The 56,726-nt window shown below is 71.4% G+C and carries 52 protein-coding genes and 1 tRNA gene (2 of these 53 only partly in view); 26 read left to right on the plus strand and 27 right to left on the minus strand.

Annotation, left to right across the window (positions count from 1 at the left end; all coding sequences use genetic code 11):
* The 4 genes from MWM45_RS04545 to MWM45_RS04560 form a co-directional block, all read left to right on the plus strand.
* Positions 1-1,407 carry the 3' portion of a S8 family serine peptidase gene (locus tag MWM45_RS04545; RefSeq protein ID WP_247828429.1) on the plus strand. 42 nt of this gene lie to the left of the window's left edge, so 1,407 of the gene's 1,449 nt are visible here — the last part of the coding sequence; its start codon lies off the left edge, out of view; the stop codon is at positions 1,405-1,407.
* 34 nt (positions 1,408-1,441) lie between these two features.
* A complete protein-coding gene (locus MWM45_RS04550; protein WP_247828430.1) occupies positions 1,442-2,881 on the plus strand; it encodes an NAD(P)/FAD-dependent oxidoreductase in 1,440 nt (479 codons plus the stop codon).
* Positions 2,882-3,007: 126 nt separating this feature from the next.
* Positions 3,008-3,080 (plus strand) — tRNA-Leu (locus MWM45_RS04555).
* Between the two features lie 256 nt (positions 3,081-3,336).
* Positions 3,337-4,743 carry an ABC transporter substrate-binding protein gene (locus tag MWM45_RS04560; protein WP_247828431.1) on the plus strand — a complete coding sequence of 469 codons (1,407 nt, stop codon included), beginning with the start codon at positions 3,337-3,339 and terminating at the stop codon, positions 4,741-4,743.
* A gap of 128 nt (positions 4,744-4,871) precedes the next feature.
* Here MWM45_RS04560 and MWM45_RS04565 read toward each other — a convergent pair whose 3' ends face one another.
* The 5 genes from MWM45_RS04565 to MWM45_RS04585 form a co-directional block, all read right to left on the minus strand.
* Positions 4,872-5,582: a hypothetical protein gene (locus MWM45_RS04565; protein WP_247828432.1), complete on the minus strand. Its 711-nt coding sequence runs from the start codon at positions 5,580-5,582 to the stop codon at positions 4,872-4,874.
* A gap of 123 nt (positions 5,583-5,705) precedes the next feature.
* On the minus strand, positions 5,706-6,446 hold the full coding sequence (locus MWM45_RS04570; protein ID WP_247828433.1) for an ABC transporter ATP-binding protein: 741 nt from the start codon (positions 6,444-6,446) through the stop codon (positions 5,706-5,708).
* Complete coding sequence (locus tag MWM45_RS04575; RefSeq protein ID WP_247829131.1) at positions 6,446-7,432, minus strand: ABC transporter ATP-binding protein; 987 nt, start codon at positions 7,430-7,432, stop codon at positions 6,446-6,448. Before MWM45_RS04575 ends, MWM45_RS04570 begins: the two co-directional genes overlap by 1 nt.
* 152 nt (positions 7,433-7,584) lie before the next feature.
* Positions 7,585-8,565 carry a branched-chain amino acid ABC transporter permease gene (locus MWM45_RS04580; RefSeq protein WP_247828434.1) on the minus strand — a complete coding sequence of 327 codons (981 nt, stop codon included), beginning with the start codon at positions 8,563-8,565 and terminating at the stop codon, positions 7,585-7,587.
* 9 nt (positions 8,566-8,574) lie between these two features.
* Entirely contained in the window at positions 8,575-9,906 is a 1,332-nt protein-coding gene (locus tag MWM45_RS04585; RefSeq protein WP_247828435.1) for a branched-chain amino acid ABC transporter permease, read from the minus strand.
* A 298-nt stretch (positions 9,907-10,204) separates the two neighbouring features.
* Between MWM45_RS04585 and MWM45_RS04590 the strand changes: the two genes are divergently transcribed.
* Positions 10,205-11,056, plus strand: coding sequence for a Bax inhibitor-1/YccA family protein (locus MWM45_RS04590; protein WP_247828436.1), 852 nt, complete (start codon positions 10,205-10,207; stop codon positions 11,054-11,056).
* Between the two features lie 117 nt (positions 11,057-11,173).
* On the opposite strand, the gene galK is transcribed toward MWM45_RS04590, so the two are convergent.
* Genes galK through MWM45_RS04605 form a run of 3 tightly spaced genes read right to left on the minus strand, consistent with a single transcriptional unit; the run spans position 11,174 to position 14,255 of the window.
* Positions 11,174-12,331 carry a galactokinase gene (gene galK, locus MWM45_RS04595; RefSeq protein ID WP_247828437.1) on the minus strand — a complete coding sequence of 386 codons (1,158 nt, stop codon included), beginning with the start codon at positions 12,329-12,331 and terminating at the stop codon, positions 11,174-11,176.
* Positions 12,328-13,458, minus strand: coding sequence for a galactose-1-phosphate uridylyltransferase (gene galT, locus MWM45_RS04600; RefSeq protein ID WP_247828438.1), 1,131 nt, complete (start codon positions 13,456-13,458; stop codon positions 12,328-12,330). Before galT ends, galK begins: the two co-directional genes overlap by 4 nt.
* Positions 13,455-14,255, minus strand: a complete 801-nt coding sequence (locus tag MWM45_RS04605) for a DeoR/GlpR family DNA-binding transcription regulator (protein ID WP_247828439.1) — start codon at positions 14,253-14,255, stop codon at positions 13,455-13,457. Before MWM45_RS04605 ends, galT begins: the two co-directional genes overlap by 4 nt.
* A gap of 129 nt (positions 14,256-14,384) precedes the next feature.
* Here MWM45_RS04605 and MWM45_RS04610 point away from each other — a divergent pair, with 129 nt between their 5' ends.
* From MWM45_RS04610 to MWM45_RS04625, 4 genes are read left to right on the plus strand one after another with little or no spacing between them, the layout of a single operon-like run.
* Positions 14,385-15,296, plus strand: a complete 912-nt coding sequence (locus tag MWM45_RS04610) for an aldose 1-epimerase family protein (RefSeq protein WP_247828440.1) — start codon at positions 14,385-14,387, stop codon at positions 15,294-15,296.
* Between the two features lie 34 nt (positions 15,297-15,330).
* Complete coding sequence (locus MWM45_RS04615) at positions 15,331-16,653, plus strand: AI-2E family transporter (protein WP_418909732.1); 1,323 nt, start codon at positions 15,331-15,333, stop codon at positions 16,651-16,653.
* Between the two features lie 14 nt (positions 16,654-16,667).
* Positions 16,668-17,939 carry a threonine ammonia-lyase gene (ilvA, locus tag MWM45_RS04620; protein WP_247829133.1) on the plus strand — a complete coding sequence of 424 codons (1,272 nt, stop codon included), beginning with the start codon at positions 16,668-16,670 and terminating at the stop codon, positions 17,937-17,939.
* 11 nt (positions 17,940-17,950) lie between these two features.
* Positions 17,951-18,550: a rhomboid family intramembrane serine protease gene (locus MWM45_RS04625; protein ID WP_247828441.1), complete on the plus strand. Its 600-nt coding sequence runs from the start codon at positions 17,951-17,953 to the stop codon at positions 18,548-18,550.
* A gap of 20 nt (positions 18,551-18,570) precedes the next feature.
* On the opposite strand, the gene greA is transcribed toward MWM45_RS04625, so the two are convergent.
* Positions 18,571-19,065: a transcription elongation factor GreA gene (greA, locus tag MWM45_RS04630; RefSeq protein WP_043444067.1), complete on the minus strand. Its 495-nt coding sequence runs from the start codon at positions 19,063-19,065 to the stop codon at positions 18,571-18,573.
* 204 nt (positions 19,066-19,269) lie between these two features.
* Complete coding sequence (locus MWM45_RS04635) at positions 19,270-19,704, minus strand: DUF4307 domain-containing protein (protein WP_247828442.1); 435 nt, start codon at positions 19,702-19,704, stop codon at positions 19,270-19,272.
* Between the two features lie 80 nt (positions 19,705-19,784).
* On the opposite strand from MWM45_RS04635, the gene mca reads away from it, so the two are divergent.
* A complete protein-coding gene (mca, locus tag MWM45_RS04640) occupies positions 19,785-20,708 on the plus strand; it encodes a mycothiol conjugate amidase Mca (RefSeq protein ID WP_247829134.1) in 924 nt (307 codons plus the stop codon).
* A gap of 93 nt (positions 20,709-20,801) precedes the next feature.
* A complete protein-coding gene (locus MWM45_RS04645) occupies positions 20,802-21,206 on the plus strand; it encodes a hypothetical protein (protein ID WP_247828443.1) in 405 nt (134 codons plus the stop codon).
* 10 nt (positions 21,207-21,216) lie between these two features.
* On the opposite strand, the gene trhA is transcribed toward MWM45_RS04645, so the two are convergent.
* Entirely contained in the window at positions 21,217-21,882 is a 666-nt protein-coding gene (trhA, locus tag MWM45_RS04650) for a PAQR family membrane homeostasis protein TrhA (RefSeq protein ID WP_247829135.1), read from the minus strand.
* Positions 21,883-22,164: 282 nt separating this feature from the next.
* Here trhA and MWM45_RS04655 point away from each other — a divergent pair, with 282 nt between their 5' ends.
* A complete protein-coding gene (locus tag MWM45_RS04655; protein ID WP_043444061.1) occupies positions 22,165-22,932 on the plus strand; it encodes an isoprenyl transferase in 768 nt (255 codons plus the stop codon).
* Positions 22,933-23,082: 150 nt separating this feature from the next.
* A complete protein-coding gene (locus MWM45_RS04660; RefSeq protein WP_247828444.1) occupies positions 23,083-24,414 on the plus strand; it encodes a PhoH family protein in 1,332 nt (443 codons plus the stop codon).
* A 1-nt stretch (position 24,415) separates the two neighbouring features.
* Here the strand turns inward: MWM45_RS04660 and MWM45_RS04665 are convergent, their stop codons facing one another.
* The gene (locus MWM45_RS04665; protein WP_247828445.1) at positions 24,416-25,171 is read right to left on the minus strand and encodes a hypothetical protein; all 756 of its coding nucleotides are present in this window, start codon (positions 25,169-25,171) and stop codon (positions 24,416-24,418) included.
* A gap of 58 nt (positions 25,172-25,229) precedes the next feature.
* Between MWM45_RS04665 and MWM45_RS04670 the strand changes: the two genes are divergently transcribed.
* Both MWM45_RS04670 and MWM45_RS04675 read left to right on the plus strand, forming a co-directional pair.
* Entirely contained in the window at positions 25,230-25,736 is a 507-nt protein-coding gene (locus tag MWM45_RS04670) for a prepilin peptidase (protein ID WP_247828446.1), read from the plus strand.
* Between the two features lie 5 nt (positions 25,737-25,741).
* Positions 25,742-26,212 (plus strand): NUDIX hydrolase, encoded by a 471-nt coding sequence (locus MWM45_RS04675; protein WP_247828447.1) that lies wholly within the window; start codon positions 25,742-25,744, stop codon positions 26,210-26,212.
* A gap of 33 nt (positions 26,213-26,245) precedes the next feature.
* Here the strand turns inward: MWM45_RS04675 and MWM45_RS04680 are convergent, their stop codons facing one another.
* From MWM45_RS04680 to MWM45_RS04700, 5 genes are all read right to left on the minus strand, one after another.
* A complete protein-coding gene (locus MWM45_RS04680) occupies positions 26,246-27,877 on the minus strand; it encodes an MDR family MFS transporter (protein ID WP_247828448.1) in 1,632 nt (543 codons plus the stop codon).
* Positions 27,874-28,548, minus strand: coding sequence for a TetR/AcrR family transcriptional regulator (locus MWM45_RS04685; protein WP_247828449.1), 675 nt, complete (start codon positions 28,546-28,548; stop codon positions 27,874-27,876). Before MWM45_RS04685 ends, MWM45_RS04680 begins: the two co-directional genes overlap by 4 nt.
* Positions 28,549-28,660: 112 nt before the next feature.
* The gene (locus MWM45_RS04690; protein ID WP_269076582.1) at positions 28,661-30,127 is read right to left on the minus strand and encodes a class II fumarate hydratase; all 1,467 of its coding nucleotides are present in this window, start codon (positions 30,125-30,127) and stop codon (positions 28,661-28,663) included.
* A gap of 30 nt (positions 30,128-30,157) precedes the next feature.
* Positions 30,158-30,772 (minus strand): carbonic anhydrase, encoded by a 615-nt coding sequence (locus MWM45_RS04695; RefSeq protein WP_043444573.1) that lies wholly within the window; start codon positions 30,770-30,772, stop codon positions 30,158-30,160.
* 26 nt (positions 30,773-30,798) lie between these two features.
* Positions 30,799-31,542, minus strand: a complete 744-nt coding sequence (locus MWM45_RS04700; RefSeq protein ID WP_247828450.1) for a DUF4245 domain-containing protein — start codon at positions 31,540-31,542, stop codon at positions 30,799-30,801.
* A gap of 153 nt (positions 31,543-31,695) precedes the next feature.
* Between MWM45_RS04700 and glpX the strand changes: the two genes are divergently transcribed.
* Positions 31,696-32,748 (plus strand): class II fructose-bisphosphatase, encoded by a 1,053-nt coding sequence (glpX, locus tag MWM45_RS04705; RefSeq protein WP_247828451.1) that lies wholly within the window; start codon positions 31,696-31,698, stop codon positions 32,746-32,748.
* Positions 32,749-32,775: 27 nt separating this feature from the next.
* Here the strand turns inward: glpX and MWM45_RS04710 are convergent, their stop codons facing one another.
* From MWM45_RS04710 to MWM45_RS04730, 5 genes are read right to left on the minus strand one after another with little or no spacing between them, the layout of a single operon-like run.
* Positions 32,776-33,768 carry a lipid II:glycine glycyltransferase FemX gene (locus MWM45_RS04710; protein WP_247828452.1) on the minus strand — a complete coding sequence of 331 codons (993 nt, stop codon included), beginning with the start codon at positions 33,766-33,768 and terminating at the stop codon, positions 32,776-32,778.
* Between the two features lie 4 nt (positions 33,769-33,772).
* Positions 33,773-35,044 carry a mannose-6-phosphate isomerase, class I gene (gene manA / locus MWM45_RS04715; protein WP_247828453.1) on the minus strand — a complete coding sequence of 424 codons (1,272 nt, stop codon included), beginning with the start codon at positions 35,042-35,044 and terminating at the stop codon, positions 33,773-33,775.
* A gap of 47 nt (positions 35,045-35,091) precedes the next feature.
* Positions 35,092-36,657, minus strand: a complete 1,566-nt coding sequence (locus MWM45_RS04720; RefSeq protein ID WP_247828454.1) for an LCP family glycopolymer transferase — start codon at positions 36,655-36,657, stop codon at positions 35,092-35,094.
* The gene (gene purE, locus MWM45_RS04725) at positions 36,657-37,205 is read right to left on the minus strand and encodes a 5-(carboxyamino)imidazole ribonucleotide mutase (protein WP_247828455.1); all 549 of its coding nucleotides are present in this window, start codon (positions 37,203-37,205) and stop codon (positions 36,657-36,659) included. The genes MWM45_RS04720 and purE overlap by 1 nt, the downstream gene beginning before the upstream one ends.
* Entirely contained in the window at positions 37,202-38,377 is a 1,176-nt protein-coding gene (locus MWM45_RS04730) for a 5-(carboxyamino)imidazole ribonucleotide synthase (RefSeq protein ID WP_247828456.1), read from the minus strand. The genes purE and MWM45_RS04730 overlap by 4 nt, the downstream gene beginning before the upstream one ends.
* Before the next feature lie 292 nt (positions 38,378-38,669).
* Here MWM45_RS04730 and MWM45_RS04735 point away from each other — a divergent pair, with 292 nt between their 5' ends.
* On the plus strand, positions 38,670-39,218 hold the full coding sequence (locus MWM45_RS04735) for a GtrA family protein (protein ID WP_247828457.1): 549 nt from the start codon (positions 38,670-38,672) through the stop codon (positions 39,216-39,218).
* Here the strand turns inward: MWM45_RS04735 and MWM45_RS04740 are convergent.
* Positions 39,193-39,957 (minus strand): TIGR03089 family protein, encoded by a 765-nt coding sequence (locus MWM45_RS04740; protein WP_247828458.1) that lies wholly within the window; start codon positions 39,955-39,957, stop codon positions 39,193-39,195. The genes MWM45_RS04735 and MWM45_RS04740 overlap by 26 nt on opposite strands.
* 258 nt (positions 39,958-40,215) lie before the next feature.
* Here MWM45_RS04740 and MWM45_RS04745 point away from each other — a divergent pair, with 258 nt between their 5' ends.
* The 3 genes from MWM45_RS04745 to MWM45_RS04755 are packed head-to-tail and all read left to right on the plus strand — an operon-like array spanning position 40,216 to position 45,985.
* Positions 40,216-40,785, plus strand: coding sequence for a WhiB family transcriptional regulator (locus MWM45_RS04745; RefSeq protein ID WP_082046181.1), 570 nt, complete (start codon positions 40,216-40,218; stop codon positions 40,783-40,785).
* Positions 40,689-44,240, plus strand: a complete 3,552-nt coding sequence (locus MWM45_RS04750; RefSeq protein WP_247828459.1) for a glycosyltransferase family 2 protein — start codon at positions 40,689-40,691, stop codon at positions 44,238-44,240. Before MWM45_RS04745 ends, MWM45_RS04750 begins: the two co-directional genes overlap by 97 nt.
* The gene (locus MWM45_RS04755) at positions 44,237-45,985 is read left to right on the plus strand and encodes a DUF5719 family protein (RefSeq protein ID WP_247828460.1); all 1,749 of its coding nucleotides are present in this window, start codon (positions 44,237-44,239) and stop codon (positions 45,983-45,985) included. The genes MWM45_RS04750 and MWM45_RS04755 overlap by 4 nt, the downstream gene beginning before the upstream one ends.
* Positions 45,986-46,012: 27 nt before the next feature.
* Here the strand turns inward: MWM45_RS04755 and MWM45_RS04760 are convergent, their stop codons facing one another.
* A complete protein-coding gene (locus MWM45_RS04760; RefSeq protein ID WP_043447138.1) occupies positions 46,013-46,507 on the minus strand; it encodes a metallopeptidase family protein in 495 nt (164 codons plus the stop codon).
* A gap of 162 nt (positions 46,508-46,669) precedes the next feature.
* Between MWM45_RS04760 and MWM45_RS04765 the strand changes: the two genes are divergently transcribed.
* From MWM45_RS04765 to MWM45_RS04780, 4 genes are all read left to right on the plus strand, one after another.
* Complete coding sequence (locus MWM45_RS04765; protein ID WP_247828461.1) at positions 46,670-47,056, plus strand: DUF3499 domain-containing protein; 387 nt, start codon at positions 46,670-46,672, stop codon at positions 47,054-47,056.
* Positions 47,057-47,156: 100 nt separating this feature from the next.
* Positions 47,157-47,348 (plus strand): Trm112 family protein, encoded by a 192-nt coding sequence (locus MWM45_RS04770; RefSeq protein WP_043447144.1) that lies wholly within the window; start codon positions 47,157-47,159, stop codon positions 47,346-47,348.
* 50 nt (positions 47,349-47,398) lie between these two features.
* Entirely contained in the window at positions 47,399-48,898 is a 1,500-nt protein-coding gene (gene ahcY, locus MWM45_RS04775) for an adenosylhomocysteinase (protein ID WP_247828462.1), read from the plus strand.
* Positions 48,899-48,999: 101 nt separating this feature from the next.
* A complete protein-coding gene (locus MWM45_RS04780) occupies positions 49,000-50,259 on the plus strand; it encodes a L,D-transpeptidase (protein WP_247828463.1) in 1,260 nt (419 codons plus the stop codon).
* Here the strand turns inward: MWM45_RS04780 and MWM45_RS04785 are convergent.
* Positions 50,246-51,097 (minus strand): RDD family protein, encoded by an 852-nt coding sequence (locus MWM45_RS04785; protein WP_247828464.1) that lies wholly within the window; start codon positions 51,095-51,097, stop codon positions 50,246-50,248. The genes MWM45_RS04780 and MWM45_RS04785 overlap by 14 nt on opposite strands.
* 115 nt (positions 51,098-51,212) lie before the next feature.
* Here MWM45_RS04785 and MWM45_RS04790 point away from each other — a divergent pair, with 115 nt between their 5' ends.
* Together MWM45_RS04790 and MWM45_RS04795 are read left to right on the plus strand one after the other, a co-directional pair.
* Positions 51,213-52,202: a stage II sporulation protein M gene (locus MWM45_RS04790; protein ID WP_247828465.1), complete on the plus strand. Its 990-nt coding sequence runs from the start codon at positions 51,213-51,215 to the stop codon at positions 52,200-52,202.
* A gap of 105 nt (positions 52,203-52,307) precedes the next feature.
* Positions 52,308-53,477, plus strand: coding sequence for a DUF1461 domain-containing protein (locus MWM45_RS04795; RefSeq protein ID WP_247828466.1), 1,170 nt, complete (start codon positions 52,308-52,310; stop codon positions 53,475-53,477).
* 3 nt (positions 53,478-53,480) lie between these two features.
* Here the strand turns inward: MWM45_RS04795 and MWM45_RS04800 are convergent, their stop codons facing one another.
* The gene (locus MWM45_RS04800) at positions 53,481-55,316 is read right to left on the minus strand and encodes an AMP-dependent synthetase/ligase (RefSeq protein ID WP_247828467.1); all 1,836 of its coding nucleotides are present in this window, start codon (positions 55,314-55,316) and stop codon (positions 53,481-53,483) included.
* 56 nt (positions 55,317-55,372) lie between these two features.
* A protein-coding gene (locus tag MWM45_RS04805) for a dolichyl-phosphate-mannose--protein mannosyltransferase (RefSeq protein WP_247828468.1) crosses the window boundary here: on the minus strand, positions 55,373-56,726 show its 3' portion. Its footprint extends 269 nt past the window's final position; the window shows 1,354 of its 1,623 coding nt (coding positions 270-1,623); its start codon lies beyond the right edge, outside the window — the gene reads right to left on this strand; it ends in the stop codon at positions 55,373-55,375.

Consider the following 56,726-nt stretch of genomic DNA (forward strand, 5'->3'; position numbering starts at 1 on the left):
GTCGTCGTCGCCCTCACCGTCCTGCTGCAGGCAGCCCTGCCGGCTGCCGCCGACCAGGTGCGCGCCAAGGAGTACTGGCTCGAGGACTACGGCATCGCCGAGGCGTGGGAGAGCACGCAGGGCGAGGGCGTCACGGTCGCCGTGATCGACAGCGGCGTCGACGCGACGCACCCGGACCTCGCCGGAGCCGTGGCCGGCGGGACGGACGCCTCGGGCGCCGGGGACCCGGGTGGACTGCGCGGCATCGGTGAGGTCCCGAGCCACGGGACCCTGGTCAGCACGCTCCTGGCGGGCCGAGGACACACCGACGCACCGGCGCCCGCCGCCCCTGCGCCCAGGCCCTCCGGCACGAGCAGCGCCACGGCGACACCCTCGGCGGAGACGGCGCCGTTCGCCCAGTACGGGGAAGGTCCGGACGGCATCGTCGGCGTCGCGCCGAAGGCCGACCTGCTCGCGGTGTCCGTCTGGATCGAGGGGCCCAACGGCGGCCCCAACCCGGCCGGCATCTCCGTCGACGAGCAGGTGCCCGACGCCGTCCGCTGGGCCGTGGACAACGGCGCGGACGTCATCAACATGTCCCTCGGCAGCACCAGCACGGCCTGGCCCGAGAGCTGGGACGACGCCTTCCTCCACGCCGAACAGAACGACGTCGTGATCGTCGCCGCGGCCGGCAACCGTGCCGGGGGACTGACGCAGGTCGGCGCCCCCGCCACGATCCCCGGCGTCCTCGCCGTCGCGGGCCTCGACCGGTCGGGCCTGGCCAGCGACGAGGCGTCCAGCGAAGGCATCAGCATCGCGGTCGCGGCTCCCTCCGAGAACCTCGTGGGAGGACTCCCCGGCGGGTTCTACGCCGAGTGGTCCGGGACGTCCGGCGCGGCGCCCCTCGTCGCCGGTGTGGCAGCCCTGATCCGGTCGCGGTACCCGGAGCTCTCGGCCGCGCAGGTCGTCAACCGCATCGTGGGTACGGCGAAGGACGCCGGGGCGCCCGGGTTCGACACCCTGTACGGCTACGGGGTCCTGGACGTGGCAGCAGCCGTGAACAGCGACCTCCAGGTGCCCGAGCAGAACCGGCTGGGCAGCATGGCCCAGTGGATCGAGCTGTACCGGCGGGGTGGCCAGAGCCCGGCGCCGGCACCGGTTCCCCCCGGCGAGCAGGCAGCGGAGGTCATCCCTGCCCCGCCCGCCCCGCAGGCGGAGGATCCACTCGTCTCGGTCCACAACATCCCGGCTGTCGTGGTGCTCGGGTTCGCGGCCCTGGTGCTCGCCATGCTCGTGGGGGGCGCCCTGCACGTCGCTCGCGTCCGGCGGCGTGAGGCGGGCGCGGGAGGGCGGACGGCGGACGACGAGCGGACCGCCGGGGACCACGAGCCGGGCCGTGGAGAGGTCCCGGGGGCCTCGCCGAGCTAGTGAAGATTTTCACAAAGTCCGGTAGCATCGAGGAATGGCATCGAACCCACACTTCTCTGATCGCCCGCGCATCCTCGTCGTCGGCGGCGGCTACGTCGGCCTGTACGTGGCGCACAGGCTCCAGAAAAAGGTCAAGGACCACGGCGGCATCGTGACGCTGGTGGATCCCCTGCCCTACATGACGTACCAGCCGTTCCTCCCCGAGGTGGCGGCCGGAAGTATCGAGCCGCGCCACGCGATCGTGTCCCACCGCAAGCACCTGAAGAAGACGGAGCTCATCTCGGGCAAGGTCACGTCGATCGACCACGCGGGCCGCACCGCGACGATCGCCCCCTCTGGCGGCGGGGAGTCCTTCCAGCTCGGCTACACGGACGTCGTCGTCGCCGCGGGTTCCATCACGCGCACCTTCCCGATCGACGGCCTGAAGGACCAGGGCATCGGCCTGAAGACGATCGAGGAGGCCGTCGCCCTGCGCGACCGCATGCTCGAGCGCATCGAGACCGGCTCCGTCCTCCCCGAGGGCCCCGAGCGTGACCGCGCGCTCACCTTCGTGGTGGTCGGCGGCGGCTTCGCCGGTATCGAGACCATCACGGAGATGGAGGACGCGGCACGCGACGCCGTGAAGGCCAACCCGCGCCTCAGCCGCGACGACCTGCGCTTCGTCCTGGTCGAGGCCATGGGGCGCATCATGCCCGAGGTCACGGCCGAGCAGGCCGAGTGGGTCGTGGAGCACCTCCGCTCACGCCAGATCGAGGTCCTGCTGAACACCTCGCTCTCCAGCGCCGTCGACGGCACCCTGAAGCTCATCAACATGCCGGACAAGACCCCGGCCGACGAGTTCGAGACCGACACCCTCATCTGGACCGCCGGTGTCCAGGCGAACCCCGTGGTCCGCTCCACGGACTTCCCCGTGGACGAGCGCGGCCGTGTCCGTGCCTCCGCGGAACTGCGGATCACCGGCGACGACGGGCCCATCGAGCACGCGTGGACCGCCGGCGACGTCGCAGCCGTCCCCGATCTCACCGGTGGGGGAGTGGGAGGCTTCTGCGTCCCCAACGCCCAGCACGCCGTCCGCCAGGCCAAGCTGCTGGCCGCCAACATCCTCGCCGCGAACTACGGTGTGGACGAGGTCAAGGAGTACCGCCACACCAACCTCGGCGCCGTCGCCGGCTTCGGCCAGTTCAAGGGCGTCGCGAACATCATGGGCTTCGGCATGAAGGGCTTCCCGGCCTGGCTCGCGCACCGCGGCTACCACGGCTTCGCGATGCCCATGTACGAGCGCAAGGCGCGCGTCATCGTGAACTGGAGCATGAGCTTCCTCTTCGGCCGGGACCTCGCCCCGATCTCCGACCTGCAGACCCCCCAGCGCCAGTTCCGCGAAGCGGCCACCCCGCCGCCGAAGAAGGACACCGCCCTGCAGAGCCAGCCGCCCACGCCGGCAGGCACGGCGGCCTCCGCGAAGGCTACCGCCTGAGCATCGCGCAGCACACGTAAGGAGAACGACGGCGACCCGCAGGGGGTCGCCGTCGTTCTGCGTCTCCCGCCGGATCCGACGCCGGTGGGCCGGGCCGCCCCCGCGGTAGGCTGGAGCGTCCGGTCGGCCCCAGTAGCCCAATGGCAGAGGCAGCAGACTTAAAATCTGTTCAGTCAGGGTTCGAGTCCCTGCTGGGGCACCCCTTCCCGCGCCGGGAGGTCACCGGGATCGTCCGCCGGACATCCGCGGAGCGCTTCGTCGGGACGAGATAGGCAGAATACTGATCAGTGCCGCCTGTCAAGAGGCCGATCGTCCGGCTGTGACGAGCGTTACAAGGATGTAACCCGATTCCCTTATCTCGGACACGAAATTGGATTAGCTTTTCCCATAAGCCAGGAACACCTGGCAACACGTATCAAAGGCAGCAAGAGCCTTTCGGTCGAGGAGACTAATTCATGACTGCAACACGCAACCCCGCGCGTTTCGGCATTGGGGAGAACGGCCCGCGCGCGGCGAGGATCGCCGCCCTGAGCCTGGGCGTCGCGCTCTTCGCCTCCGGCTGCGGCGGCGGAGGGACCACCGGTTCCGAGGGCGACGGCGGCGACAGCGGCAGCACGGAGACCACGGCGGCAGCGGGCGCCTCCACGCTGGCATGTCCCGAGAGCGAGGGTGGAGCCGGCGAGGAGCAGGGCGAGAAGGGTGATCCCGCAGCCGTACCCGCCAGCGAGACCACGAGCCCTGAGCCGCTGAAGCTCGGATCCATCCTGCCGACCACCGGGACGCTCGCCTTCCTCGGCCCGCCGGAGATCGCGGGCGTCAACCTCGCCGTCGAGGAGGTCAACGCGGCAGGCGGCGTGCTGGGCCAGGACATCTCGATCACGCACCGCGATTCCGGCGACACCACCACCGACATCGCGACGCAGTCCGTGACCGACCTGCTGTCCCAGGATGTCAGCGCCATCATCGGTGCGGCGTCCTCGGGTGTCTCGAAGACCGTCATCAACCAGATCACGGGCGCCGGCGTGGTGCAGTTCTCGCCCGCCAACACCTCACCGGAGTTCACCACCTGGGACGACCAGGGGCTGTACTTCCGCACCGCTCCCTCGGACGTGCTCCAGGGACGCACGCTCGGCAACTACATCATGGAGTGCGGTGCGCAGACGGTCGGCATGATCACGCTCAACGACTCCTACGGCACCGGCCTGCAGAGCAACATCCAGGAAGTCATCGAAGGCGCGGGCGGCCAGGTCGTCGGCAACGAGATGTTCAACACCGGCGACTCCCAGTTCTCGAGCCAGGTGGACGCCATCGCCGCGGCGAAGCCCGATGCGATCGTCCTGATCAGCTTCGACGAGGCCAAGAGCATCGTCCCGCTGCTGGTCGCCAAGGGCATCGATGCCGGCTCGATCTTCATGGTCGACGGCAACACCACCGACTACAGCAAGGACCTCGATCCGGGCACCCTCGAAGGAGCCCAGGGCACCATCCCCGGCCCCTTCACCGGGACCGGCTTCCAGGAAGCGCTGGCCACGATCGATCCGAACCTGGACAGCTTCGCCTACTCGGGCGAGAGCTACGACGCCGTGAACCTCATCGCGCTCGCCTCCGAGGCGGCGGGAAGCGTCGAGGGCACGGCGATCTCCGAGCAGCTCGCGGCAGTGTCGAAGGACGGCACCAAGTGCTTCGACTTCGCGGGCTGCGTCACGCTGCTGCGTGAGGGCGAGGACATCGACTACGACGGCATCTCCGGACCTGTCTCCTTCGACGAGAACGGTGATCCCACCGAGGCTGCCATCGGCATCTACAAGTACGACGCCGACAACAAGCCCCAGCCGAGCCGTTCCGAGGTCGGCAAGCTCTAGGGACTGTCCCTGGTGTCACCCCGACGGGTGACACGGCCGACAAGGCCCCGGCCGCCCTTCTCCGGAAGGTGCGACCGGGGCTTTGTGCTGCCCGTGCACGTCCCGGGACGAGGGCGCGGGCCGACGGGTCAGCCGTCACCGGGCTCGCGCCGGGCGAGGGCGTAGGAGGGCTCACGGAGGCGGCGGGCCCAGGCGTACGTCGCGGCCCCTGCGAGCGGGTGGAGGACGGCGTCGAAGCGGAGATCCTCCTCCTCCGCCTCGGGGCTCAGGACGAGGGTGAGGGTGCCGAAGTGCTGCCACCGCCCCAGGGGCGTCGCGAAGAACAGGCCGAGCTGCCAGGCCGAGGAGCCGAGGGCGCGCTCCAGCCCACGGAGCGATGCGGGGAGGCCGGCGGGACCGAGCGTGCGCGCACCGAGCAGTACCGGGCCGTGGTCGCCCCGATAGGGCATCATCGTGCTCAACGGGGCACGCGAGACCCCGAGCCGCGGCACGAGGACGAAGCGGCCGGGGAAGGACCAGCCGGTCGAGGACAGCAGGACGTCGGAGAACGTCGAGGGTGCGGGTCCGTTCCCGGGGTGGTGGAACCGCGCCGCGAGTCCCACGACGTCCGGCAACCCGTCCGGGGTGCCCACCGAGCGCGAGACGCGCGCCGTCGCGGGTGACCGGCTCGGCCGATCGATCCACGCGATGCCGCTCGAGAGCCCGTGCCCGTGGACCACGACCGTCCCGTCGAGCCGCAGCCCGCGCGGGTGGATGGGGCGGTGCCGCCGGACGTGCTTGATGCCGCGGAACACCGCCTCGAAGCCCGCGCCGATGGTGCCGCTGATCCGTCCCGCCATGAGTCGTCCTTCCCGGGCGCACGCCGTCCTCCTGCCAACCTAGCGGGCCGGACACAGCGATGGGCGGAACCATTGCAGGTTCCGCCCATCCCTTGCGCTCCACGCCTCCTTGAGGTGCGGGCCTCAGGCGGTGTCGGCCAGGGTGCCGAGGTACAGCTGGATGACCTTCGGGTCCTTCATCAGCTCGCGGCCGGTGCCCGTGTAGGCATCCTTGCCCTGGTCCAGCACGTAGGCGCGGTCGCAGATCTGCAGGCAGCGGCGCGCGTTCTGCTCCACCATGATCACCGAGACCCCGGCCCGGTTGATCTCGTGCACGCGGAGGAACGTCTCGTCCTGCTTCACCGGGGAGAGGCCGGCCGAGGGCTCGTCCAGCAGCAGCACCGCCGGGTCCATCATCAGGGCCCGGCCCATCGCGACCATCTGGCGCTCGCCGCCGGAGAGCGATCCTGCCCGCTGCGCCCGCCGTTTCGCCAGTTCCGGGAAGAGGCTCGCCACGAAGTCGAAGCGCTCCGTGAAGTCCTTCGGCCTCTGGTACATGCCCATCTGGAGGTTCTCCTCGATGGTCAGGGTGGAGAAGACGTTGTTGTTCTGCGGCACGAAGCCGACGCCCAGGCTGACGAGCTTGTTCGCCTTCAGGCCCGTGAGGTCCTGCCCGCGGACGATGACGGTACCGGAATGCACCTTCACGAGCCCGAACATCGCCTTCAGGAGCGTCGACTTGCCGGCGCCGTTCGGGCCGATGATCCCGATGAGCTCACCGCGGCGGGCCTCGATGCTGCACCCGTTGAGGATGTTCACGCCGGGCAGGTAGCCCGCGACGAGATCCGTGACCTTGACGACGGAGTCGCCCTCGAACTCAGCCATTACTTCGTCTCCTCATCCTTGTGCGCGGGGCCCGCCGCGTTCGGCTCGCCTCCGAGCTCGACGACCCCGCGGCCGAGGAGCCCTTCGTCCTCGGTGCCGATGACCGATTCCTCGTCGTGGGCCAGCTCCGCCTCGAGGCGCTCGATGCCCTCCGAATCGCCGAGGTCCACGTCGTGGTGGGCGCCCAGGTAGGCGTCGATCACGGCCTGGTCCTTCATGACGATGGCGGGCGGACCCTCCGCGACCACCTTGCCCTCGGCCATGACCACGACCCAGTCGGCGATGTGGCGGACCATCTGCATGTCGTGCTCGACGAACAGGACGGTCATGCCCTCCGCCTTCAGGTTCTTGATGTGTTCCAGCAGCGACTGCGTGAGCGCCGGATTGACGCCCGCCATCGGCTCGTCGAGCATCACGAGCCGCGGCCGGACCATGAGCGCCCGTGCCATCTCCAGGAGCTTGCGCTGCCCGCCGGAGAGCGACGCCGCGTAGTCGTCGCGTTTGGTGTCGAGCTTGAACTTCTCCAGCAACACCTCGGCCTGCTTCGTGATGTCGCGTTCCCGCCCACCCCAGATGCCCTTGAACAGGGCCCGCGCGAGGCTCTCACCGGGCTGGTCCGCGGCACCCAGACGCATGTTCTCCATGACCGTGAGCTTGCCCATGACCTTGGTGAGCTGGAACGTGCGCACCATGCCCATCCGGGCCACCTTGTGCGAGGCGACCTTGGCGAGCGGCTTGCCGTCGAACTCCCAGTCACCGCTGTTCGGTGTGTCGAACCCGGTGAGCAGGTTGAACAGGGTCGTCTTGCCGGCGCCGTTGGGGCCGATCAGGGCGGTGATCTTGTGCCGTGGGATCTCGAGGTGCTCGACGTCGACGGCGTTGATGCCGCCGAAGCTGCGGGTCACCTTCCGGGCGACGACGATGGGGTCGCGCTTGCTGCACCCCGGCTTCGCCTCCCCGGTGGCGATGGGCTCGGAGTCCGTCATGTAGTCCTGGCCCGGCGGGGCGGCGCCGGCAGCGGAACCGCCTTCCGCGGCGTGCGCGCCGGACGCGACCGGAGCGGCGTCGCCGGGGGCGACCTCCGGCTCGTTCCCGCTGTCGTGACTGTTGTCGTGCGTGTTCCCACTGTGGTTGCCGGTCATGCGAACGCCAGCTCCTTCTTGTTGCCCAGGACGCCTTGCGGCCTGAAGATCATGAGCAGCATCAGGGCCACACCCACGAGGATGTAGCGCAGCTGACCCGCCTGGGAATTGTCGAGGAACGTGATGGCCCCGATCTCGATCAGGCCGTACAGGATCCCCTGCGTCAGCGAGAGCACCACCCAGAAGATCATCGCCCCGATGACCGGTCCGAGGACCGTGGCCATGCCGCCGAGGAGGAGGCACGTGTAGAGGAAGAACGTCAGTTCCGTCGCGTAGTTCGCGGGCTGGACGGCGCCGCGCGGCAGCGTGAAGATGATGCCCGCGATCGATCCGAGGACACCGCCGATGATCAGGGCCTGCATCTTGTAGGCGTACACGTTCTTGCCGAGCGAGCGCACGGCGTTCTCGTCCTCGCGGATGCCCTTCAGCACGCGGCCCCAGGGGCTGCGCATGAGGAGCCAGACGAGGAGGCACGCGATGGCGACGACGGTCCAGGCGACCAGGCGGATCCACAGGTCGCGCTCGTTCATCGCGAGCGGACCGATGTTGTAGGTCCCCTGCGGGAAGGGGTTGAGCCCGAAGAACCCGCCCTCGAACGCCGCGAGCCCGTTGGCCGAACCCGTGACCTCCGTGAGTCCGTTGGTGGTCACGATGTAGCGGACGATCTCCGCGGCCGCGATGGTCACGATCGCCAGGTAGTCCGCCCGCAGGCGGAGGGTCGGTATGCCGAGGATGATCGCGAAGATCACGGAGGCCACGACGGCCACCAGGACGGCCACCGGGAGCGGTGCGCCGAAGCTGAGGGTCGCGATGGCGTAACCGTAGGCGCCGACGGCCATGAAGCCGGCCTGCCCGAAGTTCAGGAGGCCCGAGTAGCCGAAGTGCACCGCGAGGCCGAGGGCCGCAAGGGCGTACGCCGCCGTGGTGGGGCTGATCATCTCGCCGAAGGCGTTGATGAGGATGTTTCCGAAGTCCATGAAGAGCCCCTAACCTATGCGCTCACGGCGGCCGAGGATGCCCTGTGGCCGGAAGAGGAGCACGAGAATCAGAATGAGCAGCGCCCCGACGTACTTGAGGTCCGCCTCCAGCCAGATCGTGGAGATCTCCACGAACAGGCCGACGATGATGGAACCGACGAGGGCGCCGAAGACCGTCCCCAGGCCACCGAGCGTGACCCCGGCGAAGATGAGCAGCAGGATCTGCTGGCCCATGTTGTAGGAGACGCCGGGACGATAGTAGGCCCACAGGATCCCGCCGAGGGCGGCGAGCATGCCGCCGATGACCCAGACGATCCTGATGACGCGGTCCACATCGATGCCCGACGCCGCGGCGAGGGCGGGGTTGTCGGCGACCGCGCGGGTGGCCTTGCCGATGCGCGTGCGCAGGAGCAGGAAGGCGACCAGCAGGATGACCACGAGGCTCACGATCAGCGAGATCAGGTTGTTGCGGGAGATGGACACCGAACCGAGGTCGATGATCTCGCTCTGCGACCCAGGCAGCTGCTGGGTGGCTCCGCCGAAGAAGAACTGGATGGTGTAGCGCAGCGCGAGCGCGAGGCCGATGCTCACGATCATCATGGGGACGAGGCCCGTCCCGCGGCGCCGGAGGGGTTTCCAGAGACCGGCGTCCTGCACGTAGCCGAGCAGGCCGCCACCGATGACCGCCAGGACGATCGCGACGCCGATCGGCAGCCCGGCGGCCGAGAAGGCGAAGGCGAGGACCGCGCCGATGGTCACCATCTCGCCGTGGGCGAAGTTGGTGAGGCCCGTGGTGCCGAAGATCAGGGAGAGTCCGACGGCGCTCAGTGCCAGGAGGAGGCCGAAGCTGAAGCCTGCCAGCGCGCGCTCGGCGAGGGTGTCCATGAAGGAGGCCTGCTGCGACACGATGCCCTCGCCGAACAGGAAGAGGGTGGTGGCGCTCGAGGTGTTGGCGAAGGTCACCTCACGGGGATTCTCCTGGCCCTCCGCGAGGGCGACCCCCTCCGGCAGCGTCTCCTCGTCGACCTCCACCTCGTAGGTGCCCTGCTCGGGGACGCCGATGCTCCAGGCACCATTGGGACCGGATGTGGCTTCGCCTTCGAAGCCGTTGCCCGTGGCGGTGACCGTCACGCCGGCGATGGGTCCGTCGACACCGCGGAGGACGCCGCCGATCCGATTGTCGAACTGCTGGGCCTGGATGGTGGCGGCGGTCTGCGTCTGATGCACCGCCGGGACGGACGACTGCTGGGACGCCTGCGCCGCGGGGGCGCCGAGCAGCACGATCATCAGGAGGCCGAGCACCAGGAGCAGCGACCTCCTGATCCGTGCAGGCGTGGACATGGTGATCAAGATGGGAACCTCCACGGTGGGGGCAAGCCCGGCGGCGGACCGCCGGGATCAGTAGGTGTGACGAGTGTCACGGACGTGGGGATCACTTTACTAGGGGCGTGTTTCACCTCTTCGCAAAAGCATCCGGCGAAGGTAGCAATTCGATAACGAAAGTTTTACCAAGGCTCCTTGGTGTTGAAATTCCGTCCAGGTGTGAGCACGGTCGCTGCAGGGAACAAACCCGGGGCCGAACCGTTGCACTTGATAGGGTTCGTACGACACTCAGCCCCCTATTGGAGGACTACAGAAAATGGCACTTGGCGGTAATCCGGTATTCAACGGGAAGACCTTCCGTTCCGCTACCCGGGGCGGCAACCAGGCGGCGGGGGCGGGCACCACGATGTACGCCGGCCAGACCATGGCGAACCAGCAGCAGCTGGAGCACATGTACAACCAGCCGTCCGCCGGACCCGCGCAGACGGGGCGCATGACCTTCGACGACGTGATCGTGAAGACGCTGCTCTGCCTCGGCGTCGTGCTCGTGGGCGCTGCGATCCCCGCCTTCGTCCTACCGGGCCTCGCACTGCCCCTCATGGTCATCGGTGCGCTCGGCGGCTTCGTGCTCGGCCTCGTCAACGCCTTCCGGCGTGAGCCGTCGCCGGCGCTCATCATCGCCTACGCGGCCCTGGAGGGTCTGTTCGTCGGCGGGCTCACGATGTTCTTCGAAGCCATGTGGCCGGGTATCGCGGTCCAGGCCGTGGTCGGCACCTTCATCGTCTTCGGCGTCACGCTGGCGCTGTTCAAGAGCGGCAAGGTGCGTGCGACCCCCAAGGCGATGAAGTTCTTCATGATCGCGATGATCAGCTACGCGCTGTTCTCGCTGGTCAACCTCGGCATGATGCTCTTCGGCGCGACGGACAGCATGTTCGGGATGCGCGACATCGAGATCTTCGGCATCCCCCTGGGTGTGTTCATCGGCATCCTCGCCATCGGCCTCGCGGCCTTCTCCCTGATCATCGACTTCACCTCGATCAGCGAGGGCGTCCGCAACGGCGCACCCCAGAAGTACTCGTGGACCGCGGCCTTCGGCCTGACCGTCACGCTGATCTGGCTGTACGTCGAGATCCTGCGCCTGCTCGCGATCCTTCGCGGCAGCGACTAGCAGCACCAGGGCGCAGTCCGGCGCCCTGCTCCTTCACGCGAAGAGACCCGCAACCTCCCGGTTGCGGGTCTCTTCGCGTTGTGACGCTCCTGCGCTCGCCGGCGGCTGCTACTGCCCTCAGGCGATGCGCGCCGCGCCCGCCCCGGGCAGGACGCCGAAGATGACCGGCGCCCGGAAGCCCGCGGACGAGAACGCCTCCTCCACGGCGGTACGGATGGCGGGGACGTCGTCGACGCGCGCGAGGGCGATCGCGGCGCCGCCGAACCCGCCGCCGGTCATCCGGGCGCCGAGCGCCCCGGCGTCCAGTGCTGCGTCCACCGCGGTGTCGAGTTCGGGGCAGGAGATCTCGAAGTCGTCGCGCATCGAGGCATGGCTGGCCACGAGGAGGGAGCCCAGGTCGGCGGGGCCCTTCCGGGAGAGGACGTCCACGGCGTCCTCGACCCGCGCGTTCTCGGTGACGATGTGGCGGACGCGCCGGAACGTCTCCTCGTCGAGGACACCCGCCGCCTCGGCGAGGTCCTTGACCGAGAGGTCCCGCAGCGCGGGGACCCCCATGAGCTCCGCACCGAGTTCGCAGGAGCGACGGCGGGCCGCGTAGCCTCCCGTGGAGTGCGAGTGGCTGACGCGGGTGTCGATGACCATGAGTTCGAGCCCCGCACCCTCGAGGTCGAGGGGCACCAGCCGGGACTCCCCGGACCGGCAGTCGAGGAAGACGGCATGCCCCACCTCGCCGAACAGCGACGCGGACTGGTCCATGATGCCGGTCGGCGCTCCGACCATGCGGTTCTCGGCGAACTGCCCGATCGTGGCCAGTTCCCGGCGGGATGCGCCGGCCTCCGAGAGGTCGTTCGCGGCGACGGCGACGGCGCACTCAAGCGCGGCGGAGGAGGAGAGCCCGGCGCCGACGGGGACCGACGAGTCCACCAGGATGTCCATGCCGGGGCAGCGGTAGCCGGACTGCTCCATGGCCCACAGCACGCCGAGGGGATACGCCGACCAGCCCTCCACGCCACCTTCCTCGAGGGTGTCGAGATCCGCGGTCACCGGGGCGTCGTCCGCGGCGAAGGTCGAGGCGACCCGCACCATCCGGTCCGGGCGCACCGCCACGGCGACCGTCGTCGAGTGCCTGATCGCGAAGGGCAGGACGAAGCCGTCGTTGTAGTCGGTGTGCTCGCCGATGACGTTGACGCGACCGGGGGCGGCCCACAGGCCGTCCGGTTCGCGGCCGAAGCGGTCGGTGAAGGCGGCCGCGAGCTCGTGGGGGGTGGTGTTCATGCCTGGTCCTTCCGGGCTGTGGCGGGAGAGGCGCTGCGGAGGGCCTCCGCCACCTTCTCCGGGGTGGTGTCGTTGATGAAGGCGCCCATGGCCGCTTCGGAACCCGCCAGGAACTTCAGCTTGTCGGCGGCACGGCGCGGGGAGGTGAGCTGGAGGTGGAGGTAGCTCGCCGGCCGCAGTGCGGCGTCGACGGGCGCCTGCTGCCACGCCGCGATGTACGGCGTGGGCGTGGGGTAGAGGGCGTCGAGCCGGCCGAGGAGCTCGAGGTAGACCGTCGTGAGCTCGTCGCGCTCCTCGCCCGTGAGACCCGCGATGTCCGCGACCTGCCGGTGGGGGACCAGATGGACCTCGATCGGCCAGCGGGCGGCGAAGGGCACGAAGGCGCTGAAGTGCTCGCCCTCGATGACCATGCGCTCGCCGGACTGCCGTTCGGCGGCGAGGGCGTGCCCCATGAGCGTCTGCCGTCCGCCGGAGGCCTCGAAGAACCCGGCGGCCTTCGCGGCGAGGGTCGCGGCGCGGGGCGGGATGAACGGGTAGGCGTAGATCTGCCCGTGCGGGTGCAGGAGCGTCACGCCGATGTCCGCTCCGCGGTTCTCGAAGCAGAAGACCTGCTTGATGCCGGGCATCGCGGACAGCGCCTCGGTGCGCTGGGCCCAGGCGTCGATCACGGTCCGCGCGCGCTCCGGCGGCAGGGACCCGAAGGAGCCCTCGTGCGCGGAGTCGAACGCGACGACCTCGCACCGGCCGTACGCCGTCGACGTCGTACCCCAGGCGGGGTCGGCCGGCAGGTCGCCGAGGTCGGGGCCGAAGGAGGAGAAGCGGTTCTCGAACACCACGACCTCGTAGTCGGAGGCCGGGATCTCCGAGAGGTTCGACGGCGTCGTCGGGCACAGCGGGCACTGGTCCGCGGGCGGCAGGTGGGTACGTGACTGGCGGTGGGCGGCCACCGCGATCCACTCGCCGGTCAGGGCGTCGTAGCGGGCGGTCCCTGCCGGTCCACGCGCGGGCAGCTCGCGCGCGTCACGCGTGGCATCCACGTCGCGGTGCCGTGCGGCACTGGACTCGTGCGCGTCGAAGTAGATCAGCTCGCGCCCGTCGGACAGGCGGGTGGGGGTGATGAGGGTCATGGGCGCTCTTCCAGGTGGGGGTCGGTGACGGGGTCGCAGAGGATGCGGGTGTGTGCGGCGTAGTCGGTGCCGGGGTGTCGGTCGGTGACGAGGATGGCCGCGGCGTCGAGCGCCGCGACCCGGGCGAGGCTCACGACGCCGATCTTGGTGGCGTCCGCGAGCACGACGAGCCGGCCGCAGGTGCGGGCGAACGCCTGGTTGGTGTCCGCCTCGGCGAGGTTGGGCGTGGTGATGCCCGCGGCGGCGTCCACGCCGTGGGCGCCCATGAAGCACAGGTCCGCCCGGAGGGAGGAGATGGTGCCGGTCGCGAGCGGGCCCACGAGGGCCTTCGACGGGGTGAGCTCGCCGCCGGAGAGCAGCACCCTGGGGGTGCCGTCGGAGAGCGCGGCGGCGCTCAGCCTGAACAGCTCGTCCGCGAGGGGGAGCGAGTTGGTGATCACCGTCAGCCCCTGGATCCGGCTGAGGAGGGGGGCGAGGGCGAAGGTGGTGGTGCCGCCCGTCACGGAGACGGTCATGCCGGGGGCCAGGAGGGACACCGCCGTGGCCGCGATCTGCTGCTTCGCCGCGCCGCCCCGTGTCCGGTTGGCGTCGAAGCCGGCCTCGACCGAGCTGAGGCTGCCCGGGCGCACGGCTCCTCCGTGGACGCGGATCAGCGCCCCGCGGGCCTCCAGGGTGTCGATGTCCCGGCGGACCGTCATCTCCGAGACGCCGAGTGCGATCGCCAGCCCGCTCACCCGCACGGCCGGCTGCCCGGAGAGGCGCTCGAGGATCGCCGCGTGGCGCTCTGCTGCGAGCATGACCCTCCTGCCGGGGACGAGACGGAACCGAACGAGTCCGCACTGAAACGAACAAAACCTATCATAGGGCTCCCTGCCACCCCGCCGCAGGAGGAGTTCGCGCACGACCGGCGCGGGTAGCATCGCTGCATGGCGACTCCACGGCCGGCAAGCGGCATCAACCACACCCTGCGGGCGGGCACGTCGACGGCCGTCGTCGCCAGCCTCGCGGCGGCCCTGCGCTCCTACGAGTGCGCCGGCGTCGCACTCACCGAGACCTGGGGCGACGGCGACATCCCCGCGGGCGGGGGCGGGATCCTCCTCGCCCCCTGGCCCAACCGCGTGGCCGAGGGCCGCTGGTCGCTGCACGGCGAGGAACAGCGCCTCGACATCACGGAGCCGTCCAAGGGCAACGCCATCCACGGACTCCTCCGCAACACCGGCTACCGGACGGTCGACGCCGGTTCCGCCCACGCCGTCCTCGAGGCCGAGATCTTCCCCCAGCACGGCTATCCCTTCCACCTCCTCCACCGCGCCACCTACGAGCTCACCGAGGAGCAGCTCACCGTCACGCAGGAGCTGACGAACCTCTCCCCGGACGCCGCGCCCTTCGCCCTCGGCGCCCACCCCTACCTGAAGATCTCCGACGTGCCCACGGAGGAGCTGACGCTGACGCTGCTGGCGGATCGGATGATCGAGACCGACGACCGGTCGATCCCCACCGGCACGGTGGACGTCACCGGCCAGCACGACCTGCGGACCGGCCGGAGGATCGGTGACCTCCGGTTCGACACGGCGTTCACGGACCTCCGCACCGTCGGCGGGCGCCACGAGCACGTCCTCGCCGCCCCGGACGGACGCAGCGTCACCCTCTGGGCCGACGCCTCCTTCGCCTACGCCCACGTGTACGTGAGCACCATCTACCCCGGCGTGGACAAGGCCGTGGCCGTCGAGCCCATGACCGCCCCGGCCGACGCGTTCAACTCGGGGGAGGGCCTGCGGTGGCTCGATCCGGGCGCTTCGTTCTCGGCCCGGTGGGGGATCCTGCCGGCTCTCGGGTAGCGGGCGCGCGGGGGTTCTATGGAAAGATTGGGCCATGCAGCGTCTCCGCGGAGCGAAACCCCAGCGCGCCTTGCAGCGCGCCGTGAGCCGCGGTGCTGTGACCCTCCCCGGACCGTCCCCGGTCCGTGCCGCGTCGCCCCGTCCGCTCCGGATGGACGAGCGGTCCGACGTCCCCTATGCCCTGCGCGTCGCCGCGTCCTGGGCCTGGCGGCTGGGACTCGTCATCGTCGTGGGGGGCGTGCTGGTCTACCTCCTCACCTGGATCTCGGTGCTCGTCATCCCGCTCATGGTCGCGGGCCTGTTCGCCGCGCTGCTCCTGCCGCTGAAGATCGCGCTGCACCGCCGGCGCGTCCCGAACGGGCTGGCCGTCGCGATCACGCTCGTCGGATTCTTCGGCGTCATCGCGGGCGCCCTCCTGCTCGTCGGCCAGCAGCTCACCGTCGGGATGGCGAGCCTGTGGGGCGAAGCCGTCGCGGGGGTGCAGCAACTGCTGGACTGGCTGTCCCAGGGGCCCCTGCAGCTCACCGCGACGCAGATCGACTCGTACCTGCAGGACCTCGGGGGCGCGATCCAGAACAACAGCGCCTCCATCCTCAGCGGCGCCCTCTCCTTCGGGTCCACCGCGGGGCACATCGCCGCGGGGATCTTCCTCACGGTGTTCTCGCTGATCTTCTTCATGCTCGACGGCCCCGGGATCTGGCGGTTCGTCGTCGGACTCGCGCCGGTCCGCGCCCGGGCGGCGATCGACGGCGCGGGCCGCACGGGGTGGCTGTCCATGGCACGCTACGTGCGCGTCCAGATCCTCGTCGCGGGCGTGGACGCCATCGGCATCGCCGTGGGAGCCGCGATCATAGGGGTGCCCCTGGCGCTGCCGCTCGGCGTCCTCGTGTTCCTCGGCTCGTTCATCCCCGTCGTGGGCGCACTGGCCACCGGCTCCGTCGCCGTCCTGCTCGCGCTCGTCGCCAACGGATGGGTCAACGCCCTGATCATGCTCGCGATCGTCCTCTTCGTGCAGCAGGTCGAGGGACATGTGCTCCAGCCGCTCGTCATGGGGCCGGCCGTCTCCCTCCACCCGCTCGCGGTGGTCCTCGCCGTCGCCGGCGGCACGATCGTGGCCGGGATCCCCGGCGCCCTGTTCTCCGTCCCGATCCTGGCGGTCCTGAACGCATCCGTACGCTACATCTCGCACAGGGCCTGGGAGCACGACGACGCCGTGCTCCGGCAGGGCTGGCCCCAGGAGGGAGGGTCCGGCATTAGAGGGCCGGTCACGGCGGGGCACGAGCCTTCGTCGTCACCGGCCAGCACCCCGGACCCGCCCGCCGCCGCGCCAGCCCCCCAGGAAGAGACCTCCCCGTGACCGAGCAGACAGCAATGACCACCGGCTTCGCCACCGACCCCGCCACCGACCTCGCCGTGACCCTCGCCGACGTCGAAGCGGCACACCGGACCCTCGACGGGGTCATCGCCCGCACCCCGATCGAGCAGTCGCGGGCCCTCGGCCGGCTCACCGGCTCCACCGTGTCCTTCAAGTGCGAGAACCTGCAGCGCGCGGGTTCCTTCAAGGTGCGCGGGGCCTACAACAGGATGGCGAAGCTGAGCGACGCCGAACGCGCCCGCGGCGTCGTCGCGGCCTCCGCCGGCAACCATGCGCAGGGCGTGGCGGTGGCGGCGGCGCGGCTGGGCATCTCGGCCCGCATCTACATGCCCCTCGGCGTCGCCCTGCCGAAGCTCGCCGCGACGCGCGGGCACGGAGCCGAGGTGGTGCTGCACGGCCACAACGTCGACGAGGCGCTCACCGAGGCCCGGAGGTACGCCGACGAGACCGGTGCCGTGTTCGTGCATCCGTTCGACGACGTGGACGTGGTGGCCGGACAGGGAACCGTCGGCCTCGAGATCCTCGAGCAGGTGCCCGACGTCGACACGATCCTCATCGGCGTGGGCGGCGGCGGGCTCCTCGCCGGGGTGGCCGTCGCGGTCAAGGCACGCGCGAAGGAGCTCGGGCGGGATATCCGCATCATCGGCGTGCAGGCGGAGAACGCCGCCGCCTATCCTCCCTCCCTCGCCGCGGACGCCCTCGTGCCCCTCACCAAGGTCTCGACCATGGCGGACGGCATCGCCGTCGGCCGGCCGGGCCAGCTGCCCTTCTCGATCATCCGGGAGCTCGTGGACGACGTCGTGACGGTGAGCGAGGACTCCCTCGCGCGGGCGCTCATCTTCCTGCTGGAACGCTCGAAGATGGTGGTCGAACCGGCCGGCGCCGTCGGTGTGGCGGCCCTCCTCGACGGCAAGCTGACGGAGGACGGCGCCGATCCGGGCAACACCGTGGTGGTGCTCTCCGGCGGCAACATCGACCCGATGCTCATGCTGAAGGTCATCCAGCGCGGCCTCGCCGCGGCGGGACGCTACCTCGTGGTGCGCATGCTCCTCGACGACCGTCCTGGCTCGCTCGCGACCATCTCGCGGATCATCGCGGAGTCGGACGCGAACGTGACGGGCGTCGACCACACGCGGGTGGGCGGGTCGATCAGCATGGGCGACGTCGCGATCACCATCAACATGGAGACCAAGGGCGACGAGCACTGCGAGCAGGTCCTCAGCAACCTGCGCGCCGAGGGCTTCCAGCCCGTGGTCGTGCAGGGGTGAGGTCCCGGGCCGTGCACCCCCTCGCCCGGCGGGCGCAGACCGGACTGATCACCGTCGTCGGCCTGGTCGCCGCGATGTGGGCGGTGTTCCTGCTCGACGCCGTGCTCGGGAACATGCTCGTGAGGACCCTCGGGATCGCCCCCCGCAGCGTGGACGGGCTCGACGGTGTGGTCTTCGCGCCCCTGCTGCACGGCGGGGTCCAGCACCTGGCCAGCAACACCCTGCCCCTGCTGGTCCTCGGGTTCCTCGCCTTCCTGGAGGGTGCGCGGCGGTTCGCCGCGGCGGTCGGCATCTGCTGGCTCGCCTCCGGCATCGGCACCTGGCTGTTCGGGGGCGGGCTCACCATCGGCGCCTCGGGCGTGGTGTTCGGCCTCTTCACCTACCTGATCACGCGCGGCTTCTACAACCGGGACTGGAAGCAGATCCTGCTCGCCGTCGTCCTGTTCGTCGCCTACGGGTCCATCCTGTGGGGCGTCCTGCCCACGGCCGGCACGAACATCTCCTGGCAGGCGCACCTCTTCGGGGCGCTCGGGGGGATCCTCGCCGCGTTCGTGCTCAAACGGAAGCGGCCCGCCCCCGGGAGGGCGGACCGCTTCGGGACCGGCGCGTAGCCGGCGGGTGGGCTGACGGGTCAGCCCACGTACGGGGTGGCCGAGATGATCTCGACGGTGATCTCCTTGCCGTTCGGTGCCACGTAGGTGACGGTGTCGCCGGCCTTCGTCCCCTGGATGGCGGCGCCCAGGGGCGACTTCTCGCTGTAGACGTCGATGTCCGTGTCACCGGCCACCTCACGGCTGCCCAGGAGGAAGTTCTCGACGTCGCCCGCGATCTTCGCGGACACCATCATGCCCGGCTCGACGACGCCGTCGTCCGCCGGCGACTCGCCGACATGTGCGTTCTCCAGCAGGTGCGTGAGCTGGCGGATCCGGGCCTCGGCCTTGCCCTGCTCCTCCTTGGCGGCGTGGTAGCCGCCGTTCTCCTTGAGGTCGCCCTCGGAGCGGGCCTGCTCGATGCGGGCGACGATCTCGGTGCGACCCGGACCGGACAGGTGGTCCAGTTCGGTCTTGAGCCGGTTGTAGGACTCCTGCGTGAGCCAGGCGGCGATGGGAACGCTGTTCGTGGACACGGGATAACTCCTTCAGTACGGCCGCCACCAGGACGGCGGGGCTCATGGTCACTCGACGGGCCGGCATTGCAGCCTTGTGTCACCGGCAAGCAAACACCCCGCCTCGTGGGACCGGGTGGCCGGTACGCCGGTGAAGCGGGGCGATACGTATCCCCTCATTCTAGAGGGGGGAGGGCCAGAACCCAAGCAGTCCGGCCGGCCGGCTCAGTCCTCCACGATCCAGCAGGCGTTGACACCGCCGGACACGCCGGGCGAATCGAGGCGGACATCGGTCCGGTGGGCCGTGGTGCCGCCGTCGTTGGCGCCCTCCTCGTCGCCGTTCGGGCCGATGGTCACGACCCTCCACCCGACCACCGCATAGTTCTCGCTCAGCACCTGCACGGCGCACTGCGCGGTCGCCGAGCGGTCCTTCGTCACCTCGAAATCGACGCTCGCCAGCTCGTCCGAGGCGAGGGAGAAGCCGACGTCCTTCGAGGAGACGGGAGGGCTGCCGGTGGTGAGGGCGACGGCGGCGATCGCCGCCACGGCGGCGAGGACCACTGCGACGACCAGCAACCGGACCCGGCCCATCGGCTTCCTCGGCTTGGGGGTGCCGTAGCGATTGGCTACTCTGGGTGTTGGCGTTTCGGCGGAGCTCACGCTCCCATTTTACCGTCCGTCGACGGCGGCCCCCTCCGGCCGCTCCCACCCGAACCTCCCCGACAAGCCAGGAGCGCGTGTTGCCACCCCAGGATCAGCCCGGCGAGTCCCGCGAGGGCCTCCGCCTCCTCGCCGTCCACGCCCACCCGGACGACGAGTCGAGCAAGGGTGCGGCCACCATGGCCGGCTACGTGGCGGCCGGAGCCGAGGTGATGGTCGCGACGTGCACCGGGGGTGAGCGCGGCGACATCCTGAACGCGGCGATGAACGAGGACCCACACGGCAGGCGCGACCTCCCGGGCCTCCGCCGGCTCGAGATGGCCCGCGCCGCCGCCGAGCTCGGCGTCCGGCACCGGTGGCTCGGCTTCGAGGACTCCGGGCTGCCCGAGGGCGACCCCCTGCCCGACCTGCCGGCGGGGTGCTTCGCCCTGCAGCCGCTCGAGCGGGCGGCCGCGCCGCTCGTGAAGCTCGTCCGCGAGTTCCGCCCCCACGTGATCATCAGCTACGACGAGAACGGCGGCTACCCGCACCCCGACCACATCATGGCCCACCGCGTGGCCGTCGAGGCGTTCGAGGCCGCAGCCGACCCCGGGCGCTACGCCGGGACGGGGGAGGCGTGGAGCGCATCGAAGCTCTACTACGACCGCGCGTTCAACCCGGAGCGCTTCCGCGCCCTGCACTTCGCCCTCGAGGAGGCCGGCCTGCAGTCACCGTATGCCGAGCGCATCGCACAGTGGCTCGAGTCGGACGCCGAGGGGCACCAGCCGCCCGCCCCCACCCACGCGACGACCACGCAGATCCACTGCGCGGACTTCTTCGGGCACCGTGAGCGGGCGCTCCTCGCGCATCGTACGCAGGTGGACCCCGACGGGTTCTTCTTCGCCGTGTCGATCGAGATGCAGCAGAAGGTGTGGCCGTGGGAGGACTACTCGCTCATCGCCTCGAGGGTGGACTCGGAGCTGCCCGAACACGACTTCTTCGCCGGGATCACCGCCGACGCCTAGGACCCCTCCCGGTCCATGGGCCAGTTCTATCCCGCGTAGAATTGCTCGCGGCGGTCACCGTGATCCGCTGCGAGCTTCGAAAGTGGTGCCTGCGTGTTCCTTGACCTCAGCCTGGCTGCAACGACGATGACGCCGTCGGGCGATCCGACGCTGAAACCGGGCCTGGACCCCGCGTCCGTGACGCCCGGCACCCTCGGATTCCTGGCGACGCTCTTCGTCGTCGTGCTGGTGATCCTCCTCATCCGCGACATGACCAAGCGCATCCGCCGCGTCCGCTACACCGCGGAGGTGGACCAGGCGCGCGCCCAGCGCGAGGCCGCCGCCGATCCGGACGGTACCGATCCGGACGGTACCGATCCGGACGGTACCGATCCGGACGGTACCGATCCGGACGGTGCTGCCGACGGCGTTGCCGATGTCCCCCGGCCCGGTGCGCCGGGCCCGGACGACGCCGGGCGGCCCATGCCCGGCGGCAAGCACGGTCCGGACAACCGCTAGGTCGCGACGGCTAGGCCGGGACGGGGTCCAGGACGGCCAGCATGATCGCGATGAAGTGCGCGGCGAAGGCCGCCACGGTGAAGGCGTGGAAGAGCTCGTGGAAGCCGAACACGCGCAGCGAGAAGTTGGGACGCTTGATCCCGTAGAACACGGCGCCCGCGATGTAGAGCGCGCCGCCCACGCAGATGAGGACGGCCGCGGCGACGTCGGCCCGGAAGAAGTCGGGCAGGTAGAACACCGAGGCGAGGCCCAGCGCCACGTAGATCGGGACGTACAGCCACCGCGGGGCATCGACCCAGAAGTTGCGGAACAGCACGCCGGCGATCGCGCCGCCCCAGATGATCCACAGCAGGGTCTCGGCCTTCCCGCGCTCCAGCAGTGCCCAGGCGAGCGGTGTGTAGGACCCGGCGATGACCAGCATGATGTTGGTGTGGTCGAGGCGTTTCAGCACCGCCTTCACCCGGGGGCTCCAGTTCCCGCGGTGGTAGACGGCGCTCACGCCGAAGAGCAGGACGCCGGTGAAGGCGTAGATGGCGGAGGTGATCCTCAGCGCCGGCGTGGGCGCGAGCGCCACGAGGACGATCCCGGCCGCGACCGCCAGCGGGGTCGCGACGGCATGGATCCAGCCCCGCCACAGCGGCTTGGCGGCCATGGCGTCCGCGAGGGGTCCCGCCATCGAACCGACCGTGTCCTCGAACGCCGCGACACGGCTGCCGGCGGAGTCCGAGGGGCGGGAGCGGGGGGCCTGGTCGCGCGGGGTCATAGCCCGGATTCTAGCCCACGGCGGCACCCGCGGACGGCGGCCGGCGACGCGTCCGCAACACCTCGACGGCGGCCATGCAGCCCTTTATAAGGCGACTGCCGGTACGGTAGAACGAGGTATGCGCACAGCGCCGGGTGGTCCGGTGCGACGGAGTTCCGGACCGCCGGAGCGTGGATCCAGGAGGTGTTGCCCGGCGTGACGTGGAAGTTCCCCGAAGTCGGCTACAGCGTCTACGAGCGCAGGCTGCAGCGCAACCTCGCGCCCGAGCGCATCCCCCACCACATCGGCGTCATGGTGGACGGGAACCGTCGGTGGGCGAAGCTCGCGGGCGCCCCGACGAGCCACGGCCACCAGGCCGGCGCGGACAAGATCCACGAGTTCCTCGGCTGGTGCGAGGAGCTCGGCGTGGATGTGGTCACGCTCTACATGCTCTCCACCGACAACATGGGCCGGCCCCAGGAGGAGATCGACCAGCTCCTCGACATCATCGCCAATACCCTGGACCGGCTGGGCGAAAGCAACCGGGTTCGGGTGCAGCCCGTCGGAGCCCTCGACCTGCTGCCGGAGGACCTCAGCGGCAAGCTCGTGGACCTCGCCGCCTCCACGGAGAAGATCGACGGGATCCACGTCAACGTCGCGGTCGGCTACGGGGGGCGCCGTGAGATCGTCGACGCCGTCAAGGAGCTCATGCGGGACGCCGCAGCCCGGGGGACGTCACTGGAGACGCTCGCCGAGGAGCTCACGGACGAGCACATCTCCTCCCGCCTCTACACGCGCGGCCAGCAGGACCCGGACCTCGTCATCCGCACCTCCGGCGAGCAGCGGCTCTCCGGCTTCCTCATGTGGCAGAGCGCGTACAGCGAGTTCTACTTCTGCGAGGCCCTCTGGCCCGATTTCCGCCGCGTGGACTTCCTGCGCGCCCTGCGCGACTTCGGCCGACGCCAGCGCCGTTTCGGTTCCTGAGGGTTAACCGTCCGTTCACCACGGACACGGCGGCTCCGGCGCGCGCCGTCCGGACGGGAGGCGTAGGGTCGAGCCATCGACCCGGGTCCGGATCCGTGCCCGCGTCAACCCTACGACGTCGGGGTGGGTCCACCCCGGAGCGGAGTCCACATGGCCACCAGCACCACCGCACCATCGCCTGCTGTATCGCCCCACCGTCGCAGCTACGTCGTCGACACCTCGGTCCTGCTGTCGGACCCCCGCGCCATCCTGCGGTTCGACGAGCACGAGGTGGTCCTGCCGGTCGTCGTGATCTCCGAACTCGAGGGCAAGCGGCACGATCCCGAGCTCGGGTACTTCGCGCGGAAGGCGCTCGGGCTGCTGGACGACCTGCGGGTGGCCCACGGCGGCCTCGACCGGGACGTCCCCCTCGGGGACGAGGGCGGTACGCTGCGCGTCGAGCTGAACCATGTCTCCCCGGACGTGCTCCCGGTCGGGTTCCGGAGCGGTGACAACGATGCGCGCATCCTGGCGGTCGCGAAGTCCCTCGCCGTCGGCGGGCGGGATGTCACGGTGGTCTCGAAGGACCTGCCGCTGCGCCTCAAGGCCTCCGCGATGGGCCTGAAGGCCGAGGAGTACCGCAGCGAGTTCGTCCGGGATTCCGGCTGGACGGGCGTGGTGGAACTCGACGCCACCGTCGAGGAGGTCGACACGCTCTACCGCCACGAGGCCGTGTTCACGCCGGCCGCGGCCGAGCAGCCGGTCAACACCGGCGTCATCCTGCTCTCGCCGCGCGGTTCCGCGCTGGGGCGGGTGGGGGCGGACAAGCACGTCCGCCTGGTGCGGGGCGACCGCGACGTCTTCGGGCTGCACGGCCGCTCCGCCGAGCAGCGCCTGGCCATCGACCTCCTGCTCGATCCCGAGGTGGGGATCGTCTCGCTCGGCGGACGCGCCGGCACCGGCAAGTCCGCCCTCGCCCTGTGCGCGGGGCTCGAGGCCGTGCTCGAACGCCGGGAGCACCGCAAGGTGGTGGTCTTCCGGCCGCTCTACGCCGTGGGCGGCCAGGAACTCGGCTACCTGCCCGGCGGCGAGAACGAGAAGATGAACCCCTGGGCGCAGGCGGTCTTCGACACCCTCGGTGCGATCGTGTCGCAGGAGGTCGTCGAGGAGGTCCTGGACCGCGGCATGCTGGAGGTCCTGCCGCTCACCCACATCCGTGGCCGGAGCCTGCACGACTCCTTCGTCATCGTCGACGAGGCGCAGTCCCTCGAGAAGAACGTGCTCCTGACGGTCATGAGCCGCATCGGGCAGAATTCCAGGATCGTCCTCACGCACGATGTCGCCCAGCGTGACAACCTGCGCGTGGGACGCCACGACGGCATCGCGGCCGTCGTCGAGATCCTCAAGGGGCACCCCCTGTTCGGGCATGTGACCCTCACGCGGTCCGAGCGCTCGCCCATCGCTGCCCTCGTGACGGACCTGCTGGAGGGCGCGGAGATCTAGGTCATTCCACGATCCACGGCACGTGCCGGCTCACGTCGCTCAGTTCGGGCGGTGCCGCCCGGAAGTAGTCGTCCGTCAGGTACTCGTCCACGCCGAGGATCTGCAGGTCGTGGCCGGCGCCGCCCGACGGGCCGTCGAGCGCCGTCGTCGACACGCAGACCGCCGTGCCGACGTCGATGAGCACGCGCGTCCGCCCGTCGCCGATGAGGGGGTGGCCCGGCGCGGTCGCGGTGTAGCCGGCGTTGGGGGTGAGCGTCGCCGCGAGCACCGGTCGGCCCGCGAACACCTCGTCGGCGAGATCCTCGATCTCCACCCGCTCGGCCCCCGGGTAGACCATCGCAACGGGTGCGTTCCCGGCGAGCTCCACGGGGTCCAGCATCGAGGACCAGCGCGGATCGCCGAAGACCGCCTCGCCGTACGCGGCTTCGGGCCGGCGCCGCACGAACCCGGCGTCGTCGTAGACGGGGGTCACGAGGCGCGGTGCGAGGAGCCAGGACTTCCGGGTGGCGCTCACGTACATGGCGTCGCGGGAGGTCTCGTTGCCGGTGGTCGAATGGAGGAGCGTGCCGTCCGCGGCCTCCACGCGCAGCGCCGCGGGCCGGCGCAGCCAGGCCGTGAGCGGAGGCGCGGTGTCGCGGCCCGACTCCGACGGCGCACGCCAGGTGATGGTGAAGCGCAGGGTCTCCCAGCGCCAGGGGGAGGAGCGGCAGAGCGAGCGGAACGTCTCCTCGGGGCTGGAACTGTGCTGGGCCGACATTTCCACAGTGTAACCGTGGATGCGCCGCCGGATCAGGGCCGTCGCGTAGGTTGGAGCCGTGATCCCCGTGCTCGCCGACTACCTGGGCAGGGAGCCCGTCGCCTTCGTGCTCCTCGCCGCCGCGCTCGCGGGGTTCGTCGTCGTCGGTGCACGGCTGAGCGTCATCGACTGGCGCACGCACCGGCTCCCGGACCGCATCGTCCTGCCGTCCTATCCCGCGGCGGTGCTGCTCCTGGGGGCGGCCGCCGGGGCGGCGGGGGACTGGCAGCGCCTCCCGGGGATGCTGGGCGGGGGAGCGATCCTGCTGGTGGCCTTCGCGACGCTGCACCTGCTCCATCCGCAGGGGCTGGGCTTCGGGGACGTCAAGCTCGCGGGACTCCTCGGCCTGTACCTGGGGTTCGCCGGGTGGGACGAGCTCTGGCGGGGTCCGGTACTCGCCGTCGTCCTCGGCGGAGGGTGGAGCCTGGCACTCCTCGCCGCCCGCAGGGTCACGCTGCGCTCCGCGGTGGCCTTCGGACCGTTCCTCGTCGCGGGAGCAGCGCTCGGCCTCGCTGGACTACCCTGAAACGCATGCCTACCCCGGACTTCGTCCTCGCCCTGCGCCGTTCGATCGGCCACGCGCCCCTCTGGCTCCCGGGCGTGGGCGGCGTGGTGTTCGACGACGCCGGGCGTGTGCTCCTCGGCCGGCGGGCCGACAATGGCGCATGGGCCATCATCACCGGCATGGTGGAACCCGGCGAGGAACCGGCGGTGGCCCTGCGCCGCGAGGTCGAGGAGGAGACCGGCGTGATCGTCGAGGTCGAGTGCCTGCTCGGGACGAACGTCGTGGGGCCGATCACCTTTCCCAACGGCGACGTGGTGACGTTCCTGAACCTCGACTTCCGGTGCCGCCGGGTCAGCGGCACCGCCCGGGTCAACGACGACGAGTCGACCGACGTCCGCTGGTTCACCCCGGACGCCCTGCCCGATCTCGACCCCCGGCACCTCGCCCTGGTGCAGGGGGCGGCCTCGTTCGACGGCGTGGCCCGCTTCCTCTCCTGACCCCCTGACGCGCGGGTCGGCCGCCCGCGCAGGTCAGGTGCCGGATCGCTCCGGCGACCCGGCGGCCGCCCGCTCGCGCTCCCGCTCGAGGCGGACGGCTTCCTCCCCGCCGATCGCCTCACCCCGTGCCACCATGCCCGACGTCGTCGAGAGCGGGATCTCGCGCAGCAGGAGGGCGAGGACGAGGGCGATCGCCAGGAACGGCACGAGGTAGAGGAACACGGGAGCCAGCGACTCGGCGTAGTCGCCCACGACGGCGTCGCGCACCTGGTCCGGCAGGGCGTTCAGCGCGGCGGGATCGAGCGTGGACGTCGCCTGGCCGGCGGCCTCGGGGCTCGCACCGAACGAGGCGAAGGTCCCGTTGAGGCGCTCCGAGAGGCGGCTCGTGAAGATGGCGCCGAAGACGGCGACACCGAGCGACGCACCGACCTCGCGGAAGTAGTTGTTGGTGCTCGTGGCCACGCCCACCATGGTCGGGGCCACCGCGTTCTGCACCACGAGGACGATCACCTGCATGATCAGGCCGAGCCCCGCGCCGAAGAAGAACAGCATGGTGCAGATGACCCAGATCGGTGTGGTCGCCGTGAGCGTCGACATCCAGATCAGGGTCAGGAGGGTGATCGAGACGCCGGCGATCGGGTATTTGCGGTACCGGCCGGAGCGGGAGATCGCGATACCGGACCAGATCGACGTGCCCATGAGGCCCACGATCATCGGGACGAGGAGCAGTCCGGACACGGCGGCGGACGTCCCGGAGGCCATCTGCAGGAAGGTCGGCATGAAGGCGAGGGCCGCGAACATGCCGAGGCCGAGCGTCAGGCCGATGCCGGTGCTGGTGACGAACGTGCGGTTGCGGAAGAGGTGCAGGGGGATGATCGGGTCCTCTGCGCGGCGTTCCACGAGGATGAACGCAACCGTGGCCAGGACCATGCCGGCGCCGAAGGCCCAGGTGAGCGGCGAGGTCCAGCCCTCCGCCGCGTCCCCGCCGAAATCGGTGAAGAAGATCAGGCACGTCGTGGCGATGGACAGCAGGACGACGCCGGCGATGTCGATGCGCTTCGTGGCCTTTTTGGACGGCAGCCGCAGCGTGAACCAGGCGATGGCGAAGGCGGCGATCCCGATGGGGATGTTGATGTAGAACGCCCAGTTCCAGGTGAGGTGGTCCACGAAGTAGCCGCCGAGCAGGGGGCCGGCGACGGCACTGAGACCGAAGATGCCGCCGAGGGGGCCCATGTACTTGCCGCGCTCGTTGGCCGGGACGATGTCGGCGATGATCGCCTGCGAGAGGATCATCAGCCCGCCGCCGCCGAGGCCCTGGACGGCCCGGAAGATCACGAACACCCAGAAGTCCGTGGCGAAGGCGCAGCCGATCGACGCGACCGTGAAGAGCGCGATGGCGAAGAGGAAGAGGTTGCGGCGCCCGAGGACGTCGCCGAACTTGCCGTAGATGGGCATCACGATCGTGGTGGCGAGGAGGTACGCCGTCGTGATCCACACCTGGTGCTCCACGCCGCCGAGCTGGCCCACGATCGTGGGCATGGCGGTGGAGACGATGGTCTGGTCGAGGCTCGAGAGCAGCATCCCGGCGATGAGCGCCGAGAAGATGATCCAGATGCGTTTCTGGGTGAGGAGGAGCGGGCCGTCCTGCGCCGTCGGTGTACTCATGTCGTGTCCTGGTTCTGGTTCCGGGTCTGGGTCTGGGTCTGGGGGGCGGGAGGGGAGGGGAAGAGGTAGCGCAGGGCGTCGATGTTCCGCCGCAGGACCTCCAGGTAGGACAGGGTGTTGCCCTCCGCGAAGTACTCGTCGAAGGACCGGCGGGCGAGCCCGCCCAGCACGAGAGTGGCGATGCGCGCTTCCGGGGAGTCCGCCGGGAGTCCCTCGCGGTCGACGATGAGTTCGGTCAGGAGCTGGGACTTCGACTCGGCCCGGGCAGCCATCTTCGCCAGGAGGTGCGGTTCGCGGTGCAGGACGGCGGACATCGTCGCGTACTCCTCCCGCGAGATCGGCATCCTGCTCCCGAACTCGGCGAACAGGTCGGTGAGCGCGTCGAGGAGCGGCAGGGGCGGAGTGCTCCGGCCGGAGGCGACGAAGGCGTCGAGGATCGCCGGCGGGAGGCCCTCGTCGGGGTGCCCGAGGACGGCATCCTCCTTCGACGGGAAGTAGTTGAAGAACGTGCGGCGGGAGATGCCCACCTCGTCGCACAGCTGCTCGACGGTGAAGCCGGCGAGGCCGTGCTCGAGGGTGAGCTGCCGGGCCACCGCCACGACGGAGGCCCTCGTCCTGCGGCGCTTGCGCTCCCGGAGTCCGGGGGCCCCGCCTGTTGCACTTTCGTCCATGAAGTACATATTTGCACTACTGATACCTCAGTGCAAAATATTGCGGCCCGGACACGGAGGAGGGGCGCACCCACCGGATGCGCCCCTCCCTGGGTCGGGGTCCCGCGGCGGGTCAGGCCTGCGGGGGCCGCGTCATCGAGAGCACGTCCAGCGCCGAATCCAGCTGCTCCTCGGTCAGCTCGCCGCGCTCCACGAACCCGAGGGCGACGACGGCCTCGCGCACCGTGAGGCCCTCGGCGACGGCCTTCTTGGCGATCTTCGCCGCGTTCTCGTACCCGATGTGCTTGTTGAGGGGCGTCACGATCGAGGGGGAGGCCTCGGCCAGGAAGCGCGCACGCTCCACGTTCGCGGTGATGCCGTCGATCATGCGGTCCGCGGACACGCGCGTCGAGTTGCTCAGCAGGCGGATGGACTCCAGGACGTTCCGGGCGATCACGGGGATGCCGACGTTGAGCTCGAACGCCCCGTTCGTGCCGGACCAGGCCACGGTGGCGTCGTTGCCCACCACCTGGGCGCAGACCATGATGACGGCCTCAGCGATCACCGGGTTCACCTTGCCGGGCATGATCGACGAGCCGGGCTGCAGGTCGGGGAGGGCGATCTCGCCGAGGCCGGTGTTCGGGCCGGAGCCGAGCCAGCGCAGGTCGTTGTGGATCTTCGTGAGCGACACCGCGATGGTGCGCAGCATGCCGGAGACCTCGACGAGGGAATCGCGGTTGGCCTGCGCCTCGAAGTGGTCCCGCGCCTCGGTGAGGGGGAGGCCGGTGTCCCGGGCGAGCAGTTCGATGACGCGCGCCGAGAACCCGGCCGGGGTGTTGATGCCGGTGCCCACGGCGGTGCCGCCCAGCGGCACCTCGGCCACCCGGGGCAGCGAGGCCTCGATGCGCTCGATACCGTAGCGCACCTGGGCCGCGTAGCCGCCGAACTCCTGCCCCAGCGTGACCGGGGTGGCGTCCATGAGGTGCGTGCGCCCCGACTTGACGACGGTCCTGAACTCCTCGGCCTTGCGCTCGAGGGCCTCGGCGAGGTGCGCCAGCGCCGGGATGAGGTCCTTGACGAGTGCGGACGTCGCGGCGACGTGCACGGACGTGGGGAAGACGTCGTTCGAGGACTGCGACGCGTTGACATGGTCGTTCGGGTGCACCGAGGTGGAGCTCCCCGCGGCTTCGAGCGCGCGGCTCGCGAGGGTCGCGATGACCTCGTTGGCGTTCATGTTCGAGGACGTCCCCGAGCCCGTCTGGTAGATGTCCACGGGGAAGTCGCCGTCGTACCGGCCCGACGCCACGTCCTCGGCCGCCGCCTCGATGGCCCGCGCGCGCTCCTCGTCGAGCACGCCGAGTTCGGCGTTGGCCGTCGCGGCGGCCTTCTTGATGCGGGCGAGCGCCTCGATGTGCGCGCGCTCGAGGGTGGTGCCGGAGATCGGGAAGTTCTCGACGGCCCGCTGCGTCTGCGCCCGGTACAGGGCGTTCACCGGAACGCGCACCTCGCCCATGGTGTCGTGTTCGATGCGGTATTCGGTACTCTCCGCGCCGGGCGTGGTGCCCGTCGTCGGGGTGGATTCAGGGCCGGCTGCAGGCATTGGAGTCATGCCGCAATTCTTGCCGCTGCTCTACAGTGCGCCAAATCCTGACACCAGCGCGGCGTTGCCGTCGTCCAGGCGGTAGGAGACGCCGATGACGGCGACCTTCCCGTCCTCGACGGCGTCGGAGATGACGCGGGAGCTGTCGACCAGCCGCTGGGCGGTCTGCTTCGTGTGCTCGATGACCGTCGTGTTGACGTCGGTGACGCCCGCCCGCCGCGCGGTCAGGACGGACGGTGTGATCCGCTCGACGAGGTCGCGGAGGAAGCCCGTGGGCATGTCTCCGGTCTCGACCGCGTTCATGGTCGCCGTGACGGCGCCGCAGCTGTCATGGCCGAGGATCACGATCAGGGGGACGCCGAGCACGCTCACGCTGTACTCGAGGGAGCCGAGGACGGCGTCGTCGATCACCTGCCCGGCGGTGCGGACCACGAAGACGTCGCCGAGGCCGAGGTCGAAGATGATCTCCGCGGCCAGCCGCGAGTCCGAGCAGCCGAAGATGACGGCGAACGGGTGCTGGTCGTTCACGAGTGCGGTGCGGCGGGAGGCGTCCTGGTTGGGGTGCGAGACGTCGGAGGCCACGAAGCGCGCGTTGCCCTCCTGCAGTCGCTGCCAGGCGGCGGCGGGAGTCAGTTGCTGGGTCACGCCGCCCACTGTACTGTCTTCGCCCGTCACGAGCCGTCCGTGTCCGAAGATGACAGGCGCTCGGCCTCGTCGGCGGCGTTCTGCCGCACGTCCTCGACGACGGCCTCACCCACGGTGTCGAACTCGGTGAGGGAGGCCTCCCCGTTGAGGATCACCGTGGCGCCGTCGACCTCCGACGTCAGCACGGTGTCCCCGTTCTGCGCGTCGAGGAGCTCCCAGTCGAGCCCGCCGATGGTCCGCGTCCCGGAGACCTGCGCGTCGCCGACGCGCTGCGCGGTCCAGGTGGGGTTCGCGTCGTCGGTCTGGGTGAGCTGGATGAACCCGGTGTCCGCGGTGAGGAACCCGACCTCCCAGTAGTCGACCGCGTCGCTGCGGCCGCTGACCCAGCGTGCGTAGTTGGAGGTCCAGCCCTCGGGGAGGGCCGGGGATGCCGGGAGATAGCCGGCGTCACCCGCCGCCTGGCGTGCGACGGTCTCGACGTCGATGTCACGCTGGTACGTCTCCGCGGTATAGCTCGGATTCAGGAAGTAGACGGGGAGGACGACGGCGATGGTCGCGCCGGTGGCGATCAGCATGCCGCGGGCCGTCGAGCTGGCGCGCTTGGCCTGGTTCGGGGTGAGCGTGATGGGCGGGGCGTCCGCTTCCGCCGCGCGTCGGGCGTCGTCCGGTCGCCGTGCCTGCTGCACGGCCGGGTGCACAGCCGGGACCTGCCCGTCCCCGGATGCAGGTCGTGTCCCGGGGGTCGTCCGCTCGTCGCCTTGATCGCTCACCCCTCCATTTTCGCTGATGGCGGCCACGGCGCCTAACGGAGGGGCGTCCGGGGCGCCGCACGGATGCGCCGCCGGCGGGCACGGCGCCGTCGACGCGCCTATGATGACAGCACCGGACAGGTGCGCCCGCGTACTGCCCGATGACCTTCGACGATGAGGATAGACGTGTCCCAGAACGCTACGAATGCCCAGTACTCGACACTGTCACCGGCCCTGGCCGTCGGGGACAAGGAACCGGACCGGAACCTCGCCCTCGAACTCGTCCGCGTCACGGAGGCCGCGGCCATCGCCGGCGGCCACTGGGTGGGCTTCGGCGACAAGAACCTCGCCGACGGCGCCGCGGTGGACGCCATGCGCTCGCTCCTGCAGACCGTGCACTTCAACGGCATCGTGGTGATCGGGGAGGGAGAGAAGGACGAGGCCCCCATGCTGTTCAACGGCGAACGCGTGGGCGACGGCAGCGGACCGGAGTGCGACGTCGCCGTCGACCCGATCGACGGCACCCGCCTGACGGCGCTGGGCATCAACAACGCGCTCGCCGTCCTCGCGGTCGCGGAGCGGGGCTCGATGTTCGACCCCTCGGCCGTCTTCTACATGGAGAAGCTCGTGACCGGACCGGAGGCCGCCGACATGGTGGACCTGCGCCTGCCGGTCAAGCAGAACCTGCATCTCATCGCGAAGGCCACCAACAAGAAGGTCAGCCAGCTCAACGTCATGATCCTGGACCGCGACCGGCACAAGCCGCTCGTGGAGGAGATCCGCGCCGCCGGTGCGCGCACCAAGTTCATCATGGACGGCGATGTCGCCGGGGCCATCGCCGCGGCCCGCGAGGGCACGGACGTCGACGCCCTCATGGGCATCGGCGGGACTCCCGAGGGGATCGTGGCGGCCTGCGCCATCAAGTCCCTCGGCGGCGTCATCCAGGGCCGGCTCTGGCCCACGAGCGACGAGGAGAAGCAGAAGGCGCTCGATGCCGGGCACGACCTCGACCGCGTCCTGTCGACCAACGACCTCGTCACGAGCGACAACTGCTACTTCGCCGCCACGGGCATCACCGACGGCGACCTCCTGCGCGGCGTGCGGTACAGCAAGGACAAGGTCCTCACGCAGTCGATCGTCATGCGCTCGAAGTCCGGCACCATCCGCGTGGTCGACGGCGAGCACCAGGCCCACAAGTGGGAGACCTACGCGCGCGTCCGCGACTAGCGGGCCGCCCCCGCACGGGCGTCCGGATCAGCGGTGGAGCGTGCCGCGCAGCCGGTCCGGCAGTGTCCGGGCCATCCGGATGCCCCGGCGGGTGGCCTGCAGCCCGGTGCGGGCCGCCCGGTATCCGCGGTAGCGCAGCTTCCTCACCGGCAGGTCCCAGGTCCCGGGGTAGGCGACCTCGCGGCCGCCGAAGGATTTCTTGAACGCCGTGAAACCGGCCCACGTGTGGTCCGGCTGGTCCGCGGGGGCGATGCCCCAGAGGTCCACCTGCTTCAGGCCCCTGTCCCGGGCATCGGCCATGAGGGTGACCAGCAGGGGGATCCCGGCGCTGAGTTTCCGGTGGGCGTCGTCCAGCGCGGCGTGGGCGTAGGTCCGCGTGTCCGCCGAGTCGTAGGCGAGGGCGGCCGCGATCGGCGCGCCGTCGAGTTCCGCGATGAAGAGGGTCGCAGCACCGGCGGGCATGAGGGACCGGGCCACCTGGGTCAGGTAGCCGTCGCTCTGCGGTGTGAAGCCGTTGCGTGCCGCCGTCAGGTGCAGGAACGTCAGCAGCACCGGGATCTCCGCCGGGTCCTGGCTGGACCGGAACGTCACGCCCTTCTTGTGGATGTTCCGGTACAGGTTGCGGTTCACCGGCTTCATGTCCGCGAGGACGGCCTTGAAGTCCCGGTCCAGATCCACCAGCCAGGTGAGCTCCGGCTGCTGGTTGGCCGGCGCCGGCCGGAGGCCGCGCGCACGCAGGACCCGCGCGGCGTCGTCCGCCGGGAAGCCGGCATCCACCGGCTCGATCCGGACGAACACGGCACCGCAGCTGCGGGCCAGGTCCGTCAGCGCGGCCAGGGCGGCGTCGAACGCGACCAGGGAGGTGGCGATCGGACCGTAGGGGGCGTAGAGCAGTGTGCCGGCGGGGTTGCTCTCCTCGACGGCCAGGAAGCGCCAGCCGGGGCCCGAGCGCTCATGGACGGTGCGTCCGAGGTCGCGCTGGAGGGCGCCCCACGGCGGGCTCTGCAGGAAATGGTCCACGGTCTCAGCGCCCCGGGGCGGTGGTGACGGCGAAGGCCAGGGCGGTGCCGGTGGCGCCGGACACCACGTGCGCGTTGACGGGAGCATCCACGGCGGGGAGGAAGGCGCTGTCGCCGCGTTCCAGCAGCAGCTCCCCCTTCGGCGAGTCGAGCAGCACGGAGCCGGACACCACGAGGATGACGGCGGGGCCCTCCTGCGCCAGCGGGACGGGTGCGGCGCCGGGCTCGAGCGCGACGCGCTGGAGCTGGAACTCCCGGAACGGCGGCCGGAAGACCTCCTGTCCCAGCAGGGTGGTCTCAGGTTCGATCATCGGCACCCCGACGGCCTCGAAGGAGACCGTGCGGAGCAGCTCCGGCACGTCGACGAACTTCGGCGTGAGCCCGCCGCGCAGGACGTTGTCCGAGGAGGCCATGACTTCGATGCCGAGTCCGCGCAGATACGCGTGGACGTTGCCCGCCGGGAGGTAGGCGGCCTCTCCGGGTGCCAGCGAGACGCGGTTGAGCAGCAGCGAGATCAATACACCCGGATCGCCGGGGTACTGGGCATCGAGCATCGTGACCGTGGAGAGCTCCGCCTCGTACGGCGCGGTCGCGGCGCCGGAGGCGAGGGCGGCCACGATGGCGGCCGTCGCTTCCGTGACGTCCGTGCCGCCCGCGATCAGTCGTTCGAACGCGGACCGCAGGGCGGTGCGCTCCTCCGGCTGGGCCAGGTCCTCGAGCAGCAGCGGGAGAAGGGGAGGGAGGTCGAGGCCTGCGCGGTCGAAGTGTTCCGCCAGCAGGTGGAGGACGGCACGCGCCTGCTCCGGGCGCCGGAAGCCGCACAGCACCTCGAACGGCGTCAGTGCGAGGAGCATCTCCGGCTTGTGGTTGTCGTCCTTGTAGTTGCGCCCTGCCGCGGCGCGGTCCATCCCGGCGGCCTCCTCGCGGGCGAAGCCCTCCCGGGCCTGGTCGAGGGTCGGATGCACCTGGAGCGAGAGCGGGCTGTCGGCGGCGAGGACCTTGAGCAGGAAGGGGAGCCGTCCGAATTCGGCTGCGACCCCGGCGCCCAGATGGTGCTCCGGGTCGTCCGCGATCATCGTGTCCAGGGCGCGGCCACCCGCACCGTCCGCGGCGTCGGCCGGTCCTGCCGGGCCGCGCGCCACCGAGGGTGAGTCCGGGTGCGCGCCGATCCACAGCTCCGCCTCGGGACCGCCCGACCGTTCCCTGCCCAGCAGGTCGGCGATCGCGTGGTCCGATCCCCAGGCGTAGGGGCGGAGGGTGTTGTCGAGGAGATACATCGTCAGGTCCTTGGGATGGTCGGGAGGTTGTCGGCGGCGGGAGCAGGTCAGGCGGGGGAGCACTCCCCGTTGTCGGCGAGCAGCTCGCTGAGCGTCACGTCGTCGCCGATTGTCGCGAGTTCCTGCAGGTACTCCTCGGTGATCCAGTCGTCGGTGGTCTGGGCCGGCACCCGGGCGAGAAGCCCCGCGCGCTCGAGCGGCAGGACTCCGCCCGCGGCGGGGTCGCCGTCCGCGAGCATCTCCTGCACCCGGGCATGGACGAGGTCGAAGTCGGGGTAGGTGACGAAGTTCTCCGCGGGCGTCCCGAAGTCCGGCGGGCCGATGGTCAGGCGGCGGGTCTCCTGGCCCTGGGCCTTCAGCCCGAGATCCACGAAGCCGGCCAGCTGGTCCTGCGGGATGTCCGTCTCGACGATCTGCGTGCCGGCTGCGGCGATCGACTGGAACCGCGTCAGGAGGGTGGCCGGGTCCAGCTGCGCGATCATGGCCTGCTGGACGCACTGCTGGCGGGCGATGCGGTCGTAGTCCGTGACGAACTCGCGGCTCCTGGCGTACCAGAGGGCGTGGTAGCCGTCGAGGGTCTGCACGCCCGGCTTGATCCAGCCGTCCGGCGGGTAGTGGCGGATGGGATTGGTCCCGGGGATCTCGGCGGCGGTGATGGGGACCCACCCGCCCGCGTCGATCCGGATGCCGCCCATGGCGTCGACCAGCTGCTCGAAGCCGTTCATGTCGACGAGGACGTAGGACTGCACCTCGATCCCGAGGACACCGCTCGCGGCGTCCATCATCGCCTCGGCGCCCGGGTCCTGATCGTCGGGGTACAGGTCCGGGTAGTTCTGCGTCACGTCCGTGTACAGGCTGTTGATGATGCACGGGTCGCCGCAGTTGTAGCCGTCGGGGTAGACCTCCCAGAGGGGGGAGTCCTCGGAGAACGGGGCGTTCTGGAAGTTGCGCGGGATGCTGAACGTGACGGTGGCGCCCGTCTCCGCGTCGACGCTGATCACCGAGATGCTGTCCGGCCTGCGACCGGTGCGATCCTCGCCGGCGTCGCCGCCCATGAGGAGGAAGTTGTAGCGGCCGTCCACGGGGTCGAAGGCGGGGCCGGACTGGAAGATGGAGCCGACCGTCGACCGGCCCACGCCGAGGACGTAGGCGCCGTAGGCGAGGGATCCGCTGGTGAGCACCATGAGCACCGCGAGCGCCCCGGCCACGAGGGGGCGCACGCCGCGGTCGAGCAGGGGCAGGCGGATGAGGCGCAGGGTGTTCAGGAAGAGCAGCGCCCACCCGACGGCGATCCCGAGCATCACCGCGATCAGCAGCAGGGACCACCAGCGGTGCGTGACGATGCCGACGATGAGGCTCCGGTCCGTGACGGCGAGGACGAGCCCGAGGAGCAGGAGCCCCCAGCAGGCGAACGTGGTGCGCAGCGCCCTGCGCCCGAGGCGCCGGTCCCCGGCGACGGTCTGCGCGGAGCCCGGGAGGACGAGCGTCAGGGCGAGGAGGACGACGGCGCGCTTGGTGCGGACCGCGGGCGGAGCGGTCTCCGGGTACCGCACGGGATCGGTGAAGGTGCCGGGGCCGCGCGCCCCGTGGCCGTCGATGCGGGAGGCCGTCATCACGCGTCGTCCGCCGTGGACTCCGCGATGCGGGAGCGGAGTGCGCGGCCCTTCTCCTCCGCGGTCCGCTGGAGCGCCCCCGCGAACTCGGTGAGCTGCCGGCGCAGGGTGGCCGCCTGCTCGTCCGTGCCGGAGGCGAGCATCCTGACGGCGAGCAGTCCTGCGTTGCGGGCGCCGCCGATGGACACGGTCGCCACCGGGACCCCCGCGGGCATCTGCACGATCGACAGGAGCGAGTCCATGCCGTCGAGGTAGCGCAGCGGGACCGGTACGCCGATCACGGGCAGCGGCGTCACGGAGGCGAGCATGCCCGGAAGGTGGGCGGCGCCGCCTGCCCCGGCGATGATGACCCGGAGTCCGCGCTCGTGGGCGCTCCTGCCGTACTCGATCATCGCGTGGGGCATGCGGTGCGCGGAGACGACGTCGGCCTCGTAGGGGATGGAGAACTCGGCCAGTGCAGCCGCTGCGGCTTCCATGACGGGCCAATCGGAGTCCGAGCCCATCACGAGGCCTACCTGGGCGTTCGTCACTGCATTCCCTTCGGTCATTCCTGAGTGGTGGAGGGTGTCTCTGCGCCGTCGCGGAGTGTCGCGGCTACCCTCGTGGCCCTCGCGCGGACGTCGGCCAGCGGTTCCCCGGGGGCCGCCAGCGCGTTCACGTGGCCGATCTTCCGGCCGGGACGCACGTCCTTGCCGTAGAAGTGCACTTTAGCCGACGGTCCTGAGGACAGCGCCGACGGGTACGCCGCGTAGATGTCCGTGTTCGCCCCGCCGAGGATGTTCTTCATGACGGCGTGCTGCGCCAGCGGGGCGGTCGATCCCAGGGGGAGGTCGAGGACGGCGCGCAGGTGCTGTTCGAACTGGCCGGTCACGGCGCCGTCCATGGTCCAGTGGCCCGAGTTGTGCGGCCGCATGGCGAGTTCGTTGATGAGGTAGCCCGCCCCCGACCCCGGGGTCTCGAAGAGCTCGACCGCCATGACGCCGGTGACGTCGAGGCGCTCGGCGAGATGCAGTGCGGCCGCGGTGACGGCACGGGCGACGTCGGCGGTCAGGGCCGGGGCGGGGGCGATCACCTCGTTGCACACGCTGTCCACCTGGATCGACTCGACCACCGGCCACGCCACGGCGTCGCCGGACGGCCGCCGGGCCACGAGGACCGACAGTTCGCGGCTGAACGGGACGAACTGCTCGACGAGCAGCTCACCGCCGGTGAACCAGTCGCGGGCCGCCTCGAGCGCCTCGGCATCGCGGAGCACGAGGACCCCCTTGCCGTCGTAGCCGCCGCGGGGTGTCTTGAGGACCACCGGCCAGCCGGTCGACGCCGCGAAGGACTCGACGCCGGCGGCGTCCGTCACGGCCCGCCACGACGGGTTGGGCAACCCGAGGCCGTCCACGGCGCGCCGCATCACGAGTTTGTCCTGGGCGTGGCGGAGCGCCGCGGGCGAGGGGTGGAGGGCCACGCCGTCGTCCGCCAGTCCGGCGAGGAGCTCACCGGGGACGTGCTCGTGGTCGAAGGTGACGACGTCGACCCCCTCGGCGAACGCTCGCAGCGTCTCGCGGTCGCGGTAGTCGCCCACCCGGGACCAGGCGACGGCGGCCACCGCGGACACGTCGGGGCCCTCTGCGAGGACGCGGAGTTCGATGCCGAGTTCGACGGCGGGGCCGGCCATCATGCGGGCGAGCTGGCCGCCGCCGATGACGCCTATCACGGGAAAAGTCACCACTACAGGGTAACCACGGGGCAGCCGGACCCGGCCATCCGGCGGACAGGAGCGGGGCGGTCGACGGGCGTTTCACAGGACACTGCCAGGCTTCCACCGGGTGTTTCCGGGGCCCCTGGCGACAGCCGGCCCCGGGGAGGCCGTAAAATGGTCCGAAACGCGCCATGCAAAGGTCGGCCTGGGTTGCCCGCTCTGCTGGCCCCGTCGCGGTTTGTCCTGCAGGTCCGCCGGGAGCATGCCCTGCGGTGCCGGCGTTCGTATCGGACCACGGAGGTTGACAGTGGCAGGACTCATGGACCGGATCAGGGGCCTCGCCTCCCTTTTCTGGCGCGAGGTGGCGAAGTTCGGGGCGGTCGGCGGTGTGGCCTTCGTCATCGACAACGGCCTCTACTGGTACCTGATCCACGGCCCCATGAGCGGCAGCGAGGTCAAGGCGCGCTTCGTCTCGGCCGGCGTGGCCACGATGTTCGCCTGGGTCGCCAACCGCTACTGGACCTTCCGCCGCCGCCGCCAGCCCAACCCGGCCCGCGAACTGGTGATGTTCGTCTTCATCAACGTGATCGGCATGGGTATCGCCGCCGGCTGCGTCGCCGTCGCGAAATACGGCTTCGCGGTCACGGATCCGAGCGTCCTGTTCATCGTCGGGGTCTTCGGCACCGTGCTCGCGACCTTCGTCCGCTTCGTCGCCTACCGGTTCTGGGTGTTCAACGTGGAACTCGACGAGGACCCGGCGTTCAGCCACGACCAGGAGCTCGTCCACCCGGAGGGCGGGCAGGCGGGCACGGGATCCCGTGCCGCGCCCGCGGTCGAGAAGGTCAGGCAGTCCCCAGCCGGTCAGTGACCTTCTCGCCTTCCAGCATCCGATCGGTGACCGGTACGCCCTCCTCCACGAGGACGAGCGCCCCGTCCCGCTCCCATACGGCGAACGCGGCAGCCAGGGCCCGCAGCAGGTCCACGCCGGATTCCAGCAGCAGTGTGGGGGAGTCGGCGGCGGAGGCCACGCCGGGCTCGTGCCCGGGCGGCACCGCCACGAGGCCTGCGAGGTCCGCCGCGGTCAGTGTCCGCCCCTGGGTGCGGACCAGGGGAGCGGACCTCGCCGCACCGGGACCGTCCATGGCGTCGAGGAACACGTCACCGTGGGACCGCACCTCGGCGGCGAAGTCCACCGCTCCCCGCGGCAGCGGCCCGTCCCACCGGAGCGCCAGCGAGCCGAGGGCCACGCAGGCCATCAGGCGGGGCGGGGCCACCTCCAGGCCTGCCCGCGAGGAGAGCACGATGTCGGCGTCGGCGAAGGTCGCAGGCTCGCTGTCGGCGTCGGCCGGCACGACGACGGCGCCCACCTGCCAGCAGGCGAAGACGAGGGCGAGGGTCTTCCAGTGGACCGGCAGGTCGACGGCGACGGTCGTCCCGCCGGTGGCGTCGAGTTCATCGACGAGCAGGTTCGAGCTCTTGGCGACCCAGTTGTCGAAGACGCGCCCCGACAGCTCGATCCGGCCTTCCCGCCCGTGCCAGACGAGGCGGGGGGACGTGGGACTGACGGACCGCATCCTTGTCAGGAGCTGCGCGGGTGTCTGTGGCATGATGGGGCCTCTTCCGGCTCGATGGTCGGTGTGTGCCGACGTGATGCGTAGGACTACTTGCTTACGCGTCGGCGAAAACAGGTAGTTTTGATGGCGTGGCACTCGTGATTGTCAAGCCCCGACTCTATAAGGTTCCGCCCGCCGCTTGACGAAAATCGTGTTACACCCGTGTAATTAGGGCAACGGATCTGTTCCAGCAGGCGGGCGCGAGGGTCGACCCATGCTGATGCTGGAACAGCGACACCGGGAAGGCTGATCATGGGGCAGGCAGAACGCACGCAGGACCGACCAGATATCGCAGCGCAGGCCTCGGCCCGCTACGGCTCACGGGGCGTTCCCGCCGACTGGTTCCTCGATCCCGCCGATCCGCTGGGGGGCGAGCGGTACCGCGAGGACACGCGTTCCATGCTGGAGGACCAGGCCACCGGCTTCCTCAGCGCCCACCAGACCCTCACGCTCCTTCCCGACGTCGAAGGCCCCAGCAGCCTCCTCGTCCTTCCGGGCCTCGCCCCCGAGGTCCAGGAGGACGCCCGTCCGCAGTCGGCGCCGGCCGGCCGGCCGGCGTGGATCGGGCAGCCGCTCGTGCCGGGCAACGTCGACGACGACGGCGAGCTCTCCTGGCAGGCCGACGCCCTGTGCGCGCAGACCGACCCCGAGGCCTTCTTCCCGGAGAAGGGCGGGTCCACCCGTGACGCCAAGAAGGTGTGCGGCTCCTGCATCGTGAAGTCCGAGTGCCTCGAGTACGCGCTGGAGAACGACGAGCGCTTCGGCATCTGGGGTGGTCTGTCCGAGCGGGAGCGCCGCAGGTTGCGGAAGCGAGCAGTCTGATTCGGCAGCACCTCCGCGTCACCGCCGTTGTCGTAGCCCACAACGGTGCCCCGTACCTCCCGGCAACCCTGGAAGCCCTCGGACGCCAGAGGCGTCCCGCCGATCTCTGCGTCGGCGTGGACACGGGGTCGACGGACGATTCGGCGTCCCTCCTCCAGCTCGGGCTGCCCGCCGGCAGCCCCGTGGTCGGTGCTCCCGCGCGCGCCGGGTTCGGCACGGCCGTGCGGACCGCCGTCGCCGAGATCCCGCCGTACGGGGGGTCCGGGGAGGACGACAGCCATGACTGGCTGTGGCTCCTCCACGATGACTCCGCCCCCGAACCCGGGGCGCTCGCCGAGCTGCTCCTCGCGGTGGAGCGTGCCCCCTCGGTCACGATGGCCGGCGCGAAGCAGGTCGCCTGGGACGATCGCCGCGCACTCGTGGACGTGGGACTGTCCATCAGCCGATGGGCGGAACGGCTCACGCTGATCGATGTCGACGAGCACGACCAGGGGCAGTACGACGCGCGGAGCGATGTCTTCGCCGTCAATTCCGCGGGCATGCTGATCCGCCGGGACGTGTGGGACGCCCTCGGCGGCTTCGACCCGGCCCTCCACGGCGTGGGCGACGACGTCGACCTGTGCTGGCGGAACCGCCTCGCCGGCCACCGCGTGGTGGTGGTGCCGAGGGCGGTGCTGCGCCACGCGCGGGCCAGGCCGCACCCGGTGTCCACGCCGCACGGCGCGCGCGCCGCCGAGGTGTACCTCCGCCTCAAGCACGCCGCCGCGCCGGCGGTGCCCTTCCTCGCCGTCGGGGCCGTCCTCGGGGGCCTGGCCCGGCTGCTCCTCGGTCTCCTGGCGAAGGACCCGGCCCACGGTGCGGGCCAGCTGCTCGGCAGCCTCGCCGGCGTCGGCCGGCCGTTCCACCTCTGGCGGTCCCGCCGCTCCGCCGCCCGGAGCCGGCGCCGGCCGCGCTCCATCGTGCGCCCGCTCATCACGTCCCGCCGCGAGGTGTGGTCCCACCGCCGGTCGGTCATCGACGCGTTCACCTCGCGCGGGGCCTCCGCCGGGCAGGACCCGCTGCAGCGGACCGAGGAGTACATCCCCTCGGGGGACGGCACCGACGACTTCGCCGCGCTGTCCGCCCCGGCGCGGCTCTGGATCGGATCCGGGGCCGTCCTGGCCGTCGTGGTGCTGCTCGCCGCCGCGCTCCTCGGCCTCCACGGCCTCATCGGCGCCCCGGCCCTCGCGGGAGGGGCACTGCTGCCGGTCGCCGCGACCCCGGACGCCGTCTGGGACAGTGCGACGGCGTGGTGGGCCGGACTGGGAGCCGGATTCCCCGTCCATGGCTCGCCGTTCGCGTACGTGCTCTGGCTGCTGTCCCTGCTGGGCCTCGGCTCGGCGAACACGGCCGTCGTCGTCACCGTGGTCTGCGCGCTTCCCCTCGCCGGCCTGGCGGCGTGGTTCGCGGCCGGCGCCCTGACGCGGTCCCGTGCGCTGCGCCTCTGGGCCGCGGTGTTCTGGGGTGCGGCGCCCGCGCTGCAGGTCGCGCTGGGGCAGGGCCGCCTCGGCGCGCTGCTCGCCCACCTCCTCCTTCCCCTGGCCCTCCTGGGGATCGTCCGGGCCGTCGGGGGCGCGCCGGCCCTCCGCCCGATGCCGGACGGCGTCGCGAAGCCCGGGATCGACGGGACCCGCAGCTGGACCGCAGGCGCCGCCGCCGGTCTCGTCCTCGCCGCGGCCGCGGCGTCGGCGCCCTCCGTCGGCGCCTTCGCCGTGGCAGGACTCGTCGTCGCACTGATCGTCGGCGGGACGAGGGCGCGCACGCTGTGGTGGACCCTGCTGCCCGTCGTCGCGCTGTACCTGCCGTACCTGTTCTCGGCCCTCGACCATCCCCGGGGTCTCCTCGGCGACCCGGGCGTTCCGCTCGCCTTCGATCCTGCCGCGCCCTGGCAGCAGCTCCTCGGGTTCCCCGTGCGGTTCGACCCGATGCTCGCGCCCGCCGCAGCCGGTCTCCCCGGCCCGGGCCCCTGGCCGCTCGTCGCCGCGATCGTCATCGGCGGGCCCGTGATCGCCCTGGCCGCCGTCGCGCTCTTCCGGCGGAACGGACGCGGCACCCTCGTGCGCACCCTCTGGCTCCTCGCGATCCTCGCACTGGCCCTGGGCGCGCTGGCTCCGCGGTTCCCGGTCGCGGTGGACGGCCCGGCCCTCGTCGGGGTGTTCCCCGGCCCGCTCGTCTCGGTCGTGACCCTGTGCCTGCTCGCGGCCGCCCTCGCGGGGCAGCCGGGCCGCCCTGACGCCGGCGTCCCCGCGGCCCCGGCCCGCGCCGGGCGGCGGCTCCTCCGGGTCGCCGCGGGCACCGCGCTCGCCGTCGGCCCGCTGCTCAGCCTGGGTCTGTGGCTGGCCCCCGGCCTCGCCGCGCCTCCGGCAGTGGTCGCCGACCCGGCGGTGCCCCCCGGCAGCCCCGCCGAGGAGGTGCCCGCCGCGGGAACCGGCTCCTCGGTCTTCGGCACGGGGATCGGCCTGGAGCCCGTGGCCGGGCGTCCGCTGCCCGCGACGGCGGCGGACCGCGGCACGGGCCCCGACCGCACCCGGACGCTCGTCGTCACGGTCGACGACGACGACAACGTCGGCGCCGCCCTCACGCGCGGCGCCGGGACGACCCTCGACGCCCTCAACCCGCTGTACGCCGCCCGCGCCCTGCAGGGCGCCGGGCAGGTGACCCTGCGGGAGGACGGCGAGTCCGCCCGGCTCCTCCGCACGAGCGTCGCCGTGATCGTCGGTGCCACGGGTGCGGACCCGCGCGGCGACCTGCGCGAGCTGGGCGTCGGCTTCGTGGTCCTCCGGCAGTCCGAGGCCGCCGGGGACTTCCTCAGCGGCCGCATCGACGCCGTACCCGGCCTCACCGCCGTCGGCGACACCGAGGCGGGGCGCCTCTGGCGCGTTGTTCCCGCCACGCTCGGCGGCGGCACGGAGGACGCCGGCGATCCCACGGCCCGGGTGCGGGTCGTCGATGCCGAGGGACGGACCGAGGCGCTCGTCCCGTCGTCGGACGTGGACGCGGCCGGCACGGTCCCCGCGGGCGCCGAGGGCCGGCGCCTCGTCCTGGCGGAGGAGGCCGACCCCGGGTGGCACGCGAGCCTCGACGGCGAACGGCTCGAGCCCGTGTCCGACGGGTGGCAGCAGGCCTTCGCGCTGCCCGCCGCGGGCGGCAGGGTGGACCTCTCCTACACGGGCGCCTACCAGCCCTGGGCCGAAGGGCTCCAGGCGATCGTCCTCGGACTGACGCTGCTGCTCGCCATCCCCGTCCCGGTCCGGCCCGCGGTCGTGCGGCCGAAGGGCGGCCACCCACAGCGACCGGCCTCCCGGCGTCCGTCCTCCGACGACGCCGTGTCCGGCGTCCCCGGGGACGGCCGGAGGGACGACGAGCCGGCCGGTGCCGGCCCGCAGCCGGCGACGAGTGGAAGCGGTGCGCGATGAGCCGGGGACGGAAGACCGACCGGACGGCGGATGCCACGCAGCCGGGTGCCATGCAGCCGGATGCCACGCCGTCGGCCGGCACAGCCGTCACTGCGGACACGGCCGTCGCGGCGCGCGCCGTCGCCCGCGACAGGGCGGCCGGCCTCCGCAGGCCCACGCGCCTCGGCACTGCCCTGGGCGCCGCGACCGGCGTGGTCCTCCTCGCGGCCACGGCGGCGATCGCCTCCGGACACGTCATCGCCGGTCTGCCCGCGCGCCCCGGGGCCGACGTCGGGATCCCGGCGGCCGCCGTACCGGCCGGTGACTACACCGCGGTGTGCCCTGCGCCGCCGCGACTGGTCGAGTCGGTCGGCGACGGCGCCGATCCCGAGTTCGGCCCGGCGTCGGCCGGCGCGCGGACCACGGTGTCCGGCGTGGTGCTCAGCGACCTGGGCGCCACCGTGACGGGGAGCGGGCTGCTGCCCGTCGGCGGGGAGGAGCCGCTGGCCCTGATCCGGGAGTTCGCGACCGGGGACTCCCCGGACGTCCCCGCCGGCAGCGGCGAGGACGGCCTGACGGACCGCGTCGCGGGAGTGACCCGGGGCGTCGCCGTCGACGCCGCGACCGTCCTCCGCGCCCAGGCGCAGGGCGGACTCACCCCGGCGGCCGCCGCGACCGCCACCTACACCGCCGCCGACGGGGACCTCCGCGGGCTGGCGGCCACCGCCTGCCAGGTGCCCTCCAGCGATTTCTGGCTCCTGGGCGCCGCGACCACCGTGGGGCAGTCCGCCATCCTCACCCTGACCAATCCCACCGGCACGCCGGCCGAGGTGTCGCTCGAGCTCTTCGGGCCTGACGGCCCCCTCGGGGCGGCAGGGACCCGCGGTCAGCTGGTGGCGCCCGGGGAGACCCGGCGGATCGTGCTGGCCGCACTCGCCGGCAACCAGGAGCGGGTGGCCGTGCGCGTGCGCAGCGACGGCGGACGCGTGAGCGGCGTCATCCAGCAGAGCGTCCTGCGCGGCCTGACGCCCGGCGGGGTGGAGCTCCTGTCGCCGAGCGCTCCGGCAGGCCTGACCCAGGTGGTGCCCGGCGTCGTCGTGCAGGACGCCGCCACGGCGCGCCGCATCCGCGAGCAGGAGGGGTACGGCACCGCAGCCCCCGCGCTGCAGGTGCTCGTCCCCGGGTCGAGCGACGCCGTGCTCGACATCCGGGTGTCCGGACCGGCCGGCGAGGTGGACCTGCCCGGCGGAGGAGTGGTGACCGCGGCGGCCGGTTCCGTCACGAGCGTCCCCCTCGACGCGCTCCCGGAAGGCACCTACACCGTCGCCGTCGCCTCCGACGTCTCGGTGGTCGCGGCCGCACGCGTGACCCGCGGGATCGACGACGGCGAGCCGGTGGACCTCGCGGGTGCCCCGGCGGCCGCCCGCCTCGGCAGCGACCACGTGGTGGCACTGGCCGAGGGCGTGGACACCTCCCTGGTCCTGGGCGCGCCGGACGGCAGGGGAGAGATCACCCTGACGCCCGTCCAGGCCGACGGAGCGCTGGGCGAGCCCGTGGTGATCGGCATCGCGGGAGGGACGTCCGTGACCGTGCCGTCGTCGTCCGTGGGCCGCTCGCCGGTCGCGGTGATCGTCGACGCCACCGGGGACCCGGTGTACGGGGCGCAGGTCATGACCCTGCCCGGGGACAGGAGCGGGATCTCCGTCGCGGGCATCCCGGCGGGTGCCACGGGTCCGCAGAGCATCCCGGTGGATCTCGGGTACTAGGGCCGGCGCCGGGACGGTCCGGGGCTGCTAGGCCTGCGAGCGCCCGTAGGCGGGATCGACGGCCTCGGGGGCGAGGCCCATGAGCTCTGCGGTCTGTTCCACGACGACGTCGTGCACGAGTTCGTTGACGGACAGCACGCTCCTCGCGGCCATGAGCACGGGGTGCCGGTAGATGGTGATGACGGCCGGCCGGTTCGGCGAGGCGGGGGAGCATGATCCCAGGAGCCCCCGCAGCGACTCGGGTGTCATGTCCTCGAGGCCGTCCGGGATCTCCTGCACCATGATCTGGACATCCTGGATGCGCTCGCCCCACAGGCGTTCGAGCCGCTGCGCCGACTCCATCACCCAGTCGTCGAACTGCTCCGACCGCGACCGCGCACCCGGCAGGTACTGCGGCAGGAGGTCGCCGCGCATGCCGCGTCCCCGGCGGTTGCGTCGGCGCTCGTAGAACGACCGCGCCGGACGCTCGTCTGCGGCCGCCGGATCGGTCAGGTTCACCGAGAGTGTGGGAGCATCCTGCATGCAACGACTCTAAGCCTTCGACCGCCCCGCCCGCACTCCCGCGACGGTACCCTGTGGGGTTCCCGCCCCGGGGCGTCGTCCCGGGGTGTCGTCGGTGGCGCGGCGACCGCCGGGGCGCGTCACGGCTCTCTCCCCGGCCGATCCCCGGTAGGCTTCAACATCGTGGGATCACTCCGTCAATGCTCCAGATCGGCCTGCGCCCGCCGGGCGATGGCCACGCTGACCTATGTCTACGCGGATTCGACGGCGGTCCTCGGCCCCCTCGCCACCTACGCCGAGCCCCACACCTACGATCTCTGCGCGGCCCACGCCGAACGCCTCACCGTGCCCCGCGGCTGGGAAGTGGTCCGCCTGACGCTCCCCGACGCCGCGCCGGAGCACAACTCCGACGACCTCCTGGCCCTGGCCGATGCCGTGCGGGAAGCCGCCGCGGAGCCCACCGTGGAGGCCCCGCCGGTCGGACCCCGCGGCGCCAGGGCACCCATGGAACCACCGGCCGGCGTCAGCGGCCCCCGGCGCGGCCACCTGAGGATCCTGCGGGAACCCTGACGGGACGGCCCTGGCCCACCGGACCGACCGATCCGGGCCGGCGCGGCCGCGGTAGACTCGGGGGTAGAATTCCCATCCCTCCCGAGCGAAAGAGCTCCCTGTGGCGAACCTCCCCTCCCGACTGCTCGACGTCCTCCGCTGCCCCGTCACGGGGTCGAAGCTCCTCCAGGAGGGCCGTGTCCTCCGCTCCTCCTCACCGGGGCCCGACGGCACCCGGCTGACCTACGTGCTCGACGAGGGCATCCCCGTGCTCCTCCGCCACGAACCACTCGACGACGGCGCGCGCGCCTGACCCGGCCCGCCGCACCCCAGCCCTCCCGAACCTCCAAGGACCAGGACACCATGACCTTCGACTACAAAGTTGCCGACCTCTCACTCGCCGAGGCCGGCCGCCACCAGATCCGCCTGGCCGAGCACGAGATGCCCGGGCTCATGTCCCTGCGCCGTGAATTCGCCGAATCCCAGCCCCTCGCGGGAGCCCGCATCGCCGGGTCCCTGCACATGACCGTGCAGACGGCCGTCCTCATCGAGACGCTGACCTCCCTCGGCGCCGAGGTGCGCTGGGCGTCCTGCAACATCTTCTCCACCCAGGACGAGGCCGCCGCGGCCGTCGTCGTGGGCACCGGCACCGTCGAGGAACCCGCCGGCGTGCCCGTGTTCGCGTGGAAGAACGAGTCCCTCGAGGATTATTGGTGGACCGCCACCCAGATCCTCACCTGGCCCGGCCAGGCGGACGGCCTCGGCCCGAACATGATCCTCGACGACGGCGGGGACGCCACGATGCTGGTGCACAAGGGTGCCGAGTTCGAGGCGCTCGGCGCGGTCCCCGCGAACCCGCAGGAGGGCGACGCCGACTACTCGCACGAGTACACCGTGTTCCTCGACACCGTCCGCTCCACGATCGGGTCCGAGCCGCGGAAGTGGACCGCGATCGCCGCGGGTATCAAGGGCGTCACCGAGGAGACGACCACGGGCGTGCACCGCCTCTACCAGCTGGCAGCGCAGGGCAAGCTCCTCTTCCCGGCGATCAACGTCAACGACTCCGTCACCAAGTCCAAGTTCGACAACAAGTACGGGATCCGCCACTCGCTGCCCGACGGCCTGAACCGGGCCACGGACGTGCTGATCGGCGGCAAGGTCGCCGTCGTCTGCGGGTACGGCGACGTCGGCAAGGGCGCGGCCGAGGCCATGCGCGGCCAGGGCGCCCGCGTGATCGTCACGGAGATCGACCCGATCTGTGCACTGCAGGCGGCGATGGACGGCTACCAGGTCGCGAAGCTCGAGTCGGTGCTCGCGCAGGGCGACATCTTCATCACGACCACCGGTAACAAGGACGTCATCATGGCCCGCCACATGGCGGGCATGAAGCACCAGGCCATCGTGGGCAACATCGGCCACTTCGACAACGAGATCGACATCGCGGGCCTCGGGCGCATCCCCGGCGTCGAGAAGATCGAGATCAAGCCCCAGGTGCACGAGTGGGTCATCCCCGCCGACGAGGCCGCGGGCGTGGAGCAGCACTCCATCATCATGCTGTCCGAGGGCCGGCTCCTGAACCTCGGCAACGCGACGGGCCACCCCTCGTTCGTCATGAGCAACTCCTTCGCCAACCAGACGATCGCCCAGATCGAGCTGTACACGAAGTTCGGGCAGGACGACGCGGAGGGCAACCGCGAGTACGAGAACCAGGTGTACGTCCTCCCGAAGGTCCTCGACGAGAAGGTGGCCCGCCTGCACCTGGACGCGCTCGGCGTGGAACTCACGGAACTGACCAAGGGCCAGGCCGAGTACCTGGACCTCGACGTCGCCGGTCCGTACAAGCCGGAGCAGTACCGCTACTAGCCGGCGGCCGTCGTTGTGTCCGACACCTGCCGCCTCCGCGGTGAGGCGCGTCACGTCACGTACAGTCCGCTCAGAGGTAATGACGTGGAAGGGCTGGACGCATGCGCACGAAGCAGGGATCGGGCAGGGCCGCAGGAAGCCGGAAGGGCTGGACGATCGCAGCGATCGGCGCCGCGGCGGTCGTCGTCGTGGGCGCCGGCGTGGGCATCGCGACGGCCTCGCCCTGGGGTGATCCGGAGCCGTCGTCGACGTCGTCCCCGGGCACAGCGGCGACCACACCGGGCGGGACGGACGCGCAGTCCGAGGACTTCGGCGTGGGACTCACGCCCACGGACAGGGCATTCGCGGTCAATCCCGTCACCACGGCCGCGGTGACGGTGACCGGGGGCACGCTCGACGCCGTCGAGCTCGTCCCGCGGACGGGCGGCACGCCCGTCGCCGGCACCCTGTCCGACGACGGCACGCGCTGGGCCGCGACCGGCCGTCTCGCCTTCGACACCGAGTACGAGTTCTCCTACACGGCCCGCGATTCCGCCGGGGAGTCCCGGCGCGGCACCTCCACCTTCACGACGGTGGAACCCGCGAACGAGGCCGACTCCGCGATGTACCCGCTGGACGGCGCGACGGTCGGCACGGGCCAGCCGCTCGAGTTCACCTTCAGCGAGCCGGTGACCAACCGGGACGCCGTGGAGAAGGCCATCACCGTGACCAGTACGAGCGGGCAGCCGGGCGCCTTCTACTGGCTCTCGGACACCAAGGCCCGCTACCGCCCCGAGACGTTCTGGGCCCCGAACAGCACGATCACGGTGGAGTCGAGGCTGTTCGGCGTCGACTTCGGCAACGGCATGATCGGCAACGGCGACACGACCAGGACCGTGAAGACGCACAACACGCGCCTGGCCGTCGTCGACAACGCCACCAAGACCATGGAGGTGTACCTCGACGGGAAGCTCGACGCCACCTTCCCGATCACCCTCGGCACCGAGGACTGGCCCTCCACCGAGGGCTACATGGTGGTGATGGAGCAGTACGAGAGCACCCGGTTCACGGCGGAGTCGATCGGCCTGGAACCGGGCGACCCGGCCTATTACCCTCCCACGATCGTGAACCACGCGAGCCGGCTGAGCAACGGCGGAGCGTTCGTGCACGAGGCGCTGCCCGCCGCGCAGGTGGCCCTCGGCGAATTCAACGTCTCCCACGGCTGCATCGGGATGTCACCCGAGGGCGCCGAGTACTTCTACGACACCTTCGCGACCGGGGACGTGGTGCAGATCCTGAACACGGACTACGGCCCCATGTACGTCTGGGACGGCTTCGGCGACTGGAACGTCCCGTGGGACGAGTGGGTCAACCAGCCGTAGGGCCGTCCGGCCCGCCGCGACCCGAAGGCTCTGCGCCCTGGCCGAACGGCAGGGTGTGGAGCCTTCTCGCCGTCGACTCCGTCCGCGTGCGCTGCCGCATCATCGCGGCGTAGTCGCGGTCCCTCCGCGCCGCGACGACGGCGTGCAGGAACTCCTCCGGGTGCGTGTCCGCCGGGGGTACGGGCCGCACGTGGTGGCTCGCTTCGGCCGCCAGGTCCACGGCGAGCGTGGCGCGGGCCGACGGCGTGAGGCGCGGGGCCTGCGCCAGGAACTGGGACATCCTGCGGGCCAGGGCGTCGGGCAGGCGGCCGATGTCCGCCGTCGCCGCCCAGGCCTCGAGGCGTGGGGGCATGACGAGGACCGCTCGCGGCCTGGCGACCACCCGCTCCCGCATCGCATAGGTCCCGGCGAGCAGGTCGCCGAGGCGCTTGGAACGCTCGTTGAACAGGGAGACGAGGAACGCGAGCGAACCGACGAGCAGGTAGATCTCGAGGATCGCGAGCATGCCGCGGATGAAGGCGTGGCGGAAGCGGATCGATCCGCCGTCGTCGCGCACGATCCGCAGTCCCATGACGAGGCGGCCCAGCGACTTCCCGCGGGTCAGGGTCTCCACCGTCACCGGCAGGACGAGAAGGATCAGCACGACGACGACCAGGGCGAGGGTCGTCGTGAACGCCGGGTCGAAGACGCCGTCGAGGAGGTTCCCGATCAGCAGCAGCAGGATGATCGCGAGGACGATCTGGGCGAGGATGTCGATGATGAGGCTCAGCCCGCGGGCGGCGAAGCCGGCCGGTTTCAGTTCGAGGACCACGGCCTCGCCGGTGACGACCGAACTCATGCATATCCCCCTGGCGACCGTGACGGGTCCTGGTGGTCCCGTGCTCCCTCCCAGCAGCGTAGCGCCGTCGTGCCGTTGCCGCTCGGCGACGCCGCCGTGACTATAGGGTTGGGCCATGGACGTGGACGCATTCATCGCCGTGCACCGCAGCGACTGGCAACGCCTGGACGAACTCGTGGGCCGGCGGAGGCTCGACGGTGCGGAGGCGGACGAACTGCTGGTCCTCTATCAGCGCGTGTCCACACACCTGTCCATCATCCGGTCCGTGGACCCCGAGAGCACGCTGTCCGGGGCGCTGTCCACCCGGCTCTCCCGCGCCCGCACCCGGTTCACGGGGGCGAAGTCCAACACCATGGAGGACATCGCCCAGTTCTTCGTCCTCTCCCTGCCCGCCGCGTTCTACCGTATCCGGTGGCTCACGGCGGTGGTCGGGGTGCTCTTCGTCGCGGTGGCCTGGCTCTACGCCTCCTGGGTGGGCACCCCCGGGGTGATCCAGGCGCTCGGGCCGGACGAGGAGCTCCGACGCTACGTCGAGGAGGACTTCGTCGACTACTACTCGGAGAACCCTGCCGCCTCCTTCGCCGGCCTGGTGTGGACGAACAACGCGTGGATCGCGCTGCAGGCGGTGGCATTCGGCGTCACCGGCATCTGGCCGGTGGTCATCCTGTACCAGAACGCGCAGGGCGTGGGCATGGCCGCCGGCATGATGGCGTCCTACGACCGGCTCGACACCTTCTTCGTCTACATCCTGCCGCACGGCTTCATGGAACTCACAGCCATCTTCATCGCCACCGCCGCGGGGCTGCGCATCTTCTGGGCCTGGGTGGCACCCGGGCGCAGGCCACGCGCCCTGGCGCTCGCGGAGGAGGGCCGCGCGCTCATCACGGTCGCGCTCGGGCTGGTGCTGGTGCTGCTCGTCTCGGGACTCGTCGAGGGGTTCGTGACGCCGAGCGGGCTGCCGCCGTGGCTGCGCCTCACCATCGGATTCCTGGTCTTCGCCGCCTACTGGGCGTACACCCTGGTCCTCGGACGGCGCGCGGTCGAGGCCGGGCACCGCGGCGACCTCGGCGTCGTCGACCGGGGAGACGCCGTCCTCACCGCCTGACCTGCAGGCGTGCGGGGAGCCTCCCGGCAGCGCACCCGAACGCCCGGTAGTGTCGAAAGACGCCGGATGCAGGCACCGGCGGCACCCATCAAGGAGACAAAAGCAGTGGCAGAGACCGACAGCACCCATTCGAACGCTTCCGGCGCATCCCGCGCGGACGGCGTGGGCCCGGACGCCCCCGGCGCGGCTGCGGTCGGGACGGACGCCGACGCTCCCGATGCGGCCGCGGTCGGGACGGACGCCGACGCTGCCCGGGTCGGGGACGACGCTGGCCGGGTCGGGGACGACGCCGGCCGGGTCGGGGACGACGCTCCCGTGTCGGAGCCCGTGGAGGAGCCGGAGCCTGCAGGGGTCCCGGAGCCTGCCGGAGCCCCGGCGGCCGTCGCGGTGGCGGCAGGACCGGCGTCGCCCGGTGCCGGGTCGTCGGGGAGTGGAAGCCACACGCCGGCCGCCGCCGAACCGTCCACGGACACGGCAGCACTCTCCGTGCGCCCGCCGGACAGCGAAGCCGCCCGCCGTGCCGCGGCCCGGGACCAGGCGGCCGCGGCGAAGCCCGCCCTCCCGCGCTTCCTGCAGGTCGTCGTCGCCCTGTTCTTCCCCGTCATCGTGGTCGCCGCCGCCATCCGGGCCGTCGCGACGTCGTCGTTCCTGTGGCTCGAGTACCACCGGCCCGGGTTCCCCGCCGACCGGTTCGGGTTCTCGCTGGACGACCGCATGACCTACGGCTCGTACGCGCTCGACTACGTGCTGAACTTCGCGCCCCCGCGGTACCTCGGGGGGCTGGTGACGCCCGAGGGCGAGCCGCTGTTCCTCGCGTCGGAGGTGGGTCACATGGCGGATGTGAAGGGCGTCCTCGGGCTGTCCTTCTTCATCGCCCTCGTGCTCTTCGTCCTCGCCGTCCTGGCCTGCGTCTACCTCGCACGGCACTACAGGGGCGGGATCCGCCGGGCGCTGTTCTCCGGTGCGGTGCTGACGCTGGTCGGCATCGCCGTCCTGACCGTGCTGGCCGTCCTCGCGTGGGAGACCTTCTTCACGCAGGTCCACGCCCTGTTCTTCGCGGACGGCACCTGGACCTTCCGCGTGGACGACACCCTCATCCGGCTGTTCCCCGCACAGTTCTGGACGGACTCCGCCGTGACGGTCGCCGTCCTCGTGCTCGCGGCGACCCTCCTCACGCTCGTCCTCACCTGGCCCACGAAGGCCCGCCGTGACCGTTCCATGATGGCCCAGGACGCAGCGCAGGCGCGGCGCCGCGAGGCGCTCGACGCCTCCTGACGGCTACCGCCGGGCGTAGAGCTCGTCCATCGCCCGGGTGTGGTCGGCGACGACGGCGGCCCGCTTCAGCTTGAGGGTGGGCGTCAGGTGCCCGGATTCGACGCTGAACTCGACGTCGAGCACGCTGAACGTGCGGATCTGCTCGGCCCGCGAGACCGTGGCGTTCGCGGCGTCGACGGCGGACTGCAGCTCGGCGAGGACGTCGGCGTCCCGGGTGGCCTGCTCCGCCGTCAGCCCGGCCCGGCCCCGCGCCGCAGCCCAGGGTTCCAGGGCCTCGCGGTCCAGGCTGATGAGCGCCGCGATGAACGGCCTGCCCTCACCCACGACGACGGCCTGGCCCACGAGCGCGTGCTCCCGGAGCTTCTCCTCGAGGGGACCGGGTGCCACGTTCTTGCCGCCCGCGGTCACGAGCAGGTCCTTCTTCCGCCCCGTGATGGTCAGGAAGCCGTCCTCGTCGAGCGCACCGAGGTCGCCCGTCCTGAAGTAGCCGTCCCCGGTGAACGCCTCCGCCGTCGCGGCGTCGTCGTGGAGGTACCCGGCGAAGACGCCCGCGCCCTTCACCTGCACCTCGCCGTCGTCGTCGAGCCGCACACTGGTGCCGGGCATCGGGATGCCGACGGATCCCACGCGCGTGAGGGACACCGTGTTCACGGTGCACGGGGCGGTGCTCTCGGTGAGGCCGTAGCCCTCCTGCACCATGATCCCGGCGCCACGGAAGAAGTGGGTCAGGTGCTCGCTGAGCGGGCCGGCCCCTGACACCGTGTGGGTGACCTCGCCGCCGAAGACGTCCCGCAGCCGCGGGTACACCATCCGGTCGAAGACCGCGTGCGATGCCCGCAGTGCGGGGGAGGGCCCGCGCCCACCCCGGCCGCGGGCGTCCACTGCCCGCGAGTAGGCGACGGCGGTGCGCTCGGCGGCCGCGAAGAGCCGGCCCCTGCCGGACTCCGCCGCGCGCCGGCCCGCCGTGGCGTGGATCTTCTCGAAGATGCGCGGGACGGCGAGCAGGAACGTCGGCCTGAAGGTCCCCAGGTCCTCGAGCAGCTGCGCCGCCGAGGCGGAGTGCGCCAGCGTGATGCCTCCCGTGAAGCACACCACCTGGACGGCCCGCGCCAGCACGTGGGCCAGGGGCAGGAACATGAGCGTGCGGGCGTTCTCCTGCTGCAGGAACTCGGGCAGGAACTCGAGGGTGTTGACGGCGAACAGCGCGAAGTTGCCGTGCGTGATGACGCAGCCCTTCGGCCGCCCCGTGGTGCCGGAGGTGTAGACGACGGACGCGGCGTCCGCGAGGCCGCGGGAGGACCGCGCCGCCTCGAGCGCGTCGTCGGACACCGCCGCGCCGGCCTCGTCGAGCGTCGCGAGGGTCGCCACGCCCTTCAGCGGCTCGCGGGTCAGCCGGATGACGGAGGTCGCCTCCGCCCGGCCCGCCCGGGCCGCGGCGTCCAGGACGACGCCTTCCCCGGGCTCGTCCTCGACGAACACGACGGCGGGCTGCGCGTCCTCGAGGATCCACTCGACCTGGTGCGCGGAGGAGGTCTCGTAGATGGGGACGGTGACGGCCCCGGCGAACCAGATCGCGACGTCGGCGAGCGTCCATTCGTAGCGTGTCCCCGACATCACGGCGACGGCGTCGCCGGGCCGCACGCCGTGGGCCACCAGGCCCTTGGCCACGCGCGTCACCTGCTGCAGGAACTCGGCCGCCGAGACGTCCTGCCACCGCGCCCCCGAGCGCACCGCGTACAGGGCCCGGCCCGGCTCGGCGGCGTGGGTCCGCAGCAGGAGGTCGGTGGTGTTGCTGGTCGCCGGGAGGTCGACCAGCAGGTCCGTGATGGCTTCGCGCACGATGGCTCGCTTTCGTTCCGGAGAGGCCCGGATGGTTCGGGGGGTGGGCCGCGGCCCTAGATCCAGCTCGGCAGCCACATGCGGTCGCGCCACTGGTCGTAGGGGATGACCTCGGCGGTCCAGATGGGCAGGAAGTAGGCCGACAGTGCGACGGCGGCGGCCAGGAAGAGGCCCACCAGCACGATACCCGTCCGTCGCCGGGCGCCGTCCGCCGCGGGCCCGCCGAGCACGAGGCCGAGGCAGTAGACGAGGGACAGCACGAGGAACGGCTCGAAGGCCACGGCGTAGAAGTAGAAGGTGGTGCGTTCCGGGTACAGGAACCAGGGGAGGTAGCCCGCGGCGACACCGGTGAGGACGGCCGCGGCACGCCAGTCGCGGCGGCCCAGCCAGAAGAACAGGAGCACCACCAGGGACAGCGCCGCGCTCCACCAGATGAGCGGGTTGCCGAGCACGGTCACGGCCTGCGAGCAGGCGTCCGCCCCGCAGCCGGCCGGCTTCTCGTAGAAGTACGACGTCGGGCGGCCCACCACGAGCCACGACCAGGCGCTCGCCTCGTACGGGTGGTCGGAGCCGAGGCCCTGGTGGAAGGTGTAGGCGCTGCGGTGGTACTCGGCGAGGGAGCGGAGCCCGTCCGGCAGCCAGCCCCACTGCTCCGACGGGTTCTGCCCGGCCCAGGTACGGTCGTAGGCGTCCGAGGACAGGAACCAGCCCGTCCAGGTGCCCAGGTAGGTGAGCGCGGCCACGGGGACGAGGCAGGCGAAGGCGAGCAGGCCGTCCTTCACCGCGGCCCCCGCGAGCCAGTGGTGCACCCCGGCGATCCGCCGTGCGCTCATGTCCCAGGCGACCGTCATGAGGCCGAAGGCGGCGATGAAGGGGAGGGCTGACCACTTGGTGCCGAGGGCGAGCCCGAGGCACACCCCGGCCGCGAGGCGCCACGGGCGGAAGCCCAGGAAGGGGCCGTACGCCAGCTGCGCGCGGGTGGGCCCGCCTCCGAGCGCCGACGCGGCGAGCCTGTCTGCGAGGCGCCGCCGTCCGTCGTCGCGGTCCACGAGGAGCGCCGCGAACGCCGCGAGGAGCCAGAAGCTGAGGAAGATGTCCAGGAGGGAGGTGCGCGACTGCACCAGGTGGTGGCCGTCCACCGCGAGGAGCAGCCCCGCCGCGGCCCCCAGCAGCGCCGAGCCGAACATGCGCTGGGCCACGACGGCGAGCAGGAGTACCGAGAGGGTCCCGACGACGGCGGCCGAGAAGCGCCAGCCGAACGCGTTGTCCGCGCCGAACAGCAGCATGCCGACCGCGATCATCCATTTGCCGACCGGCGGGTGGACCACGTAGTCGGCGGTGGCGAGGAGGACGTCGGGGGTGCCGGCGTTGAAGGAGTCGTTGGCGTCCTCCGGCCACTCGCGCTCGTAG

The sequence above is a fragment of the Arthrobacter antioxidans genome (assembly GCF_023100725.1).
GTDB lineage: Bacteria > Actinomycetota > Actinomycetes > Actinomycetales > Micrococcaceae > Arthrobacter_D > Arthrobacter_D antioxidans.

What these genes read in the sequence shown, in the direction of transcription:
- MWM45_RS04550 (WP_247828430.1), top strand. Translation starts at nt 1,442, where the DNA reads ATGGCATCGAACCCACACTTCTCTGATCGCCCGCGCATCCTCGTCGTC.
- MWM45_RS04560 (WP_247828431.1), top strand. Translation starts at nt 3,337, where the DNA reads ATGACTGCAACACGCAACCCCGCGCGTTTCGGCATTGGGGAGAACGGC.
- MWM45_RS04565 (WP_247828432.1), bottom strand. Translation starts at nt 5,582, where the DNA reads ATGGCGGGACGGATCAGCGGCACCATCGGCGCGGGCTTCGAGGCGGTG.
- MWM45_RS04570 (WP_247828433.1), bottom strand. Translation starts at nt 6,446, where the DNA reads ATGGCTGAGTTCGAGGGCGACTCCGTCGTCAAGGTCACGGATCTCGTC.
- MWM45_RS04575 (WP_247829131.1), bottom strand. Translation starts at nt 7,432, where the DNA reads ATGACGGACTCCGAGCCCATCGCCACCGGGGAGGCGAAGCCGGGGTGC.
- MWM45_RS04580 (WP_247828434.1), bottom strand. Translation starts at nt 8,565, where the DNA reads ATGGACTTCGGAAACATCCTCATCAACGCCTTCGGCGAGATGATCAGC.
- MWM45_RS04585 (WP_247828435.1), bottom strand. Translation starts at nt 9,906, where the DNA reads ATGTCCACGCCTGCACGGATCAGGAGGTCGCTGCTCCTGGTGCTCGGC.
- MWM45_RS04590 (WP_247828436.1), top strand. Translation starts at nt 10,205, where the DNA reads ATGGCACTTGGCGGTAATCCGGTATTCAACGGGAAGACCTTCCGTTCC.
- galK (WP_247828437.1), bottom strand. Translation starts at nt 12,331, where the DNA reads ATGAACACCACCCCCCACGAGCTCGCGGCCGCCTTCACCGACCGCTTC.
- galT (WP_247828438.1), bottom strand. Translation starts at nt 13,458, where the DNA reads ATGACCCTCATCACCCCCACCCGCCTGTCCGACGGGCGCGAGCTGATC.
- MWM45_RS04605 (WP_247828439.1), bottom strand. Translation starts at nt 14,255, where the DNA reads ATGCTCGCAGCAGAGCGCCACGCGGCGATCCTCGAGCGCCTCTCCGGG.
- MWM45_RS04610 (WP_247828440.1), top strand. Translation starts at nt 14,385, where the DNA reads ATGGCGACTCCACGGCCGGCAAGCGGCATCAACCACACCCTGCGGGCG.
- MWM45_RS04615 (WP_418909732.1), top strand. Translation starts at nt 15,331, where the DNA reads ATGCAGCGTCTCCGCGGAGCGAAACCCCAGCGCGCCTTGCAGCGCGCC.
- ilvA (WP_247829133.1), top strand. Translation starts at nt 16,668, where the DNA reads ATGACCACCGGCTTCGCCACCGACCCCGCCACCGACCTCGCCGTGACC.
- trhA (WP_247829135.1), bottom strand. Translation starts at nt 21,882, where the DNA reads ATGGCGGGACCCCTCGCGGACGCCATGGCCGCCAAGCCGCTGTGGCGG.
- MWM45_RS04660 (WP_247828444.1), top strand. Translation starts at nt 23,083, where the DNA reads ATGGCCACCAGCACCACCGCACCATCGCCTGCTGTATCGCCCCACCGT.
- MWM45_RS04665 (WP_247828445.1), bottom strand. Translation starts at nt 25,171, where the DNA reads ATGTCGGCCCAGCACAGTTCCAGCCCCGAGGAGACGTTCCGCTCGCTC.
- MWM45_RS04675 (WP_247828447.1), top strand. Translation starts at nt 25,742, where the DNA reads ATGCCTACCCCGGACTTCGTCCTCGCCCTGCGCCGTTCGATCGGCCAC.
- MWM45_RS04680 (WP_247828448.1), bottom strand. Translation starts at nt 27,877, where the DNA reads ATGAGTACACCGACGGCGCAGGACGGCCCGCTCCTCCTCACCCAGAAA.
- MWM45_RS04685 (WP_247828449.1), bottom strand. Translation starts at nt 28,548, where the DNA reads ATGGACGAAAGTGCAACAGGCGGGGCCCCCGGACTCCGGGAGCGCAAG.
- MWM45_RS04690 (WP_269076582.1), bottom strand. Translation starts at nt 30,127, where the DNA reads ATGCCTGCAGCCGGCCCTGAATCCACCCCGACGACGGGCACCACGCCC.
- glpX (WP_247828451.1), top strand. Translation starts at nt 31,696, where the DNA reads ATGAGGATAGACGTGTCCCAGAACGCTACGAATGCCCAGTACTCGACA.
- manA (WP_247828453.1), bottom strand. Translation starts at nt 35,044, where the DNA reads ATGTATCTCCTCGACAACACCCTCCGCCCCTACGCCTGGGGATCGGAC.
- MWM45_RS04720 (WP_247828454.1), bottom strand. Translation starts at nt 36,657, where the DNA reads ATGACGGCCTCCCGCATCGACGGCCACGGGGCGCGCGGCCCCGGCACC.
- purE (WP_247828455.1), bottom strand. Translation starts at nt 37,205, where the DNA reads ATGACCGAAGGGAATGCAGTGACGAACGCCCAGGTAGGCCTCGTGATG.
- MWM45_RS04735 (WP_247828457.1), top strand. Translation starts at nt 38,670, where the DNA reads ATGGACCGGATCAGGGGCCTCGCCTCCCTTTTCTGGCGCGAGGTGGCG.
- MWM45_RS04740 (WP_247828458.1), bottom strand. Translation starts at nt 39,957, where the DNA reads ATGCCACAGACACCCGCGCAGCTCCTGACAAGGATGCGGTCCGTCAGT.
- MWM45_RS04745 (WP_082046181.1), top strand. Translation starts at nt 40,216, where the DNA reads ATGGGGCAGGCAGAACGCACGCAGGACCGACCAGATATCGCAGCGCAG.
- MWM45_RS04755 (WP_247828460.1), top strand. Translation starts at nt 44,237, where the DNA reads ATGAGCCGGGGACGGAAGACCGACCGGACGGCGGATGCCACGCAGCCG.
- MWM45_RS04760 (WP_043447138.1), bottom strand. Translation starts at nt 46,507, where the DNA reads ATGCAGGATGCTCCCACACTCTCGGTGAACCTGACCGATCCGGCGGCC.
- ahcY (WP_247828462.1), top strand. Translation starts at nt 47,399, where the DNA reads ATGACCTTCGACTACAAAGTTGCCGACCTCTCACTCGCCGAGGCCGGC.
- MWM45_RS04780 (WP_247828463.1), top strand. Translation starts at nt 49,000, where the DNA reads ATGCGCACGAAGCAGGGATCGGGCAGGGCCGCAGGAAGCCGGAAGGGC.
- MWM45_RS04785 (WP_247828464.1), bottom strand. Translation starts at nt 51,097, where the DNA reads ATGAGTTCGGTCGTCACCGGCGAGGCCGTGGTCCTCGAACTGAAACCG.
- MWM45_RS04790 (WP_247828465.1), top strand. Translation starts at nt 51,213, where the DNA reads ATGGACGTGGACGCATTCATCGCCGTGCACCGCAGCGACTGGCAACGC.